Origin of the sequence: Sorangium sp. So ce296 (assembly GCF_051529605.1) — a bacterium.
Classification (GTDB): domain Bacteria; phylum Myxococcota_A; class Polyangia; order Polyangiales; family Polyangiaceae; genus Sorangium; species Sorangium cellulosum_D.
On record NZ_CP150325.1, the window covers coordinates 5,649,148 to 5,706,818 of the forward strand.

Sequence of the window (57,671 nt, forward strand, 5' to 3'; positions counted from 1 at the left end):
TCGATGGGCTTGGCCAGGTGCATCTGGAAGCCGGCGGCGATCGCCTGGCGGCGGTCCTCCACGCGCGTGTACGCGGTGAGCGCGAGCGCCGGGATCCCGCTCGCCGGGACCTCGGCCCCCATCGCGCGCAGCCGCCGCATCATCGCGTAACCGTCCTCGCCCGGCATGCCGATGTCGCTCACGAGCACGTCGAACTCGCCCGCGCGGAGCGCCTCGAGCGCCGCGCCGGCCGAGGCCGCCTCGCTCACCGCGGCGCCGGCGCGCCCGAAGATGATGCCGAGCAGCTCGCGCGCGTCGGTCTCGTCGTCGACCACGAGCACCCGGATGCCCTCGAGCAAGCGGCGCGCGGCGCCCCCCGGCGCGTCGCTGCCCCGGCGCTGCGGCGACGGCTGGGACGAGTGCGGCTCGGCGTGGATCGGCAGCCGCACCCGGAAGCGCGCGCCCTTGCCCTCGCCGTCGCTCTCCGCGTTCACGGTGCCGCCCTGCGCCTCCGCCAGGTGCCGCACGATGGCCAGGCCGAGGCCGAGGCCCCCGTGCGCCCGGGTCATCCCGCCGTCCGCCTGCCGGAACCGCTCGAACAGGAACGGCAGGAAGCTCTTCGGGATCCCCTCGCCGTTGTCCTCCACCTCGACCTCGAGCATGGCCTCGACGCGCCGGGCGAAGGCCCGCACCTGCCCGCCCGAGGGCGTGAACTTCACGGCGTTCGTGAGCAGGTTCCACACGATCTGCTGGAGCCGATCGGCGTCGCCGAGGAAGATGCCCACGTCCTCGACGACCCAGGCGTTGACCGTGACGCCCTTCGCCAGCGCCGTCGGGCGCACGAGATCGAGCGCCGCGGAGAGCACCTGCCGCACGTCGACCGGATCGGTGCGGAGCTGCAGCTTCCCCGCGATGATCGTCGAGGCGTCGAGCACGTCCTCGATGAGCTGCGACTGCGCCTTCGCGTTGCGCTCGATCGTGGAGAGCCCCCGCTCGAGCGACTCGGCGTCCACCTCGCCCGTCCGGAGGATCCGCGCCCAGCCCAGGATCGACTGGAGCGGCGTCCTGAGCTCGTGCGACACCGTGGCGAGGAACTCGTCCTTGAGCTTGTTCAGCTGCTCGGCGTGCTGGCGCGCCCGCTGCTCCTGATCGAGGAGCTGCGAGCGCTCGGCCTCGGAGCGCTTCTGCTCGGTGATGTCGTGGAACGAGATGCCGACCCCGTCGCCCAGCGCGACCGCGATGGCGCGGAACGTCTGCGGCGCGCCGTCGTGCGCGCTGGAGAGCTCGACCCGGGCGGCCTCGCCGGCCTCGACGACCTTCGCGTACGTGTCGAAGGCGCTCGCGAGCGAGCTGCCCGGCATCTCCACGAGCAGCCGCTTGCCCTCGAGATCCTTGCCGCGGCCGCCGACGATCGGCCCGGTGGCCGGGTTCACGTAGACCCACTCGAAATCGGCGATCGCCCCCGACGCGTCGCGCACGCTGCGCAGGATCATGAACCCGTCGGGCGACGCCTCCTGCACCGTGCGGAACCTCGCCTCGCTCGCGCGCAGCGCCTGCTCGATCGCCTTCCGCTCGGTGATGTCCGTCGCCGTGCAGGTGATGCCGACGATCTCGCCCGCGTCGTCGGCGAGCGGCTCGATCGAGATGTCGAGGTGCTGCGTGCGCCCGCCCGAGTGCAGGGCGATCTCGCGCCGCTGGCCGACCCCGCTGGAGAGCACCTCGCGCTTCGCCCGCTCGAGCGCCCTCGCGGCGTCCGGGTCCTCCAGCACCTCCGCGTCGGTCTTGCCGAGCACCTCGCGCTCCGACTTGCCGAAGGCGTTGTGCATCCACGTGTAGCGGAGGTCCCGGTCCTGGTTGAACACCATGACCGGCGACCCGCGGAGCGCCTTGCGGAAGCGCTCCTCGTTCACCCGGAGCGCCTGCTCCGCGCGCAGGCGCTGGGCCACGCTCTGCTGGAGCTCGAGCGCGAGGCGCTCCGCCTTGCGGCGCGCGCCGATCTGCTCGGTCACGTCGAACGCCGTCGCCATGACGCCCTCCACGGCGCCGCTCACGTCGTGGAGCGGCTTGCACAGGACGTTGTAGAGCCGCTCCACGAGCTCCCCGGTCCAGTGCATGATCCGCACCGGGATCTCGTTCGCCACGCTCGGCTGGCCGCTCGCCATGACGGCCTCGAGCTGCGCGTGCAGCGGCTGCCCCCGGAGCTCCGGGACCGCCTCGGCGAGCGGCTTGCCGAGCAGATCGTCGCGGCCGACCATCTGGCAGAACATCGGGTTGGCCAGCTCGAACACCAGCCCCTCGCCCTTGAGGAGGCAGATCGGCGCCGGCGCCTCGGCGAGCAGCGAGCCGCTCTTGCCCCGCTCGAGCTCGGTGCGCCTGCGCTCGGTCTCCAGCGCGGCCAGCTGGAGCCGGGTGTGCTCGCCGACCGCCTGCGCGATCCCCGCGTCCACGCGCTCGGAGAGCGCCTCGAGGTCGCTCAGGCTCGGCGTGATCCCCGCCTCGTGCAGCTCGCGGAGGATGGAGCGCCGGAGGAGGCTGTACTCGCGGACCATCACCTCCAGGTCGAACCCGTTCTCCCAGCGCGCCTCGCCGTGCTCGCGCGCGGCCTCGTCGCTGCCGTTCGTGGGAGCGCCCTTCTCCAGGCTGGCGGCCACCTCGTCGAGGAAGGTCGGCAACGAGTTGATGATCAGCGGCTTCGGCATGTTTCGCGCCACCGAGCTTCGCCTGCGCAGCTCGCCGACGAACCGCTCGATGATGGCCTCGCGGCGGGTCCTGATGAGCGTGGAGAGCGGGGTCGTCATGATCGGGTCGTTCGCGGCGCCGGCGCCGTCCCGGCAGCCATCGCCGTCAGGGGCCCGGGCAGCGAGCGGGGAGCGGCCCTGGACGACCTGGGCCGCGGGTGGCGTCGAGCACGACATATTCGGCGAGCTTGCCGAGCGCCACAAGGCGCCCCGCCAGCGCAGCCCGCGCGGCGCCGGGTAGGCGACCGCGCCCTTCGTGGGGTAGCCGTCTGTCGTCCTCCGCCGAGGTCGCCCTCGACATGGGTGTTGAGCCGAGCTCGGCTTCCTTCGCGCGCGCACAGGCCCAGGCGCGGGCAAGCGCTGTGCCGCGCTCGGACGGCCGGTGTTCGCGGCGATGTGCGGCGCACGACGTCACGAACGAGACAATTTGCCGCAGCGCCTGCGTCCGCCCGGGCCGTGCGACGGCCGGTGAAGCGGGCTGTGGGGCGCCCGGAGGAACAACCGTCTTGATCGACTCGCGGGTCAACATGGGACGTCGCGGCACGGCGGCTGCAAGAACGGCGACAACGGCGACAACGGCAACAACGCTGGTTCGAGACGCTGGAACACCAATTCACCCGATCAGGAGGTTATCATGCTCAGTTGGAGTGTTGCGTTCTTTATCGTCGCGATCATCGCCGCCATCTTCGGCTTCGGCGGCATCGCCGCGGGCGCCGCCTCGGTGGCGAAGCTGCTCTTCGTGATCTTTCTCGTCCTGGCGGTGGTCTCCCTCGCGCTCGGCCGCCGCGTCCGGGCCTGACGCCCTCCACGCCGCCCCTCGAGCGCCGCGTGGGCGCCCGTCTCACACGGGCCCACGCGGCGCCGTCGAGCCCGGCGCACGAGCCGACCCGCCGCCCGCGCGCCTTCTCATCCTCTCTCCTGCGAACCCCCCAACTCCATGCCTTCGTTTGCCGCGCGCTCCGCGCTGCGCGCACGCCGTCCGCGCGCGGCGTGGTGACGCGATGCGTTGTTGGTTGTCGCGCCTTGTGCCGGCGATGCCTGCTTGCACGTGCCTGGCGGCCACGATCGGGGCGATATGTCTCGTCGGGCCGGGCGGTCTCCGCGGTTCTGCCTGGCACGCCCGTCGCAAAGGCGGGTGGAGGAACCCATCCAGGGCGCCGCGAGGAACGATCCCGGGCAGCTTCGATGGGGCTTTTCGCGTCGTGCCGGGCTCTCGCCCGGGCGCAAGGTCGGGCCAAGCGGCAGACCGGAGGAGAACATCATGCTGACCGTCCGTACATTCCTTCCTATCGCCATCGTCATGAGCGTCGTCGCGGGCTGCGAGTCCCCCACAGACGCGCAAGCCAAGGCCGAGCGCGCGCAGCGCGAGGCGGAGCAGAAGGCGGCGGAGGTCGCCACCGAGCTCGACAAGAAGGTCGCCGCGATCGACCAGCGGGCCGAGCGGGAGACCGACAACGCGCTCCGGGAGGCCGCGGAGAAGCTCAACAACGCTGCCCTGGAGGCCCAGGAAAAGACCGTGGAGGCCCAGGCGGAGCTCCTGAAGGCGCGCGACGACGTGCGCGCCTCCGCGACGCGCAAGGTCGAGGACCTCGAGAAGGACGTCGCCGAGCTCCGCGCCAAGGCCGAGAAGAAGCTGTCCAAGGCCGAGGTCGACAGGATGGTGAAGGACCTCCAGGACAAGTCGGAGGCGGTCCGCAGGAGCCTGCGCGACCTTGACGCGGCCACGAGCACGAACCTCGAACAAGTGAAGAAGGGCGTCGACCAGCGCGTGGAAGAGCTGGATCGCGCCATCCAGGAGGCGAGGCGGCGCGTCTGACGCGCCCCGCGGCCCTGCCCAGCAAGCTCGACAAAGAGGAGGACACCATGGAGAACCAGAAGGCACCTCAGCAGACCCAGTCGGCGGACATCGAAGGCGAGGGCAACCACACGGCCGATCGGCGCTACCGCGAAGGCGTGCAGAGGTCGGTGAAGGACGGCAAGATCGAGCAGCACGCGGAGGAGGCCGCCGAGGCGCTGGACGGCCCCGAAGGCGACGCGCTGCGAGAAGCCCAGGAGGCGACCCGGCGCGGTCGGCCGAGCTGACCCGGCGAGCGTGCGATGATCCGCGAGCTCCGCTGCAAATCCTGCGGTCGCCGGTACATCTTCGTATCGATGGCGGCCGCGCCCTGCCGGGCCTGCGGCTCGGCCCTCGAAGAGATGGAGCTCGAGCGCGGCGTCTACGAGCTCGCCTCGGACGCCGCGCCGAGCGCCGCCTCGCCGGAGCCGAAGGCCGCGGCGGACAAGATGGTCCCCGAGGATCTCGGCTACGGAGAGTCGCACGGGTACGGGCCCGCGCACGGCGGCCCGACCGGCCCCGGCGACGCGCCGGCGCCCACCCCGTGAGCCCACCGGCCCTCATCTCCCTCGACACGCGATGGCCCGGGCTCCCCGGCTCGGGGCACGGCGTTAGAGCACCGATCAGCTCGAAACGCCCGAGAATGAAGAGATTGGAACCACATAGGCACAGAGAACACAGAGGGATGAAAGGGATGAAGAAGAGATTCCGAGCGCTCTCTTCTCTCTCCCTCTGCGTCCTCTGTGCCCTCTGTGCCTGTGTGGTTCATTTCCGCGGGGTTTCACCCCGTTCGGCGTCCTAGGACATGGCCGGTCGACAGGCGCGCAGGCGCTCGCGGCGCGCGTCGAGCGCCGGTGCCCGCCTGGGCGGTGAACCGAACGTGAGGAGGAGGAGCGCGGCGGGAGGGCCGCCGCCGTCAGGCCGCCGTCGCGGTGCGCGCCGGGGCGTGGCTCTGGCCGTGGGAGCGGCGGGAATGGGCGATGAGCGCGTCGAACAGCTCCAGCATCTGCTGGCCCAGCCGCTCGTTCGCCTCCTCGCTCAGCTCCGCCTCGATCCGAGGCAAGAGCTCCCGCTCCTCCTCGTCGGCGTGGTGCATGATGAGCTCCCTCAGGGTGGATAGCCTGGCCTTGAAGCTCGGGTCCTCTGGCGCCGTGTTGACGACGCGCCGGATCTCGAACCGCGCGACCGTGTGCTCCTCGCAGGCCCCGCCGATGAGATCCGGCTCGATCGCGAGCAGCTCCGGGAAGAGCACCACTTGCTCGGCGAGCATGTGGGCGAGCAGGTGTTTCGTGAGCTCGTCCGTCACCCGCCGGACATCGCCGACGCCCGAGGCCGCCAGATCGAACAGCCTCTCGGCTTCGCGGTGCTGCCCCTTCAAGAGCTGTGTCGCTTTCATGCATTCTCCTCCCGGACACCGAACGTGTGCGTGTTGTCGATGGACGTGAAACAGGGATCTCGTCGCCCTCGCGCCAGGGCCGCTCAGGCGGCGGCGCCGGCCGAGAGGTACGCGAGGCCGCACAGCGGCTCGCCCCTCGGGCCCTCGAGCGAGAAGGTGACGGCGCCGCTCCGGCCGATCAGCTCGCGCATCGTCAGCGACAGGCCCGCCAGCTCATGCGCCGCAGGGGCCAGCGGGTCCGAGCCGGGGCAGAGCACGACGCGCTTCACGCCGGGGAGCGCGCCGAGCACGGCGCGCACGAGCGAAGACCGGACCACGAGCTTGTTCGCGGACGACGCCGCGACGAACACGGCCGTGCTCACCTCGCCGAGGAGCAGGAGCTTCTCCTGCACGCGCGACTGGAATGTCGACGCGTGCTCGCTCGGCAGCTGAATCACCGTGTGGATGTCGCGCGTCCGGGTGCTCAGCCAGGCGGCGCACTCGGTCCAGGGCGCGCCGGGCTCAGCAATCAGCAGGCAGGTCTCCTCTCGACGCTCGCCCTTCCGCCCCCTCTTCTTCATGGGGCATATTCAAGCAACTCTCGTGCCGAATCGTCTTATTCCGGACGTGAGCACGTCCGGGGCGCCAGATGTGATCTGGAGATGTGGAATTTCGCCTCTCACCGCCGGCTCGGACGGACTCGACAGATCGAGCGAGGTCGAGGTGCTCAGGCCAACACCGGCACACGATGGCTGCCGCAGGATCCAGAGAAATGAAGCGCTCAATCGCGGTATCTCGATCCGCGGACGGAGACGCATCGCAACAGACCGCGAATTCCCTGCTCTCCTCGAACGCTCGTTGTTCGATCGCTCAGCCTGCGATCCTTCGCCGCGGGCCGCGCTGGTCCTGCCGGTCGCCATGCCTGGCCGCTCGCCAGCGCGCGGATCGCCAGCCGTCAGCGCGCCCGCGCGCCGCGAGCGAGCTCGCCGCGAGCGCGCCTCGGCCTCGCGCGGACGGCCGGGGGGCCTGCGCTGCATCCACGCGACACCCGACGCTTTTCGTGGCCGCGGCCGCCTGGAGGCGGCGCTCCCCGCCGCGCAGCCTCTCGCCGCGGACGGGCGAGGCGCGCCACGTGCATCGCCGGACGACGTGCTGCCTATCTGTGGAAATCCAGGGAGCTGGTAACGCCATCCGGCGAGGCGCCGGAGAGCGCCGCCGCATCTCGGGGGCGCCTCGGCCGGGGAGGGGGCGCGCCGGCGCCGCGCCATGGGCCGCTGCCGGCATGGTTGAGGCAGGAAAGCCCACCTGTGGCGAAACGTCACGTTGAAGAATCTCAAGGGTGAGCGAGCTGGGCTTGATGGCGCGGTGTCTCCGTGGCACGTTCCCTGCAACTGCAGGCAGCGGTCGACCTAGTGAGCTGCCGGGGAAGGACACGCGATGAGCGGCAGGATACTCGTCGTCGATGACGACGAAGCGACGTGCGATCTGGTCGAAGCCCTCCTCAAGAGGCAGGAATTCTCCGTGGCGGCGCGCACCTCCGCGAAGAGCGCGCTGGAGCTCGTGAGCGAGGACGACTTCGACGTCGTGTTGACCGACGTCGGCATGAGCGAGATGAGCGGCCTCGAGCTGTGCGAGCGCATCCTCGGCGCCCGGCCCGACATGCTGGTCATCGTCATGACGGCGCTCGGGAGCATGGAGACGGCGATCTCCGCGATGCGCGCCGGAGCGTTCGACTTCGTCACGAAGCCGCTCGACTCGAACCTCCTCGGCCTGACGGTCTCGCGCGCCGTCCAGCACCGGCGCCTCCGGTCCGAGGTGAAGCGCCTGCGTGAGGCGGCCCACGACGTCCAGCAGACGAAGGGCCTCGTCGGGCGCAGCCCCGCGATGAAGCGCGTCTACGACCTCATCGGGCGCGTCGCGCGCAGCGACGCCTCGGTGCTCGTGCACGGCGAGACGGGCACCGGCAAGGAGCTCATCGCGCGGGCGATCCACGAGGCCAGCGGCCGCCCCGGCCCCTTCGTCGCCGTCAACTGCGCCGCGGTGCCCCAGGCGCTCCTCGAGAGCGAGCTCTTCGGCCACGCGCGCGGCGCCTTCACCGACGCGAAGACCCAGCGCACCGGCCTGTTCCTCGAGGCGAGCGGCGGCACCATCTTCCTCGACGAGATCGGCGAGATGCCGCTCGAGGTCCAGCCGAAGCTGCTCCGCGCGCTCCAGGAGCGGAAGGTGCGGCCGGTCGGCTCGAACGCCGAGATCCCCTTCGACGCGCGCATCGTGACCGCGACCAACCGCGACCTCGAGACCGAGGTGTACGAGAAGCGGTTCCGCGAGGACCTCTACTACCGCGTCAATGTCGTGAAGATCGACCTGCCGCCCCTGCGCGAGCGCGGGACCGACGTGCTCCACCTCGCGATGCACTTCCTCGAGAAGTTCTCGTCCAGGAGCGGCAAGGGCGTGCTCTCGCTCTCGACGGCGGCCGCGGAGAAGCTCACCGCCTACAACTGGCCGGGCAACGTGCGCGAGCTCGAGAACAGCATCGAGCGCGCCGTGGCCCTCGCGCGCTTCGAGCAGATCACGGTCGAGGATCTGCCCGAGAAGGTCCAGGCCTACCGTCCCGACCGCTTCGTCGTCGCCGTCGACGAGCCGGCCGAGATCATGACGATGGACGAGCTCGAGAAGCGGTACATCAAGCGCGTGCTCGCGCTCGTCGGCGGCAACAAGTCGCGCGCCGCCCAGATGCTCGGGTTCGACCGGCGCACGCTGTACCGCAAGCTGGAGCGCTACGGGGAGCAGGATGGCTCGGGCGGGGACGAAGGCCCAGACAAGGACAAGGCGGCCTCTTCGCCGGGATCGGCGAGCTCTGCGCTCAGCTGAGCTGAGATGAGGCGCGAGGTAAGGCGGAAGGAATGACGGAAAAGGCGCTCCCCGAGTCGGTCTACAAGCTGTTCGCGCGCACGGGGCACGACGTTCGAGGGCCGGCGGGCGTCGTGGCCGGCGCCCTCGACGAGCTCGAGCGCGCCCTCGGCGGCGAGACGACCGCTCGGAACGCGGCGTTCTTCACGATGGCGCGCCGGGGCGTGCGCCGCCTCCTGCGCCTCGCCGACCGCTACACCGCCGCCTCGGAGCTGTCGCGGCAGCTGGACGCCCAGGTGCAGTCGCTCGACCTCGAGCCGCTCGTGCGCCAGGCCGTCTCGGAGGCGTCGTTCGTCTACGGCAGGCGCCAGGTCACGGTGGCGCTCGACCTCGCGCCGCTGCGCGGCTTCGCGCACCCGTCGTCGATGACCGCGGCGCTCGCGGACGCGCTCATGCTCGCCCTGCGCGCCGCCCGCGCGCGGGTCGCCGTCGAGCTCGCGGCCCACGGCGACAAGGCGCGCGTGGTGCTCACGAGCGACGCGGACACGACCTCGGTGGAGGAGCTCTTCGAGACGGCGCTCTCCCCGGAGGCGGACCCGCTCGACGAGGGCGCGCTGCCGGTCCGCGTCATCGACGGCGTGCTCAGGGCGCACGGCGGCACGGCGCGCGTCGAGCGCGTGGGCGCGGAGACGCGCATCACCTTGGAGTGGCCGCTGAACGAGGCGGATCGTAAGGTGGGCGCGCGATGAGCGAGGAGCTGCCGCAGGTCCTGGTCCTGGACGACGATGACGACACCGCGGCGCTGCTCGGCATGGCGCTCCGCCGCCGCGGCTTCCGCGTGGCCGTGGCGCGGTCGTGCGAGGAGGGGCGCGCGGCGCTCGCCGAGCGCCCGGTCGACGCCCTGGTGACCGACGTGTCGCTGCCGGACGGCAGCGGCCTGGAGCTCGTGGCGTCGCTCGAGAACAAGCCGCGCGCGCTCGTCGTGGTGAGCGGCTTCGGCGGCGACGACGACCGCGAGAAGAGCCGGGCGGCCGGGGCGCACGTGCACCTCGTCAAGCCGGTCGACGTGGCCCGGCTCGTGTCGACGCTCAACGAGCTGCTCGGTCGCCCGGGCTGAGCGCCCGGCTCACTTGTCGACGGACGCGTAGAACGAGACGCCCCGGCGGTTCTCGTCGAGGCGCAGCGGGTGCTGCAGCGCCGGCAGCGCCCGCTGGGCGCAGTCGAGGCGCTCGCAGGTCCGGCAGGTGACGCCGACCGGGACGGCCGCGTCGATGTTGTCGAGGTCGATCCCGTCGGCGTAGACGAGCTCGCGGGCGTAGCGGACGTCGCAGCCCATGCCGATCGACTGGACCGTGTGGGGGACGTGGTAGCCGCCGCGGTCGCTGCGCACGGTGCGCGCGATGCAGAAGTAGACCGCGCCGTCGGGCATCTGCGAGAGCTGGATCCGGATCATGCCGGGCGTCATCAGGGCGGCGTGCACGTTCCAGCGAGGGCAGGCGCCGCTGAACCGCGCGAAGCGGATGCCGGAGCCGCTGAAGCGCTTCGAGATGTTGCCCGCGATGTCGATGCGGACCATGTGCATCGGCACCCCCTCGGCGCCAGGGCGGCGCAGCGTCGTCAGCCGGTGGCACACCTGCTCGAAGCTCGTGCCGAAGCGGTGCGCGAGGAGCTCGATGTCGTAGCGCTCGGCGCGCGCCGCCTCCAAGAACGGCTGGTACGGCATGAGGATCGCGGCGGCGAAGTAGTTGGCCAGCGCGACGCGCGCGAGCGCGCGGGACTCGGGGGTGGTGAGGTTCTCGTCGCGCAGGATGCGGTCGATGGCGGCCGACTGCGTGAGCAGCCCGAGCTGGTGCGCGAGCTGGAACCGGCGGCTCCGGGGCGGCAGCACCTCGGAGATGCTGAGCACGCGCCGCTCGGGATCGTAGCGCCGCATCGCCTGGCGCTCGTCCGCGACGCGCACGATGCGCACCTCGATGCCGCGCGTCGCGTGGAGGTACCGGACGAGGCCGCGGTAGACGTCGTCCGCGTCGAGCTCCGCCTCGCGCCAGAGCGCCTCGGCGCCCTCCTCGAGCTCCGGGAAGTGGTTCATCCGGCGCTGGATCAGGTCGCTCACCTCCTCGGACGGCAGGCGCGAGTTGTCGACCGCGACGAACCCGTCCCCCGCCAGCCGCTCTCCCAGCGTGTCCAGCGACTCGCGGGTGGTCGCGTACGTGCGGTAGAGCGTGAGCACCGCGCGCGCCACGTTCGGTGAGGTCGCGACGAGCTCGCGCAGATCCGCGTTCGTGAGCCCGTGGCTCTCGAAGATGGGATCGCCGAACACCTCGTGGAGATCGGCTGTCAGCCGGACATCCTCTTCCGACGCGAAATTCTGGAGATCGAGCTGGAATATCTGGGCGAGCCGGATGAGGAGCGGCGCCGTCAACGGACGCCGGTTGTTCTCTATCAAGTTCAGATAACTCGCCGAGACACCGAGGCGCTCCGCCAGATCGACCTGCGTCATGTGCTCGCGGCGCCGGAGCGCGCGGACTTTGGCTCCGAGTAGAGGTGCATCGGCCATGAGGACCCTCCCGAACGTAGCTGAATTTACTGAACCCACGTGTAGGTGAAGCGCCCCACCGTAGAAATTTACAATAGTTTACACGTTGACTGCCTGTAAAGGCCTTTCGTCGACATCGTTATCCGCCTGCATTTCAAAGCGAAGTTGACGTTGAAACCCCGTCGACAAACATAGTTTCGTTGTAACGACGCGCAGCGTTGCAGGAGATGTGGATGAGCCAGAATCATGCGACCTCGAACCTGAGCCTGCTCGCCCCCCGCGTTGCGGGCGACGAGTCTGTCCTCACGCCAGAGGCCCTTCGCTTCCTCGCGAATCTCGGACGTAAGTTCGCTGACCGGGTTCCCGGCCTTCTCGCGCGGCGGCGCGCGGTGCAGGCGCGGCTCGACGCGGGCGAGCGGTTCGATTTCCTCCGGGAGACGCGCGACGTGCGCGAGGGGGACTGGACCGTGGCGCCGCTGCCCGAGGACCTGCTCGACCGGCGCGTGGAGATCACCGGGCCCGTCGATCCCAAGATGATCATCAATGCCTTGAACTCCGGCGCGAGCGTGTTCATGGCGGACTTCGAGGACGCCACCTCGCCGACGTGGAAGAACCTCATCGAGGGGCAGGCGGCGCTGCGGCTCGCAACGCGGCGCGAGCTCCGTTACGAGGATCCGGCCACGGGCAAGCGCTACGCCCTCGGCGAGCGGCTCGCGACGCTGTTCGTGCGCCCGCGCGGCTGGCACCTCTGGGAGAAGCACGTCGAGCTCGACGGGAAGCCGCTGCCGGGCGGGCTCTTCGATTTCGGCCTGTTCTTCTTCCACAACGCGCGTGAGCTCGTCCGCCGCGGCACCGGGCCTTACTTCTACCTGCCGAAGATGGAGAGTCACCTGGAGGCGCGCCTCTGGAACGACGTCTTCCTCTTCGCGCAGGAGGCGGTCGGCCTGCCCGCGGGCACGATCAAGGCCACGGTCCTCATCGAGACGCTGCCCGCGGCGTTCGAGATGGACGAGATCCTCTACGAGCTCCGCCAGCACTCGGCCGGGCTCAACTGCGGCCGTTGGGACTACATCTTCAGCTTCATCAAGAAGCTCCGGAACGACCCGACCTGCGTGATGCCGGACCGCTCGCAGGTGACGATGGAGCAGCACTTCCTGCGCTCGTACACCCAGCTGCTCGTGAAGACCTGCCACCGCCGCGGCGTGCACGCGATGGGCGGCATGGCGGCGCAGATCCCGATCAAGAGCGACCCCGACGCGAACCGCGCGGCGCTCGAGAAGGTGCGCGCCGACAAGCTGCGCGAGGTCAAGGACGGACACGACGGCACCTGGGTCGCCCACCCGGGGCTCGTGCCGCTCGCCCGCGAGGTGTTCGACGCGCACATGCCCGCGGCGAACCAGATCGAGCGCAAGCGCGAGGACGTCCGCGTGGAGGCGGCCGACCTCCTGCGCGTGCCGCCGGGCGCGCGCACCGAGGCCGGCCTGCGGCACAACATCCGCGTCGGCATCCAATACCTCGAGGCGTGGATCAGCGGCCTCGGCTGCGTCCCGCTCTACAACCTGATGGAGGACGCGGCCACCGCGGAGATCTCGCGCACCCAGGTATGGCAGTGGATCCGCCACAAGGCGACGCTCGACGACGGCCAGCCGCTCACCGCGGAGCGCTTCCGCGCGGCGGTCGACGGCGAGATGGCCGCCCTGCGCGGCGCGCTCGGCGAGGCGCGCTTCGACGGCGGCCGCTTCGCCGACGCGCGCCAGCTCTTCGAGCGGCTCTCCGTCGGGGAGACCTTCGAGGAGTTCCTCACGCTGCCCGCTTACGAGCTCTTGATCTCGCGCGCCGGAGGCCAGGGCGCGTGACGCTCGGCCACCCTGTTTCGACGTCGACACAGCGGCAGCTGCCGCCTGCAACCTCAACGCACTAGGAGCCCAGTCATGTCCGCTGCTTTCCCGCTCAATACGCCGATCTCCGCCGATTCCCTGCACGCGACGCCGAGCGACGTCGCCCCCGGCCGATGGAGCGGCGTCGTGCGCCCGTACTCGGAGGCCGACGTCGCGCGCCTCCGCGGCACCGTCCGTATCGATTACACGCTCGCCTCCCTCGGGGCCAAGCGGCTCTGGAACCTGATGCACAGCGAGCCCTACGTGGCGGCGCTCGGCGCGCTCACCGGCAACCAGGCGATGCAGCAGGTCCGGGCCGGGCTCAAGGCGATCTACCTGAGCGGCTGGCAGGTGGCGGCGGACAACAACGAGGCCGGGACGATGTACCCCGACCAGAGCCTGTATCCGGCGAACAGCGTCCCGACGCTCGTGCGGCGCATCAACCAGGCGCTCCTCCGCGCCGACCAGATCGAGACCGCCGAGGGCAAGTCGGGGCGCTACTGGCTCGCCCCCATCATGGCCGACGCCGAGGCCGGCTTCGGAGGGCCGCTGAACGCCTTCGAGCTCATGAAGGCCATGATCGAGGCCGGCGCCGCGGGCGTGCACTTCGAGGACCAGCTGGCGTCCGAGAAGAAGTGCGGGCACATGGGCGGCAAGGTCCTCCTCCCGACCAGCCAGTTCATCCGCACCCTCGTCGCCGCCCGCCTCGCCAGCGACGTCATGGGCGTGCCGACCGTCCTCGTCGCGCGCACCGACGCCGACAGCGCCAAGCTCATCACCTCGGACATCGACCCGCGCGACAAGCCGTTCATCCCCGGCGAGCGCACGCCCGAGGGCTTCTACGTGCTGAAGGGCGGCCTCGACGCGGCCATCGCGCGCGGGCTCGCCTACGCGCCCTACGCCGACCTCGTCTGGTGCGAGACCTCGACGCCGGACCTCGACCAGGCGCGGCGCTTCGCGGAGGGGATCCACAAGCAGTTCCCGGGCAAGCTGCTCGCCTACAACTGCTCTCCTTCGTTCAACTGGAAGAAGCACCTCGACGACGCGACCATCGCGCGGTTCCAGCGCGAGCTCGGCGCGATGGGGTACAAGTTCCAGTTCGTCACCCTCGCCGGGTTCCACGCGCTCAACCACAGCATGTTCGAGCTCGCCAGGCAGTACCAGCGCCGCGGCATGTCCGCGTACTCCGAGCTCCAGCAGGCCGAGTTCGCCGGCGAGCAGTTCGGCTACAGCGCCACGCGCCACCAGCGCGAGGTCGGGACGGGCTACTTCGACGAGGTCGCCCAGGTGATCTCGGGCGGCGCGGCGTCCACGCTGGCCCTGCACGAGTCCACCGAGGCCGCCCAGTTCTGAGCGCCCGCGCGGGCGCGCGCCCTCCGCCGCGCACGTCCGCGCGCCGTCCTCGCCGCCGCCGGACCGCGCTCCGCCGCCGCGCCCCGCCCCGAGGAGCGGGCGTCCGCGGCGGGCGCGGCCGCGCGGCGCCCTCTTCCACGGTGGTCCAGGGGGGGCCGTTCGAGTAGGCTCCGCTCGGGCGGCGGCGCCCGGCTGCGTCCGGCCGCGGTCGCCCGAGCCGAGGTGAAAGACAGCTGTGACAACGCAGAGCCCCCGACCGAGCGACGCTGACAGCGGCGGCGCCGCGTCCAATTTCATCCGCAACATCATCGCCGAAGACCTCGCCGCAGGGAGGCACACGCGGGTCGTGACCCGGTTCCCGCCCGAGCCGAACGGATATCTGCACATCGGACATGCGAAGTCGATCCTGCTCAATTTCGGGCTGGCGGCCGACTTCGGCGGCGTGTGCCACATGCGGTTCGACGACACGAACCCTGCGGCCGAGGACCTGGAGTACGTCGAGTCCATCCAGCGGGACGTCCGCTGGCTCGGCGGCGACTGGGGCGACAAGCTCTTCTTCGCGTCGGACTACTTCGAGCGGCTGTACGCGTTCGCGGTGGAGCTCATCCAGAAGGGCAAGGCGTACGTGTGCAGCCTGAGCGAGGCGGAGACCCGCGAGATGCGCGGCACCGTCACCGAGCCCGGGCGCGAGAGCCCCTACAGGAACAGGTCCGTCCAGGAGAACCTCGATCTGTTCGCGCGCATGCGAGCAGGGGAGTTCCCCGAGGGCGCCCACGTGCTCCGGGCCAAGATCGACATGGCCGCTCCCAACATGAAGATGCGCGATCCGCCGATCTACCGCATCAAGCGCGCGCGCCATTACCGGACGGGCGACGCCTGGTGCATCTACCCGCTGTACGATTTCGCGCACAGCCTCTCCGACGCGATCGAGGGGATCACCCACTCGATCTGCACGCTGGAGTTCGAGAACAACCGGGAGCTCTACGACTGGATCATCGAGAGCCTGGACGTCCCGTCCCGCCCCCGGCAGTACGAGTTCGCGCGGCTGAACCTGAACTACACGGTGATGAGCAAGCGCAAGCTGCTCGGGCTCGTGAAGGGCGGCCACGTGAAGGGCTGGGACGACCCGCGCATGCCCACCATCGCCGGCCTCCGGCGCCGCGGCGTGACGCCCGAGGCCATCCGCGCCTTCTGCGAGGAGATCGGCGTCGCCAAGACGAACAGCATGGTGGACATCGCGAAGTTCGAGTCGTGCGTCCGCGACGACCTGAACCTCCGCGCCCCGCGCGTGATGGCCGTGCTGCGCCCGCTCCGCGTCGTCCTCGAGAACTACCCCGAGGGGCAGGTGGAGCAGATCGACGCGCCCTACTGGCCCGACGACGTGCCGAAGCAGGGCTCCCGCAAGGTCCCCCTCTCGCGGGTGCTCTACATCGAGCGCGACGACTTCCTCGAGGACCCGCCCAAGAAATGGTTCCGGCTCGCGCCCGGGCAGCAGGTGCGGCTCCGGTACGCCGGGTTCATCACCTGTCGAGAGGTGGTGAAAGACCCGACCACGGGAGAGGTGGTGGAGCTCCGGTGCACCTACGATCACCCCACGAGCAGCGGTGAGGCGCCCGACGGCCGCAAGCCGAAGGGGACGCTGCACTGGGTCTCGGCGGCCCACGCGATCTCCGCGGAGGTCCGGCTCTACGACCGGCTGTTCGCGGCCGAGCGGCCCGACGCGGTCGACGAGGGGCGGGATTTTATGGAGAACTTGAATCCTGGTTCGCTGGTCACCCTGACCGGATGCCGGGTGGAACCGAGCCTGTCCAGCGTGGAGCGGGGCAGCCATGTCCAGTTCGAGCGCCAGGGGTTCTTCTTCGTGGATCCGGTCGACTCCGCGCCCGGAGCGCCGGTGTTCAACCGCACCGTGGCGCTCAAGGACTCGTGGGCGAAGCTGGCCGGCGAGAAGCCCGCTCCGGCCGCGGCGCCCGAGAGCGCGGCCGCGAAGGCGCCGCCGCCCCGGCCGAAGACCGAGCGCAAGGCCGTGGAGGAGCGGCTCGCGCGGCTCGATCCGGCCCGCGCCGACAAGGCCAGAAACCTCATCGAAACACGCGGGATCCCCGGCGACGACGCCGTCGTCCTGGCCGAGGACGACGGCCTCCTGCGGCTGTTCGAGGAGGCGGTGGCGGTCCACGACAACCCGAGGAGCGCCGCCAACTGGGTCATCCACTCGATCTCGCGCGAGCTCAGGGACAGGAAGGCAGGCGACCTGCCCTTCTCAGGTGCGCAGCTCGGCGAGCTCCTCGCGCTGATCGATGATGGGACGATTTCGACGAAGATAGCAAAAGACGTCCTCGCTGAGATAATGCAGCGGGGCGGTAGCCCGCGGGCGATCGTCGAGCAGAGAGGGCTCCGGCAGGTGGCCGACGAGGGCGCGCTGGAGCGCATCGTCGACCAGATCATCGCCGGGCACCCCGGCGAGGTCTCCCGCTTCCGCGCGGGCAATACGAAGCTGATCGGGTTCTTCGTCGGTCAGGCCATGAAGGCCTCCGGCGGCAAAGCGAACCCCGACCTGGTCAATGCGCTGCTGACCAGGAAACTGGCGTAACTCTCCCACCCACACGCTGCTTCGCTTCCCCCCTGCTCAGGGTGCGCGGGAGTGCTGCGCTCTGCGTTGTCCCCCGCCCGGCACCTGACTACGTGATGCGTGTCATGGCAGTGTGGAGAAACATGTCCCGCAAAATGTCTATAAAAAAATTGAACTTATGAGCTGGAGTGGTGTAGATGAAATAGGACTATGGAATCTGCACGCCAATTCGCTCTCATCGTCTGCGTGGCGGTGTCGACCTCGCAGGCCGCTTGTATCGCGTCTACCGAGCTCGATGGTCTCGAGGGTGAGGATGAGCTGGTGGAGGAGGTGCAGCAGGAGGTCGTGGTCTACAACGCGCTGACCCACAACGCGCTGACCCACAACGCGCTGACCTACAACGCGCTGACCCACAACGCGCTGACCCACAACGCGCTGACCCACAACGGTCTGATGGGCAATCCGTTCACCAAGGAGGCGCTCCGTGACCCCGAGTCGCGGGAGCTCCTCAGCTTCATCGTGAGCTGCGCTCTGCCCGAGGACGAGAAGATCACGGTCGAGGTCGACCGCCGCTCCTACACCTTCGTCGGGGAGCTCGGGCTCGCGCCCGAGTGGGGTCGGAGGAACGGCTCGTGTGGTGAAAAGTGCCAGGAGTGGGTGTCGGCCTGCCTCCTCTCCCGCGTGAACTACCGGGGCGAGCACGTGCCGATCTCGCTCCGCGGCAAGAACGACGCGCTCTCGTCCACGAGGAGGGAGCGCGACACGTACGAGGAGGCGGAGGCGACCTACTACGGCAACGTCTTCCTCAAGAACCAGCGTCGCTTCGCCTGCCTCGCGCCAGGGCAGAGGTCGATCCCCCGCGTCTGCGGCCCCTCGATCGACGACTGCGTGGTCGATATCGTGGGCAAGTGTGAGGACGTGTGCGACGGCCCGCGGCACGACGGCAGCTACACGGACTGCCGCGACCGGAAGCCCCTCATCGAGCTCCCGTGCGGGACCCGCATCTTTCCGCTCGGCACCGACAGCTACAAGGCCTCGGTGAGCGTCTTCCTCGAGTAGCATCGAGCAGCGTGGAGTCCGGGGCCGTCCTCGCGAGCCGATTCGTCGTCGAGCAGCAGGTTGCGGCCGGGGGGATGGGGACGGTCTATCGCGCCCACGATCGCCTCGACGCGCGCCACGTCGCCCTCAAGCTCCTGCACAGCCGCGAGGCCTTCGACGTCGAGCGCTTCGAGCGCGAGTCGCAGATCCTCGCCGAGCTGAGCCACCCCGGGATCGTGCGGTACGTCGCCCACGGCCGGACGGGCGCCGGGGACCACTACCTCGCCATGGAGTGGCTGGAGGGCGAGGACCTGGCGGCGTGCCTCGCGCGCCGGCAGCTCTCGCTCGCCGAGAGCCTCGGAGTGCTGCGCAGGACGGCGGACGCGCTCGCCTTCGCGCACTCGCGCGGGATCATCCACCGCGACGTCAAGCCGAGCAACATCTTCCTCGTCGCCGGCGACGTCGCTCAGCTCAAGCTCGTCGACTTCGGGATCGCGCGGCCCGACGGAGAGTCGCGGCGGCTGACCTACACCGGCGGGATCCTCGGGACGCCGGGGTACATCGCGCCCGAGCAGATCGAGAGCGGGAGCTCCCTCGACGCGCGCGCGGACGTGTTCTCGCTGGCGTGCGTGTTCTACGAGTGCATCGCGGGCCGCCCGGCCTTCGAGGGGGCGCACGTCATGGCCGCGCTCGCCAAGCTCCTGTTCCAGCAGACGCCGAAGCTGCGCGACGTCCGTGCGGACGTGCCGGAGCCGCTGGAGCAGCTCATCGACCGGATGATGGCGAAGAACCCCGAGGAGCGGCCGCGCGACTGCGGCGAGGTCGGGGTGCAGCTCGCGCAGCTGGCGGAGGCGCTCGACGCCTGGGCGACGCCGCGGCCCGCCACGCTGGCGTCGCCGCGCGACGCGACGATGCGCTCGGCGCGGCCCCCGGGCTTCCTCACGCGCAGCGAGCAGCGCCTCGTGTCGCTCGTGCTCGCCGGCGAGCCGGACGACGTCGAGATGAGCGTGGCGGCGGCCGGCGGCGTCCCGAGCGCCTCGGACGTCTCGAGCGTGCTGCAGGAGATCTCGAGCGAGGGCCCGGGCTCCTCGGTGCCTCGCTCGGAGGTGCGCGCCGCGGTGGAGCCGTACGGCGCGCACATCACCGAGATCTCGCGCGGGTCGCTCATCGCGATCCTCGCCGGCGCCGGCAGCGCCGTGGACCGGGCGGAGCGGGCGACGCGGTGCGCGCTCGCCCTGCGCGCGCGGTTCCCGGGCATCCCGCTCGCCGTCGCGACGGGGCGCGGGGTGTCGTCGGCGAAGCTCATCGAGGGCGACGTGATCGACCGGGGGGTGCGCGCCCTGCGGGCGGCGCAGGGCGGCGTCGTCCGGCTCGACGACGTCACCGCCAGCGTCGTCGGCGGCCGGCTCAAAATCGACACGGACGAGAAGGGGCCGTTCCTCGCGAGCGAGACGGCGGCCGACGAGAGCACCCCCGTCCTGCTCGGCAAGCCGAGCGTCTGGGTCGGCCGCAGCCGCGAGCTGTCCATGCTGGAGGGCGTGTTCTCCGGCTGCGTGAGCGAGTCGCTGGCGAGCGCGGTCCTGGTGATCGGCCCGGCCGGCGCCGGCAAGTCGCGGCTCCGCCTGGAGTTCCTCACCCGGGTGCGGCGCCAGTTCGGGACGGTGGAGATCCTCGCCGGCCGGGCCGAGTCGGTGGCCGCGGGGTCGCCGTTCGGCCTCATCGCGGACGCGATCCGCAAGTCGGCGGGGATGCGCGAGGGCGAGCCGGTGGAGGCCCGGCGGCGCAAGCTGAAGCGGCGGCTCGGGCGCCACCTGAGCGGCGACGCGCTGAACCGGGTCGCGGCGTTCCTGGGCGAGCTCACGCGGACGCCGTTCCCCGACGGCGAGACGAGCGGGCTGCGCGCGGCGCGCGAGAACGCGATGCTGATGGCCGACGCGACGCGCGCGGCGTGGGAGGACTGGCTCGCCGCCGAGTGCGCGGCGCAGCCGGTGCTGCTCGTGCTCGAGGACCTGCAGTGGGGCGACCCGGCGACCGTGCGCCTCATCGACCAGACGCTGCGGAACCTCCGGGATCTGCCGCTCACGCTGCTCGCGCTGGCCCGACCCGAGGTCACCAAGCAGTTCCCCGGCCTGTGGACGGATCGCGAGGTGCAGACGATCAAGCTCGGGCCGCTGCCCGCCAAGGCGAGCGAGCGGATGGTGCGCAGCGCGCTCGGCGAGGACACGCCCGCCGAGATCGTGGCCCGGGTCGTGGAGCGGGCCGACGGCAACCCGTTCTACCTGGAGGAGCTCATCCGCGCGGTCGCGGACGGCAAGGGGGACGTGCTGCCCGACTCGGTGCTGGGCACGGTCGAGGCGCGGCTCGACGCCGAGGGGCACGAGGCGAAGCGGGTGCTGCGGGCGGCGAGCATCTTCGGCGATCGGTTCTCGAAGCTCGCGGTTGCGGCGCTGCTCGGCGGCGCCTCGCGCGTGAAGGAGACCGAGACGTGGCTCGACGCGCTGGCGGCGCGCGAGCTCATCGCGCCGGCCCAGACGCCGGGGTGGCTCATCCCGACCGACTACGTCTTCCGCCACGCGATCGTGCGCGAGGCCGCGTACGCGATGCTGACGGAGCCGGACCGCGCCCTCGGCCACAAGCTGGCCGGCGAGTGGCTCGAGCGGAGCGGGCACACCGACGCGATGGCGATGGCGGAGCACTTCCGGCTCGGCGGCGAGCCGGCGCGCGCGGTGAAGTGGTACCGGCGGGCCGCGGAGCAGGCGCTGGAGGCGAACGATCTCGCGAGCGCGCTCGCGCGCGCCGAGATGGGCGTGCGGTGCGGGGCGGCCGACGAGGAGCTCGGGCGGCTGCGGCTCGTGGAGGCCGAGATCAGCCTGTGGCAGCAGGAGACGGCGCTCGCCGTGCAGCGCGGCACCGAGGCGGCGAGCCTCGTCCGGATCGGCAGCTCGGCGTGGTTCCGCGCCATCGGGCAGGTGATCGTCGCGGAGGGGAAGCTCGGCCACTTCGATCGGGTCGAGGCCTGGACGACGCGGGTGGCCGAGGCGGCGGGCGCGATGAGCGCCCGGATCATGTGCCTGTGCGAGGGCGCGACGTACCTGGTCTTCGGCGGCCGTTACGCGGCGGCCGACCGGCTGATCCAGATGCTCGAGGCGGTCGCGAGCGAGCCCGCCGGGCTCGAGCCGCAGGCGGTGGGGCTCTACCAGCAGGCGCGCGCGTTCCGGGCGCAGACGAAGGGCGACATCGGGGCGGCGCTGAGCGGGCTCACGGCGGCGCTCGCGGCGTTCGAGCAGGCCGGCGATCGCCGAAACGCCTGCACGGTGCGCGAGAACCTGGGCTTTTTGTACGGCGAGCTCGGCGACTTCGAGGTGGCGGAGTCGGCGCTCCGCACGGCGCTCGCGGCGGCGCAGCGCATGGGCCTCGACGACCTGGAGACGGCGGCGCTCCAGAACCTCGGCTACGTCATCGCTCACCTCGGGCAACTGGAGGAGGCGAAGCTCCTCGAGCAGCGCGCGGCGGCGGCGTTCCAGCAGCAGGGCGACCGGCGGATGGAGGGCGTGACGCTGACGTACCTCGCGAAGATCCTGCTGCTCTCGGGCGACCCGGCGGGCGCCGAGCGCGAGGCGCGCGCGGCGGTCGAGGCGCTGACGGTGGTGCCGCCGCTGCGCGCCGCCGCGGTCGCGGTGCTCTCGCGCGCGCTGCTCGCGCAAGGCCGGAAGGACGAGGCGCTGCCGGCCGCGCGCGAGGCGTTCGCGCAGCTCGAGGAGGCGGGCTCGCTCGAGGAGGGCGAGGCGCTGGTGCGGCTCGCGTACGCCGAGGCGCTGGCCGCCGCCGGCGCCGAGCGGGAGGCGGCGGAGGCGCTCGCCGCCGCGCGCGAGCACCTGCTCAGCCGCGCGGAGAAGATCAGCGATCCGAGCTTCCGCGAGCGCTTCTTGACGTGCGTGCCCGACAACGCGAGGACGCTGGCGCTCGCCGGGTGACGGGTCAGGGGGCCTCGCCCCCGGCCGCGCGCAGCGCGGCGGGCGCGCCGGCGGGCTCGCGCCGCTCGCCGTCCCCGGCCGCTTGCGGGCTCGTCCGGGAGCTCAGGAGGCGGAGGGCCTCGCGGTAGCCGTCGACGGTCCCGACCTCGACGTACGCGTGCCCGGCGGGGACGCCGAGCGCCACGCCCCCGCGGGCGATGTACTCGTTGACGAGGGGGCCGATGTGCTCGTCGCGCCGGCCCCGCTCGCACCAGAGCCCGTAGAGCTCCTGGAGCACGGCGCCGGTCAGCTTGAAGGCGCCCCAGATCCAGCGCGACGCGGCGTCGCGGCGCCTCGCCTGGATCTCGACGATGCGCCCATGGCCGTCGGTGACGACGGCTTCGAAGCGCCCCGGGCGGTCGAACGGGAAGAGGAGGAACGAGAGCGCCTGAGCCACGAGCGCGGACAGCCCGTCTTCGGGGAACCAGAGCGCGTCCGGGAGGCCGACGAACACGAGATCGTCGGGCGCGATGAGCGGGAGCGCGCGGAAGACCGCGTCGCAGAGGCCAGCCGGACGCGGCTGGACGGCGTACGACAGGCTCGCCTGCCCGATGGCGGCGCCGTAGTACTCGAGGAGCTCCGACCTGCCTGGCGAGACGACGAAGCAGATCCGGGTCGCGCCGGCGCGCAGCATGCGCTCGACGAGGTGCTCGCTCGCGGCGCGGGGCTGCACGGCGCCCTGCTCGAGCCGGCTGCCGATCGGGAGGAGCTCGCTCGAGAAGGCGAGCGGCTGAATCCCGGGCTCCCGGCCGGCAGCCGGGATGAGCCCCCACACGGTGGCCTGTCGTCCTCTCACGCGCGCACCCCCGCCGAGAGCGGCCCGCCGCGCGGCGCGGCGGAGCGGCGGTGAGGGGCGGCGCAGCGCTGGATCACGGGCGCGCCGCGCTCGAGATCGCGGCGCCCTCGCTTCGATGAAGCGATGTAGTCCATGTCGAGGAAATCACGTTCATGTCCGGGATTGACACGCGCGGCGCGGTGAGCGGCGTGACGTACGTTGTGCTGCGCGGGGGCGGCGCGGCGGCGCTCCACGGTGAGCGCGGGAGCGAGACCCCGCGGCGACGAGGCGAGCTCACTGCCTTGGGACGAGCGTATACCGAGCTCCAGGTTCACCATCTTCAATGCTCGCTCCGGCGAGCGCGAGCGACGCTTGCTTGTGGGCATTTTGTTCAACCAATTCAAATGGTTGTGCGATCCTTGCGCCGTGGAGACGCCGCTCGCCGCGCGATCGAGGCGGCGCCGCGTGACTGGGTGGCGGACGCCGATGCGCGGGGCGTGTGAATCGGAGTTCAACATCGTACCTGCGGACCTCGAGATCAAGTCGAGCGCGAGACCCGCTTTGTCAAGTTGAGCCCGGATCGCGGCTATCGATTCGTGATGGACTCATGACATGTCAAGCCGATCGCGATCCATCCTTGTCAAGCCGGCGCGGGGCTCGCGCGGCGCGCGCTCGCGCGAGCGAGTGGCAATCGCCTCAGGATTGACGCTCTCACAACGCGCGATCCCGGACAGGAAAGTTGGCAGTCTCTACAGTGAATGCCCGAGATGGCATCAGGCACGGACGTAGCGAGCGGTGGTGTGACGACCCGCGTCAGGTTTCTGTCACGACGGCAGGCGACGACCCCGCGCGGGTGGCCGCATGGAACACATCGACCGCCGAGGTGCTCACGCGGGCAACGTCGGCCGATCCACGGCGGGCTCTGCGGCTTCGCGCTCGGCGATGGCGGCGGCGTGGCGGCGCAGCCGGTCGGCCATCACGTTCGGGATGCGCTCCGCGGCCAGGAGCGCGGCCGAGAGCGCGCTCCGCGCGGCGGCGAGCCGGCCGCGGCGCAGCGCGGTGACCGCGCGGATCTCGAGCACCTCGATGTGCTCCTGGCCGACCGAGCTCTGCGCCGAGCGCTCCACGAGCGCGTCCCACGCGGCGTCGCTCCCGTCCCGCGTCGCCAGGTCGATCATCGCGCAGAGCACCTCCTCCGAGGGGACCATCAGCGCGTCGACGCGCCCCTCGGCGCGCGCTTGCTCCTGCATCTCGCGCATCCGCTCGAACAGCGCGCGGGCCTCGGCGTGCTCGCCGCAATAGAAGAGGAAGCGCGTCTTGAGGAGCAGGGCGACCGGCCGGCACATCCCGCAGAAGCGGTGCTGCTCGATCTCCAGCGCGCGCTCGATGTGCGGCTTCGCCGCCGCGAGGTCGTCCATGAGGTAGAGGTACTCGCCGAGGTTGTACTCGCCGATCCGCTCGAGCCCGCTCTGGCCGAGCTCGCGCGCGAGCGAGAGCACCCGCTCGAGGTCGGCGATCATCCGGGCCTTGTCGCCGCGGCACGCCCAGAGGAGCGCGCGGTTGTTCGTCACCGAGCCGAGGTGCAGCGTGTCGTGGTGCGCCTCGCAGAGCGCGATCGCCTGGCCGAGCGCCTCCTCGGCGTCGTCGAGGCGGCCGAGCCCCTGGAGGACGAAGCCGAGCATGAGCAGCGAGATGACCCGCGTCTCGTAGCCGTCGGCCCCGAGCGAGGCGGAGTCGGCCGCCGCCCGCTCGAGCGCGGCGGCCGCCTCCTCCTCCCGGCTGAAGCGGTGGAGCGAGCGCCCGACGCCGAGCGCGAGGCGCGCGGCCAGCGCCGGCGACAGCGCGAGCCCCTCGGCGAGCGCGCGCGCCTCCTCGACGCGCTCCTCGGAGCTCTTGAACTCGTCCATCCAGTCGAGCGCCGTGGCCTCGTCGAGGAGGATGTCGATCTGCGCCGGGACGTCGCCCCGCGCGCGCGCGATGGTCCGCGCGCTGGCGAAATCGGCGAGCGCGTCGTGGTAGCGGCCGAGGCGGTAGCGCATGAGGCCGCGGCCCCGGTGCGCGGCCGCGCGGTCGGGGCGCGCGCGGCCCGGCGCGCCGGGCGCATGGCCCGGCGGGGCCCCGGCGCTCGGGGCCGTCGGCTCGATCGGCTGCTCCAGCGCGCGGCTGTAGAACGACTCCGCGTCGAGGTAGGCGTGCCGGGAGCGCGCGCGCTCGGCCAGGGTGAGGTAGGCGGCCTCGGCGACCTCGCCGAGCCCCGCCTGGGCCGCGTGGTACGCGAACGGGAGCAGGCGCGCGTCCTTGAGGTGGGGCGCGTCGCGCTCGCCCTCGTCTTCGTCGGCGGCGTCGCGGTGCAGCTTGAAGGCCGCGAGGTGGACGCGCCGGCGGAGCGCCTCGGGCGCGCCGCGGGCCACCGAATCGCGGACCAGCGCGTGGCGGAAGCCGATGCGGCCTCGGCGATCCTGGACGAGCAGGCCCGCGGCGAGCAGCCGCTTCACGGCCACCTCGCCGTCGAGCGGGAGGTCGTCCGCCTCGCCGTGCTCGTCGAGCCGCTTCAGCACGCCGGCCACCTCGGCGACGGCGACGTCGGGGCCGAGGAGCGCGATGAGGCGCGCGTGCGCCTGCAGCGCGGGCGGGAGCGCGTCGATCTCGCCGAGCGCGAGCCAGTCGAGGAGCGGCATGTCCGGCAGGCGATCGAGCTCGTCCGTCGCGAGGTACCAGGCGTCGCCCCGCGGGTGCCGGCGCACGATGCCCTCGCGCTTGAGGCCGCGCACGAGCTCGATGAGCAGGAGCGGGACGCCCTGCGCGCGCTCGACGAGGTGCGCGAGCGCGGGCTCGGGCACGTCCTCGGCGGGCAGGAGCAGCCGCCGGCAGAGGGCGATCGCGCTCTCGCGATCGAGCGCCTCGAGGCGGTAGGTCTCGCGGCGCGCGGCGCGCTCGCCCCAGTCGGGGCGCGCGCTCTCGAAGCTCGGCCGGCCGAAGGCGCAGATGAAGAGCCGCGCATGCGCCTCGGCGAGCGCCGCGTACTCGAGCGCGGCGAGCGCCGCGTCGTCCGCCGCGTGCGCGTCGTCGAGCACCACGAAGAGCGGCGTCCTCCGCGACCGCCGGCGGAGCGCCTCGCCGGCCGCCACGGTGAGCGCGGCGCGGAGCGCGCCGGGCGCCGCGGAGAGCGCGCGGAGCTCCGGGTAGCGCTCCTCGGCGAGCGCGCCGTCGCTGATCCAGCCGAGCGCGAGCGCCACGGCGGCCCCGAGCCGCTCCTGCGCGGCGCCGAGGCGGCGCCGGAGGAGCTCGCTGCCGCCGTCGGCGGGCGGGGACGACGGCAGCGCGAGCGCCTGCTGGAGGATCTCCCGGACGACGCGGTCGGCCCCGCCGGCCACCGGCTCGCCGGTGCGGAGCTCGATTACCTCGGCGCGGCCGTCGATTTCGCGCAGCCGCTGCACGAGGGCGCCGGCGAGGCGGCTCTTGCCGTGGCCGGCCACGCCGATGACGCTGGCGATGGTGGGCGTCGCGTTCGCCGCGGCGTCGCGCGCGCCGGCGACGAGCGCGTCGAGGACGTCGTTCCGGCCGAAGAGCGGCTGGGAGCCGGTGTCGAACGCGGTGTCGGCGTCGGGCCGGGCGGAGGTCGGCCCGGGCCGAACGGAGGACGGCCCGGGCGGGGGGAGGGAGTCGCCCGCGGGCTGCGCGCCGCCGTCGCCGAGCGCCTCCACGGCGGCCGGCGACAGGGTGAGCCCCGGGGGGCGGTCCGGCGCGAAGCGATCCTCCCGGTGGAAGAGCGGGCTCAGGAACCGGCGTGAGCCGTCGGGCCGCGGCTGGACGGACACGGACGCGAGGTCGAGCAGCCCGCGGGCGAGGACGCGCTGCTGCTCGAGCTCTCGGCCGGCGTGCATCGCGCGGCGCAGCGGGCTCGCGCCGTCCGCGTGGTCGAAGACGGCGACGAAGCGGTTGCCGGCGGCGTGCGCGAGCTCGCCGCCGAGCGCGCCGAGCCTCCGCTGGAGGGCCACGACGTCGAGCTCGGCCTCGAAGAAGAGGAGCGCGACCGCGCGCCGCTCGACGCGGCGGGCGCTCGGCGGCGGCTCCGTGGTGAGGCGCCGGAGGCGCGAGGGGCGGCGCTCCTGGGCGCGCTCGAAGGTCTCCAGGGCGGCGCCGAGCGCCGCGGCGGTCTCGAAGCGCTGATTCCTGTCCTTGGCGAGGCACCGGAGCACGATCTCCTCGAGCGACCCGGAGATCGGCGCGATCGAGGAGGGGCGCGGGGGGCGGCGGCTCAGGTGATCCTGCCGCACCAGGGCGGGAGGGCCCCAGAACGGCGGTTTGCCGGTGAGGAGCTCGAACAGCACGACGCCGAGCGCATACACGTCCGCGCGCACGTCGATGTCGCCGTGGCCGTCGCACTGCTCGGGCGCCATGTACTCGGCGGTGCCGGGCGCCTCGCTCTCGGCGGTGATGCGGAGCGACGGGTCGCGGTGCCCCGCCGCGAGGCCGAGATCGATGATGGTGGCGCGGTGCCCGCCGTCCCGGGCGGCGGCGGACAGGGGCGCGCCGGGATGGATGAAGATGTTCTCGGGCTTGATGTCGCGGTGCACGTAGCCGCGCGCGTGCACCGCCTCGAGCGCCCGGAGCGCGGCGCGGACGAGGGAGCACGCCGCGCGCGCCGGCACCGGGCCGGCGACGCCGGAGGCGACCATGCGGTCGGCGAGCGTCGGGCCGTCGAGGTAATCCATGACGAAGTACGGCAGCCCGGAGGGGAGCTGGCCGCACGCGTGGACGGCGGGCACGTGGGGCGGGCCGATGTCGTGGAGGGCCCGCATCTCCTCGACGAGGCGGACGCCGGCGTCGGGGCGGTCTTCGCGCGCGACCTTGATCGCCACGGTCGGACCGCCGCCCTCCGGCTCGGCCGCGAACACGGCCCCGAACCCGCCCGCGCCGGCGAGGCGGACGTCGCGGTAGCCCGCGATGCTGGGCGGCGGCGCCTCGCGGGGCCAGCCGGTGCTGGCGTCGTCCGCGCCGCCCGGGGCGCCGGGCTCCGGACCGGCGTGCCGCAGCGCCGGGCCGTGCTGCGGGCACCCGGGGTCCGCGCGCGCGACCCGCCTGCCGCATTCCCTGCACCGCGCGGCGAGCCCACCCGCGTGGGCGCCGCGTCCGTCTCGACGAACATCGGGCGACATGGGGGCCTCAGGGCAGGAACGTCGTAATCACCGCGGACGACGACTCGCCTCGATCGTTGGTGCAGCTCGGGCGATAGCCGCTGGCGGCGTGGAGCGGGCCGCACACGAGATCGCATGAGCCCACGATGTGAATGTTCGGGCATTCCCGGACGCCGCCCTCCGGGTCGGGGAGCCCCGTAGCGCAGTCCCTGCTGTGGTCGCGCGACCTCTCGGCGTTGGACTCGTTGTAGCAGGCATAGAAGCGGGGGGCGCTCGTGAACAGGTCGCCCCAGAACGCGCCCTCCTCCCTCGGAAAGGACGCCATCTCGCTCCGGTCCGGGTACCTGAGGGCCTGATGCGTCCCGCGCGACGAGATCATCACCGAGACGCCAGCCCGGTTTGCGCGCGAGGCCACGCAGGCCGAGACCCACTGCCTCCGGGAGGCGCTCAGCGGCTCGTCGGCCCAGCTCGGGGCGAGGCCGAGGTGCCCCCAGTAGACCTCGTCGTGCGGCTCGTCGAGCTCGTCGCGCCACGAGAAGCGGAGCGACTGCGACGTGCTGAGCGCGCAGCTGACAATGTATTGAAGGAGCTGCCTGGACATCGCGCCGAGCTCCCCTGGGTCGGTGATGGCGGAGAAGGCGGTCGGCGCCAGGCTGCTCCCCTCGAGTCTGTTCGGGGCGAGCGCGTTGGGGTTGAGGGCGTTGGGGTTGAGGGCGTTGGGGTTGAGGGCGTTGGGGTTGAGGGCGTTGTGATTGCGGAGCGCACTTGAGGCTGCCTCGACCGACCCCGACTCCACAGGAAATCCGTCGCTGCCACCGCAGCAGGGCAGCAATGCGACCAACGAAAGCGTGCGCAGGTGCCGCGCGTGAATTCGCCCTTTCATCAGTTCCCTCCCCCGTTCCGCCAGCAGATGGAATAGGCTACCGTCGGGACAACGATGGATTTACTGTACCACCAGGTGAAGCGACGTGTAGCGACAACACGATCGTCACGTGCTGGTAAAAACGTCGCTCGGGTGAGCCCTTAGTCGTATCGGGGGGGTTATGACATTGGATGGGTTGGCGACGCGCGATAACGAGACGAGGGCGTTTTCCCTAGAGGAGAGGTCGTTCTCCCGAGGAGAGCTCCCGTGCGGCGCGCGCGCGGGCAATTACAGTGTTGTGGCGCCCATCGCCCGGGGCGGATGTGGCGCTGTGTACGAGGCGAGACATCTCCAGACGGGCGCGCGCGTGGCGATGAAGGTGCTGCACGGGACGCTCGCCGCCTCGCCGAAGATGGTGAAGCGCTTCCTGCGCGAGATCGAGGTGGTGAGGCTGCTCAACCACCCTGGCATCGTCGACATTCATGACGCCGGCGAGCTCCCGGACGGCCGGCCGTTTTACGTGATGGAGCACCTCGACGGGCTGACGCTCGACGTGCTCCTCCGGCAGGAGGGGAGGCTCTCGCCGGAGCGGGCGCTCGAGCTGCTCGAGCCGGTCTGTTCGGCGCTCGACGCGGCGCACGCCGCCGGCATCATCCACCGCGACGTGAAGGGCAGCAACATCTTCGTCTCGCGGGGCGTGCCGCGCGCGGTCAAGCTCCTCGATTTCGGGATCGCCAAGCTGATGGAGCCCGAGGAGGGGGCGAGCGGCTTCACCACGGCGGGGAGGGCGCCAGGCACGCTCACGATCATGGCGCCCGAGCAGATCCTCGGCGGCCCCCTCGACGCGCGCGTCGACGTGTACGCGCTCGGCGTCCTGCTCCACCGGCTCCTCACGGGCAAGCTCCCGTTCTACTCGCCGGACGCGGCCGAGCTGCTCCGGCAGCACCTGGAGGAGCCGCCGCCGCGCCCGAGCCGGCGGACCCCGCTGCCGCCCGCGCTCGACGCGATCGTCCTGCGCTGCCTGGAGAAGCAGCCGGAGCACCGCTACCCGTCGGTGAAGAGCTTCCTCTGCGCGCTCCGTGAGGCCGTGGGCGAGCCGACGTCGGGGCGGAGCAGCACGCCGGAGCTCGAGACGGACGCGATCGCGGTGTACCTCGACCTGCGGCTGCGCACCGACGCCGACGATCTCGACGACGCGCTCGCCGAGGAGCTCGGCCTCGTGCTGGACCTCGCGGAGGAGCGCCTCCGCGACGCCGGGCTCACGCTGGTGTCGGTGACCGGCGGCGAGATCCTCGCCGCGCGCTTGCTCTCCTGCGACGCCGGCGAGGCGGTGCGGGAGCGCGCGGCGGTGATCGCGATCGCCGCCGCGCTGCACGAGGAGATCGCGCAGAGGAGCCGCCCGGACGCGCGCGTGCACCCGAACCTGTGCCTGCACGTCGGGCGGGTCGTGGTGCGCTGGATGCCCCACCCGGAGATCATCGGCGGCGACCTGGCGCGGGTCGGCGCGTGGGCGCCGGCCGAGCCGGTGCACGGGCTCTGCGCGACCGAGGAGGCGATCCGGGGAGTCGACGGACTCGAGCTCTCCGCCGGACCGGGCCGCCTCGCGCTGATCGGAGAGCCCTCGGCGCAGTGCTCCTCGCCGGCGCCGACCTTGCGCAGCCGCGCGATCTGAGGCGCCGGGGCGCGCGGCCCTCGCCGCGCGCCGCGCTACGCCCGCCGCGCCGCGCCCGCCGCGCCACGTCCGAAGCCCGGCCCCCTGCGAGGTGCGATGTCAGGGAAGCGACGGGCGCGCGCTCGGCGTGGACCCCCTGGCGGACTCGGGATCTCCCGGAGTCGATATGACGACGCAAAAACGATCAAGAGGCGATTGCCGCCCGACGATAGATGCCATTATAAAGGCGGCCCGCGGGTTGCTCGACCTCGCGTCCGCGCCTCGCCGCTCCGGAAAGCTCTCATGTCCATGCGCCTCCAGCAAGCTATCCAGACCCTCCTCGATTCCGCCCCTCTCCTCCGCGACGCATCGAGCAGCGGCAACGTCCGGGTGCTCGCGTCGCTGCTCGGGCCAGCCTTTCGCGGCTTCGTCCAGCGGCGCGGCAAGGGCGTGGGCTCGACCGATATCTCGGTTGGATACGAGGCCAGCTTTAACTGGAGTTACGGGCGGGACGACCCAGACATGGCGAGGCTCTACCATCTGGCCAAGACGTCCCAGTGGAACGCGACGACCGACCTCGACTGGTCTCGCGACGTCGATTGGCTCGATCCGGCGATGCCGCTCTTGCCCGACAGCTGGATGCCGCCGTCCAAGCTGCCGATCTGGGGGAGGCTCTCGGAGCGGGAGCGGGCGGCGCAGCGCCACGGGCTCCTCTCCTGGATGCTGAGCCAGTTCCTGCACGGCGAGCAGGGCGCCCTGTTCGCGGCGTCGCAGGTCACCGAGTGTGTGCCCTCGCTCGACGCCAAGCTCTACGGGAGCACGCAGGTCGCCGACGAGGGGCGCCACGTGGAGGTGTTCCACGCCTACCTCACGCAGAAGCTGGAGAAGCTCTACGAGATCAACGACAACCTGTATGTCGTCATCGACGCGATCATGAGCGACGGCCGGTGGGACATGAAGTTCCTCGGCATGCAGATCATGATCGAGGGCCTCGCGCTCGGCGCGTTCAGCTCGATTCGACAGGTGACGAGCGAGCCGCTGCTCAAGGACGTCCTCCGGTCGGTGATCACCGACGAGGCGCGCCACGTGCATTATGGGGTCCTCGCGCTGACCAGGTTCTACCGCGAGGGCATAGGCGAGCGGGCGCGGAGGGAGCGGGAAGACTGGGCGTTCGAGCTGTCGCTGCTGCTCCGCAACCGGTTCTTGGCGCACGAGTTCTATGACGAGTTCTATGCCCACCGCATGACGCGGTGCGAGTGGGACAAGCTCATGCTCGAGAGCGACCTGATGGGGTTCTTCCGCCGGACGATGTTCAAGCGGATCGTGCCGAACCTGAAGCGGATCGGCCTGCTCTCCGGGCGGATCCGGCCGCGCTACGCCTCGATCGGGCTGCTCGAGTACGAGCACGGGCGGTCGGCCAGCGAGCTGACGGCCAAGGAGCTGCTCGACGACGCGTGAGGCCGCGGCGATCGAGGCGCGGCGGGGGCGGCGCGGGCGCCCGCGCCGGCCTCCGGGAGCCGGTCAGCAGGTCGCCCCGATGCAGGCCGCGACCTCGACGGCGCACTCCTCCTGGATGCAGTCGAAGTCGCCGTTGCAGACGGGGAGCAACGGGAGGGCGCACGTCATGACCTGATCGACGAAGAACTGGACGTCGGCGCAGCCCCGCGACACGCAGCTCGAGACGCACGCCAGGCTGAAGGCGGGGGGCGACTGCGCGAGATCGATGCACCGGGAGGCGCAGGTGATCACCTCCAGGCAGTCCGCGGGCTCGCACGCGCCGCAGTCCGCCGGACAGTTGGAGCACGTCTCGAAGCTCTCGCAGACGCCGTTCGGGCACACCGAGCACACGCCGCAGTCGCGCTGGCACGACGCGCACGTCTCCGTCCCCGAGCAGGCGCCGTCGCCGCAGGAGGCGCAGGCGCCGCAGTCCGCGGGGCACGAGAAGCAGCTCTCGAGCCCGACGTTGCACACCCCGTTGCCGCAGGAGGCGCAGGCGCCGCAGTCGGGGGCGCACGAGGAGCAGTCCTCCGGCGCCGCGCAGCGGCCGTCGCCGCAGCCGTCGCACACGCCGCAGTCGGCCGGGCACGTGAGGCACGTGTCGGCGCCGCCGCACGCGCCGTCGCCGCAGCTGGGACACGGGCCGCAGTCGTTCGGACAGCTCGCGCACGACTCGCTCGCCTCGTCGCAGGCGCCGTCGCCGCAGCTCGGGCAGAGGCCGCAGTCCGAGGCGCAGTTGCCGCAGTTCTCGGGGGCGGCGCAGGCGCCGTCGCCGCACGCCCCGCAGACGCCGCAGTCGCTCGAGCAGCTCGCGCACGACTCGGCGCCGTCGCAGGCGCCGTCGCCGCACCCCTGGCAGAGGCCGCAGTCCGGGGCGCAGCTCCCGCAGTCCTCCGCGCCGTCGCAGACGCCGTCGCCGCACGCCGCCGAGGGCCAGCCGCCGGACGGTCCGGGATCCTCCCACGCCTCGGTGCGGCCGCAGCCCGCCCCGAGCCCGGCCCCCGCGGCGGCGACGAGCGCCGACCACGCGAGCGCGCGCGCGGAGAAGAAGAAGAGGCCAGGGCGATGCCGCCCGGACCGCAGCAGGAAGCTCAGCCGGCTAGTGGTACCCATACGATCGGCCCCATGCGAGATCGGGTTGTAAGGAGGCGCGGGAGCGGTCCGCGGCTGCGCCGCGCTGAGCCGTCCGCCGACGGCGTGCGGACGGAACATACCTGGAGAGCGCCCGCGCGATGGGGGCAAAGCACGGGCGCGCCGCGTTTCGCCGCGCGATCGGGGCGATGACGGCGGGCGGCGAGCTGCTGGCCCGGCGGCGCGGTCGGATGGGCCGGGGCGGAGCCGCGCGGCACGAGGGCACAAAATGAAAGAGGGCGGCACCTCCGGAGAGGCGCCGCCCAAAGCGCTCCGCAGCGCGCGCTTCACGAAGGAAGCGACGCGCCGCGCAGAGGGCTCACTGCTTGGGGGCCTCGGCCGGGTTCGCCGCCGCCGGGTCGGCCGGAGCCGAGGGGGCCGACTCCGGGGTCGCCGCGGGGGCCGCCTCGGTCGAGGCGGGGGCCGCCTCGGTCGACGCCGGGGCCGCCGACGGGTCGCTCGCGGCCGGGGCGCTGCCGCCGCAGGCAACGGCGAGGGACGAGACGGACACGGCGACGAGCGCAAGAACGAGCTTGTTCATGGGAATCCTCCGAAAAACGGGGCGGCGAGGCCACCCCCAACCAGCAAACGTAGGAGCCGCAGTCCAAATCCGGCGGCCACCCACCCAGACGCCGCAGGGGGACAGAACGGCTCACAGTTTTTTCGATGAGCCGCCCGGGCCCCACCAGGCGTCTAGAAAACTGTGGGAGGCTCGGGGCTCTCCCGACGCTGCCCCGGACAGGAGACCTGGGCGCGGCGCGCCGCGTCGCGCCCAGGGGCCGCTTCCCGCACGGCGTCTCGAACACCCAGGCTGCTCCTTTTCAGGTACACGAACCCATGGCTCTGAGACCTCAGCGAGGGCGCCTGCGCCTTGTCGAACCGGCCGCCCCGGCTGCGGAGGCTCAGGCGGGCGTGGGCGAGGCGGGCCCCGCCTTCGCCCCGGAGGAGCGCGGCCGGAGCGATGTCCGGTCCGGGGGCGCGCGCGCTGGGAATGCCGCGGACAGGCGGGGCGCCGTCGCGGGCGCGCCGGCGGAGCGGGGGGGAGGCCTTACGGAGCTGCCGGACGCGCAGCTCGTGGTGCTCGGCGCGCGCGGGGACGTGGGCGCGCTCGAGCAGCTCTACCGGCGGCACGCGGCCTTCGCCATCCACCTCGCGACGCGCATCGAGGGCTCGGCGCGCGACGTGGAGGACATCGTGCACGACGCCTTCCTGCGCGCCTTCGAGCGCCTCGGCGACCTCGTGGACCCCGCGGCCTTCCGCGCCTGGCTCGGCTCGATCGTCGTCCACAAGGTCCGCTCGCGGATGCGGCGCACGCGGCTGCTCGGGATGCTCGGGATGGGCAAGTCGAGCGAGCCGGTCGATCTCGACGCGCTCGCGAGCCCGGCCGCCTCTCCCCACGCGCGCGCGCAGATCGCGCAGATCTACGCCCTGCTCCAGACGCTGCCGGCCGACGACCGGATCGCGTGGATCCTCCGCTCGGTCGAGGGGCACGATCTCGAGACGGTCGCGCAGATGACCGACTGCTCGCTGGCCACGGTCAAGCGGCGGATTTCACGGGCGCAACACTTCCTCGACGGTCATTTTGTGGATCCCACCAACAGCGAGGCGTCATCATGAGCCGGCGAGGGCTACCCCGGATCGCTCCGGCAGATCTGCGCGACCACGCGACCGAAGAGCGGATCGCGCGCGTCTGGGACCGCATCGAGCACGACCTCGCGGCGCGCGAGCCGTCGTCGCCGCGCCGCGCGGGCGTGGCCGCGATGCTCGCGGCGGCGGCGCTCTCGGCGTTCGCCGGCGGCCTGTGGCTCGGCAAGGCGATCTGGAGCGACGAGCGGGCCGCGCCGCCGCCCACCGCCGTGGCGCCGACGGACGACGTGCCGTCGCTGGTCGACGTGTTCGCCGCGGGCTCGCGGGGGCGCACCTTCCAGCTGCCGGGCGGCGGGACGATCTCGCTCACGGCGGGCACCACCGTCGAGGTCGAGCAGGCGGACGGCGGCGCGCTGACGCTGCGGCTCGTGCAGGGCGAGGCGTGGCTCGACACCGTGAGCGGGACGCGCACGGCCGCGCTCGCGATCGTGGCCGGGGAGGCCCGGCTCGCGGCGGCGGCGGGCAGCGTGCTGCGCGTGAGGCACAACGTCGACGACATCGACGTCAACGTCGCGGACGGGTCGGTCAAGCTCACGTCGCCGGCCGGCTCGCGGGAGCTCGGGCGCGGCGACGCCGAGGAGGGCGTGCCGATCCGGCAGCCCACGGCGGTGGTGGCGCCGCCGGAGGAGCCCCGGCGCGCCCGCGTGGCGTCGCTGCCGCGCTCGAGCGCGGAGGTGGCGCCGGTCGCGCCGCCGTCCGACGCGCCGGCGGCCGCGGCGCCGGCCGCCGCGCCCGACTGGCGCGCGCGGTACAACGCGGGCAACGTCGCCGAGGCGCTGCAGAGCCTGAAGCAGCAGAGCGGCGGCGTCGACGGCGCCATCGCCTCCGCGAAGACGGCGAGGGAGCTGATGGACCTCAGCGATCTCCTGCGCGCGAAGGGCGGCGATCTCTCCGCGGCGATGCGCGCCTTCGCGCGCGTCGTCGAGAGCTTCCCGACCGACGCGTACGCGCCGATCGCGGCCTACAAGCTCGGCGACCTCTACGCCAGCATGGGCGATCAGGCGCAGGCGGCGAAGTATCTGGACCAGGCGCGCTCGCTGTCGCCCGAGGGCAACCTCGCGGAGGACTCGTTCTGCAAGCGCATCCGCACCGAGCTCGTCGCCGGGCGCAAGGAAGAGGCCTCGCAAATGGCCAAGGAGTACGTGGCCAAGTACCCGGACGGCCGGTGCGAGGACGTCCAGCGGCTCGTCTCGGGCGACGCGGCGGCCGAGGAGGGCGAGGAGGAGGCCGCGCCGCCTCAGCCTCCGCCCGCCCCCGACGCCAGCCCCGCGCCGTGATCCGCGCGCGCCGGTCCCCGAGCGGCGCGCGGCGGCCCCGGCTCTCCGACCGACAGGCTTGACATCCCGTAACGGCTCTGTGCTTGCTTGCTGCGCCGGAGAACCGCTCAGGATGACCACCGCCGTCCGCACCAGCTCCCTCCCCGCTCGCAAGGACGTTCTGGCTCTCCCGTCGTGGAAGCTGGTGTTGCCACGAGGCGGCTACGTCTCCTCGATGGAGGCGTTCACCACGGCGATGGGCCTCCCGGGGTTCTCGCTGCTCGACCTCGGCACGCTGGCCGGCGGCAAGGACGCGCACCGCCTCCTCGGGCTGCGGTACCTGATCGCCAACGGCGAGGTGTGGAGAGAGCACTTCGGCTGGCAGCGCGCGCTGGAGGCGGCGCTGCGCCGGGAGCTCCTCGGCGACGAGCGGGTGAAGGAGCTCCTGTCGGCGGCGGAGGGCCTCTTGTCGCGGATCCGGGAGGCGCGCGCGTCGATCACGCCCGAGGACCGCGCCGGGTTCGCCCGGTACCTGGAGGGCGGGCTGCTCCGGGCGCTGAAGCGCCGCGACTTCGAGGAGGAGCGCTTCCTCAAGTTCCTGATCCTGGAGCAGGACGAGCCCTCGCTCCGCGATCAGGCGGCGGAGCTCCTGCGCTCCCGGGCCGGAGAGCTCCAGCGGGACGACGCGCAGGCGCTGGATCTGCTCTACGCCGCCGTGCACCGGCTGGACAGCTACCCCGCCACGACGGTGAGCGCGGGCCAGCTCAAGTACGTCCTCGTGGCGGACAAGGGGGAGATGGGCGTCCGGGCGACGCGCGAGGCGATCGCGCTCGGCAAGGTCCCCGTGGTCCTCTACAGCCTGAAGGACGACGAGAACGCGCTCCAGGTGCGGATCGCGCGCGAGGGCGGCGGGTTCGCGGTGGGCCTCGAGGGGAGCTTCCGCGAGAGCTACGCGAACTACGTCCAGATCGCGGACAAGGTGAGGGCCGAGTTCGAGCGGCGCTTCGGGGACGACTGGGAAGAGGAGCTCTCGCGCGCGGGCCTCTACCCCGGGTACGGCCCGCTCGCGGAGAACGCCGCGGCGATACGGCACTTCCGCCAGAAGAACATCGTCTTCATCGGTCCGATGCAGGACGTCGTGGAGAACGCCGGCGACAAGCGGAAATTCCGCCTGATGGCCCAGGCGTTCGACGCGACGGCGGTGACGCCGGGCCTCGTCATCGACAGCGACGATCCCGACGAGATCCAGCGGGCCATCGTGGAGACGCACGCCGCCGGGCGCTTCACCTTCCCGGGGCGCCTCAAGGCCGCGAACGGCGGCGGGGGGCGCGGGCAGGCGGTCATCCCGACCGCGGAGCAGGTGCCCCAGGCCATCCAGAAGGTCCTCGGCGAGATCAAGGCGTACAACTGGCAGCCGGGCGTGATGTTCGAGCAGAACATCCCGGAGACGATCCACCTGGAGGTGCAGGTGCTGCGGGATCGCTACGGCAACACGCGGCACTTCGGCATGCGCGACTGCAGCGAGCAGCGCGCCAGCCAGAAGATCCAGGAAGAGGCGCCGCCGGCCCTGCTCCGGCGGTACCCCGGCCTCGAGGAGCGGATCTGCGGGCTCGCCGTGCAGATCGCGGAGCGCGTCGGCTACGTGGGCGCGGGGACCGTGGAGCTGATGTTCAAGGACGGGAAGTTCTACTTCCTGGAGATGAACACGCGCATCCAGGTGGAGCACCCCGTCAGCGAGGAGAGCTACGCCATCAAGCGGAAGCGGAGCCGCGTCCCCGTGAACCTCGTCGCGTGGCAGATGCGCATCGCGGACGGGCAGGCCATCGACTTCGAGCAAGAGCAGGTGGTGCAGACGCACTGCAGCCGCGAGTTCCGCATCAACGCGGAGAGCTGGAATCCGGATCTCAGGGACTCGCGGGACGGCGGGAAGGGGCTGTTCCTGCCGAACGCCGGCATCTTCGACCGCATCGTGCTCCCCGACGCCGGCGCGATCCGCGAGGCGCTCGAGGACAAGGGCCTCACCGACCTGAAGATCCGGTTCGACTGCGGCTTCGAGGCCGGGGACGTCCTGGTCAACAAGGACCCCACGTTCGGCAAGCTCATCGTCTCGGTGAGCAGCAAGGACCCGGACAAGGCCTATGAGCTCTTGCGGCTCGCGTCCCTCGAGGTGCTGAAGAAGATGAAGATCGAGGGGCGGCAGGTGCGCCCCGATGGGACGCCGATCGCGGGCTCGCCGTTCAAGACGAACCTCCAGGATCACGTGCGGATCCTGAGGCTGCCGCTGTTCAAGCGCCATTCGAGCTTCGACGATCGAGGCCGCCACGTGAACTGGGTGGTGGCCGCGTTCCGCGAAGAGGCGTAGCCCGGGGAGGTCGCCGCGATCGGGCGGCGGGCGGCGTCGCGAGGAGATGGCGGCCAGTCCGATCCGGAAGCGCTGAAGCACCCAGCCGGTGGACCACCGCGCGCGGTGGGGCCCCGGAGGCTCGGCGCGAGACACGACGCGACGAAAGCGCTGGCAGCGAAATATTACGAGCGCGCGCCGTCGCCCACGCTCGAGGGCGGCGCCGCGGTGGTGTCGCCCGGCAACCGCGGCGTGGGTGAGGCGGTCGCGGTCGACAAGAAAGAGGCAATCCAGACCGCAACGGGGTATGTGGCCAAGTACCCCGATGGCCGGTGCGAGGATGCCCAGCGGATCATCTCCGGCGCGGACGCGGCCGCAGCGGGAGGGCCTCCGCGGCCTCTCCCCGGCGCGCGCCCCGCGCCGGGATCCGCGCGCGCGCGCCCTCGTCGCGCTCGCCCTCGTGCTGGGCTCCGCCGCCCCCGCCGCGGCGGCCGAGCCGCGGGCGTTCGTGGCGAGCAGCGGCTCGGCCCCTGCGCCGAGCGCGCCGCAGCTGCCCGCCGCGGCTGCGCCCATCGAGGTGCGCGTCGCGCTGTCGCGCGGCGCGGCGGAGGAGGTCTCGAGCGTCCGCGTGCGGCGCCTGCTCGAGATCGAGCTCCCGGACGGCGCGGCGCTCGCCGCCGAGCCGGTCGGCCCGCTCGGCGACCGCGTGGCGAACGTGTGGGTCGACCGGCCCACCGCCGCCCGCCTCGAGATCCAGGTGCGCCTCGACGGCCGCGCGGTCGTGCGGCGGCAGATCGCCGTCTCCGGCCTCACCTCGGACGTCGCCGCGCGCCTCGTCGCGATCGCCGCCTCCGAGATGATCCTCGCCGAGATGCGCCGCGCGCGCGCCCCGCGGCGGCCGCCGCCGCCGCGGCGCCCCACCCCGGACGAGGTCGAGCTCGCCTCGCGCGATCTCGACGCGCTGTCCGTCTCGGCCGGACCCTACGCGGCGGTCGTCTCGGGCGGGCCGCACGTGCTCGGCGGCGCCGGCCTGACGCTCGGTCTGCGGCGCCTGCGGCTCACCGAGTCGCTGTTCGCCCGCCTGCTGGCCACCCCGTCCGGCGGCGAGACGCTGCGCTGGCTCGAGGGCGGCTTCTCGGGCGACTACCGCTTCTGGCTCGCCGCCTCGTGGCGCCTGTCGATCGGCGCCTCCGCCTCGGTCGCCTCGGTCCGGCTGCCGGCCGCCGCTTCCGTCGACGGCATCGCGGGCGAGCGCGACACCTGGTCCGCCCGCGCCGGCCTCGGGCTCGGCGTGGAGACCCGGCTGGGCGGCCCCCTGTGGCTCGGGCTCACGCTGGACCCCGGGGTGGTGCTCCGGCCGGCGCCGTACGAGGCCGAAGGCGGCGCCGCGGGCGCCGTCGAGGGGGTCTGGCTGGGGGTCGGCCTGTCGCTCGCCACGGAGCGGCGCTCCTCGCCGCCGCGGTGAGCAGAGGGGCGCGCTCCCCCGCGGCGGTGAGGAGAGGGGCGCGGCGCCGCGGCGGCGAGAGCGGAAGGCGCTCCGCCCCGCGGCGGTGAGGAGAGATGCGCGCCTCGCCGCCGCGGCGCCGCGCCGCCTGCGGGCGCGGATCCGCGGTATCGTGCTCGTCGATGGATGACGAGATCCTCGAGCAGCTGCGCGAGCGCTACGCGTCAGGGAACCTGATCGTCTTCGCGGGCGCGGGCGTGTCGGCCGCGGCGGGCATGCCGACGTGGAAGCAGCTCGCTGAGCGGCTGCGCGACCGCGCGCGGAGGAAGGGCGCCGACCCCGCGGTGGTCGACGAGATCCAGCAGTACATCGCCTCGAACCAGCTCATCAACGCGCTCTCCGCCGCGAAGCTCGCGCTCGGGCCGCAGGACTTCAACTGGACCGTCGACAAGGAGCTCGACGACACCGGCCGCGAGGTGCCCGAGGTGGCGCAGGCGATCGCCGCGCTCAAGCCGAGGCTCAAGGCGGTGCTCACCACCAACATCGATCGCTTCCTGGAGCGCGCGTTCCAGGGCGAGTGGCGCATGGTCGACCGGCCGACGGCCGACATCGCCATGGACAGGCGCTTCATCCTGAAGCTGCACGGCACGCTGCGCGCGTGGGACACCTGGGTGTTCTCGCGCGACCAGTACGACCGGGCGATCTTCGGCTCGCCGCTCCTGCAGGACGCGTTCGGCGCCCTCTACCGCGCGCACTCCATCCTGTTCGTGGGCTTCGGCCTCGCCGACGACAACATCGACCAGACGCTCGCCCGCGTGCGCGCCCTCGCGGGCGGCCAGCCGCCCATGCATTTCGCGCTGCTCCCGAAGGGCGTGCCCCCGTTCCGCCGCCGGCTGCTCGAGGAGTCGGGCATCCGGCTCATCGTCTACGAGAACCAGGCCGGCGATCACGCCGAGGTCGCGCAACTCCTCCTCGGCCTGGAGCCGGCCGCCGCGCCGGCGCAGCCGCCGCCGCCGCCGCGCGTCGCGACGCCCGCGCCGGCGCCGCAGCCGGCGTCGAGCGCGCACCCCACCGCGGTCCCGCCGGCGAACACGCACCCCGCCAAGGCGCGGCCGGTGCGCGTCTTCTTCTCCTACGCGTCGCGCGACGAGGAGCTGCTCGCGCGCCTCGAGGCGCACATGAGCCCGCTCAAGCGCGAGGGGCTGATCGCGCCGTGGCACAGCGGGAAGATCGGCGCGGGCGAGGACCTGGAGCGCGCGATCGGCGAGCAGCTCGAGGCGGCCGATCTGATCCTGCTCCTCGTGAGCGCGAGCTACCTCGCGTCCGAGCAGGGCGACGCGCAGGTGGCGCGCGCCATGGAGCGGCGCGCCGCCGGGCAGGCCGCGGTCGTGCCGATCCTGCTCCGCCCCTGCGACTGGGAGACGACGCGCTTCGCCGAGCTCCAGGCGGTGCCGCGGGACAAGAAGCCCGTGAGCAAGTGGTCGGACGAGGATGAGGCGTTCCTCCAGGTGGCGCGGGAGATCCGCGCGGTGGTGACGAAGCTGCGCGCTTCGCTCCGGTGAGCCGGGCGCCCTCGCCCGGGCGGCGGCTCCGCCGCGGAGCGCGCGTATTCCGCACTCTTCCGCCTCCTCGCCTCGTGAGGGATCGCCGCGGCGCGCGCCCGGGCGAGGCGGGCCGGGCGGCCTCGCCAGCCCGGGCGCTCGGGGTTTTCTCGGGCTCTTCTGGGCCTCTGGCCTTGCCGCGCTGCGGCCCGCGGCGGGCGCGGACGCACGTCGCGACGCGCATGCGGCTTGCTTGGCCCACGGGGCTGACCACGCGAACGAGCGGAGAGGTGGCCATCGTGAGCCCATTGCACAGAGAGCGGATGGTGACGGCGCGCGAGAGCAGCCAGCCCGAGGCGCGGATCGCGGACGAGGAGCCTCCGCCGGAGTCGCGCCGGCAGCCGGCCGTCTACACGGCGTGCGGCGGACCTACCGGAGAGCCCTGGCCGGAGCGCTCGCCCGTGCTCACGCCGGAGGAGGCGCGCGAGCTGTCCGAGCGCTGGAGCGCGATCCAGGCGGGCTTCATCGAGGCGCCGCGCCTGTCGGTCGAGCAGGCCGACGCGCTCCTGGCCGAGGTGATCCAGCGGGTCGCGCAGAGCTTCCGCGAGGAGCGCGGCGAGCTGCAACGCCTGATCGACGGAGCGCCCGGGCAGCCGGAGGCGTCGACGGAGGAGCTCCGGCTCGCCCTGCGCAGGTACAGGTCGCTGCTCGGGCGGCTGCTCGCGTTCTAGCGCTCTGGCGTTCCAGCGCCGCGCGGTCCCGGACGCCCCGCCCGCGAGGGCGTGCGACCGGGGCGTGCGCGCCGCGCGACGTCGACGAGCGGCGCCCTGTAGCGGGGGCTCATCGCTTCTGGCATGGTCGCCGCCATGCTCGTCCGCAGTGCTCTCCCCTCGGTTCGACGCGGCCCGCAGCGCGACGCAGGCCGCCCGCGCGGCGCCGCGCTCCGTCGCCGCGCGCCGGCGCTGCTCGGCGCCGCGCTCGCGCTGCTGCTCGGGTGCTCCGGCGGCGCGCAGGCCCCCGCCGCGCGGCCGGCGCGCGTCGTGAAGACGCCGCCCGCGCAGCCGAAGGCGCCGGAGGGGCCGCCGCTCCTGCCGGCCCAGGTGGTCGCGGAGCTCGAGGACGAGGACGCGACGCCCTACTTCGCCCGGCGCGGCGACGAGGCGCTCCTGCTCTACGCGGCGGGCGGCAGGTGGAGGACCCGCGTCATCGGCGCGGACGGCGCGCCGCGGGGGGACGTCGTCGACGCCGGGCCTGCCGCCGCCGACGTGCCCGTCGCCGCGCTCCGCGCCGGGCCGCAGGGCTACATCGCCGCGTGGATCGAGCAGATCGGGGGGAGCCGCGCGGTGCGCGCGCTCGCGCTCGACCCGGCCGGCAAGCCGGTCGCCCCGGCGAGCGCGGTCGCGCAGACGGCCGAGGAGATCACGTGGCTCGACGTACTCCCGAACGCGAAGGGGGCGCTCGTGCTGTGGGAGATGCCGCGCGAGGCCCAAGGCGACGTGGACAGCGTTGACGTGGTCATGACGGTCCTCGCGCAGGACAAGGGCGCCGCGATCAAGCCGACGGCGCCCGCGTCGGTCGCGCGCGAGGTGCTCGGGTGGAACGCGGTCGCCACCGAGCGCGGCGCGGCGGTCGCCCTCGTGCTCCCGCCGGCCGCGCCGCCGCCCAGGGCCCAGGGCAAGGCCGCGCGCAAGGCGGACGCGGAGGACGCCGGCGAAGCCGCGAAGCTCGGCTCCGTCTCGCTCCTGGAGATCGACGCGGCCGGGAAGGTCTCGGCGCCGGTGGCCGTCAGCCCCGAGCCGACCGCGCAGATCGATCTCGAGATCGCCGAGGTCGGCGGGCGCTACCTGCTCACCTGGACCGACGAGCGGGACATCGACAGCGCCGTGTACCTCGCGGCGGCCGAGCCGGGCGGCAAGGTGGTCGTCGCGCCGCGGCAGGCGACGCCGCCGTCGGGCGAGCAGGCGCTCGTGTCGCTCGTCGCGCCGCCCGCCGGGGCGGGCGGGCGGGCGCTGCTCGCGTGGGAGGACGTCTTGCGCCCCCGCGGCGGCGACGGCGGCGCGGAGGCCGGCGGGGCGGGGCGCCTCATCCACCTGGCGTCGGTCGGACCGGACGGCGCGCTGGGCGCGGAGCGGGCGGCGCTCGTCTTCAGCGCGAGCGGGCCGCCGGATCTCACGGCCGACGGGGACGGCTTCGCCGCGGTGACGCTCGCGCCGGCGACGCTCAAGGCCGCCCGCGACCCGGCGGCCGCGCCGCCGATTTGGCCGACGTTCGTGCGCTTCGGCCCGGATCTCTCGGTGCGGGCGGCGGAGCCGGTGCGCGCCGCGCCGTTCGCGGCGACGGGCGGCGTGCCGTACCTCGTGCGCGGGCTGAGCTGCCACAAGGGCGCGTGCGTGACGCTGGCGAGCGCGGCGGCCGGGGCCGGCGCGCAGCAGGGCGGCGCGCAGCAGGGCGGCGCGCAGCAGGGCGGCGCCGCCAAGGCGGCGGGCGCGGCGGGCGCGCGGGCGCCGCTCGCGCTCGTGTCGCTGCCCGTGCGGGAGAGCGCGTGGCGCGCGCCCGCGTTCCGGGAGGACCGGGATCCGCCGCCGCGCGCGACCGCGGTGCGCGCGCTCGCCGAGGGCGACCCGCTCGCCAAGGTGGCGGCCGCCGAGCTCGAGGGCGGCGCGGCGCTCGCGGCGTGGGTCACGTACTTCGTGGAGGGGGCGTCGGACGGCGCGCCCCGCGGGCAGGACCTGTCGGCGACGCTGGCGGTGCGCGCCGCGTCGCCCGGGGGCCTCGGCAAGCTGAACGTCCTCTCGCAGAAGGCGTCGTCGCTCGGCGGCGTCGCCATCGCGACGGCGCCGCCGGCGCCGGCCGATCCGAAGGGCAAGGGCGGCGCGGCGCAGGGCGAGAGCGTGATCGCGTGGGTCGCGCGCGAGCGGGGCGAGACGCAGGTCTACGTGACCAAGGTCGACGCGACCGGCGCGAAGCTCGCGCAGAAGAAGCTCACCACGGCGCCGCGGAAGAAGCAGGGCGGCGCCGCGAGCGAGGCGTCCGACGTGGCGATCGCCTATGACGGCGCGGGTGGCTTCATCGTCGCGTGGGTAGACACGCGCGACGGCAACGCCGAGGTGTACGCGGCGCGGGTGGACCGCGCGCTGAACCGGACGGCGCCGGACCGGCGCATCACGAACGCGCCGCTCGACGCGGCCGAGGTGCAAATCGCGGTGCGCGGCCAGGAGGCGTGGCTCGTCTGGTCGGACGCGCGGCCGGCGGGCGACGCGGCCGCGGCCGGCGCGGCGGGCGGCGAGGCGACCGGCGACGTGTTCTTCGCGCGGCTCGACGCGAAGACGCTGCAGCGGATCGGCGACGAGACGCGGCTCCACGCGTCGCCCGAGCACTCGCGCAGCCCGGTGCTCGCGCCGCACGAGGGCGGGGTCCTCGTCGGCTGGGTCGACGAGCCTGCAGGCGACGGCGCGGCGGCCGGCGGGGGCGCGGTGGCCGGCGGCGGGGGCGCGGCCGGCGGGGCGGGCGGGCGCGCGCGGCTGGTGCGGCTCGACAACGGCGGCGCGATGCAGGGTCCGCCGGTGACGATCGAGGGTCCGGACGGCGCCTCGGTGTCGTCGATCGCGCTCGCGTGCGACAAGGCCTGCCGCGGCGTGCTCGCGTCGGCGCCGGGGGACTCGGTGGCGCTGAGCGCCTTCACGCTGGCGCCCGGCGAGGCGGCGGCGCCGCCCCTGAAGCCGCTGGCGTGGCTGACGGGCAGCGCGTCGCGGGACGTGTCGCCGGCGCTCGCGGGGCGGTCCGGCGCGTCGCTGTTCTTTGCGGACGACGCGGTGAGCGGCTCGGGGCGCGTCCGGTGGATGACGATCGCATGGCCGTGAGCGGCGCGGGTCGGGCTCGCCCGGGGCGCGCCGCGCCGGCGCGCGCGGGCGCGCTCCTCCTGGGGGTGCTGGCCTCGGCGCTCGGCTGCCCCGGGCCGCCGGAGGTGCCGGCGCCGCCGTCGCGCCGGCCTGGCGCGGCGGTCCTGCCGGCCTGCAAGGGCGGCGGCTGCTCGCAGGCGGGGGCACTGCTCGAGGCCGCGCGGGCGTTCAGCGACGTGCGGCACGACTACCTGCTCGACACCTCGAGCGCGATGGTGCCGGGCCGCGGGCTGTCGCGGAGCGCGGCGGGGGCGTTCTCGCCGGTCGGCGTCGCCTGCGCCCAGCCGAAGGCGGCGGCGACGCCTGCGCCGGCGGTCGCGGGCGCGACGTCGGCGCCGGGCGCCACGGCGGCGCCGGGCGCGACGTCGGCGCCTGGCGCGACGGCGGCGCCGGGCGCCACGGCCTCCGCGGCGGCGCAGGGCGGGCCGGCGCCTGGCGAGGGCGAGCGCGCGATCGACTTCCGCTACGTGGGCATCGCCGTCGACTCGGTCCTCGTGGGGGCCGATGTCGACTTGCCGGCGTACTTCAGCGCCGGCGGCACGCTCGACAAGCGCCGGCTGCGGCTGGTCGCGATGGCGCTGGTCGCGGACGAGGACCCGCAGTTCTTCGAGCCGACCGAGAGCGTCGTGCCGGCGCCGGGCGGCGGCTGCGCCTGCGGCCGCGCGACGCACTTCATCGGGGCGGTGAAGCGCGGCGCGATGGTCGCCTACGAGACGGACGTGACCGCCGGCGAGGCGCACGGCACGGCGATCGGCTTGTTCAAGGCCCGGATCGAGGCGGGGGACCGCCGCGTCACGATGACCTCGGTGGGGGAGCTGGCCATCGAGGGCGTCGAGGGCGCGCCGGTGGCGGGCGCGAAGGGCGGCGGGCAGGCGTTCGGCGCGCTGCGCCTCGAGGTGAAGAAGGCGGTGCCGCTGGCGTACGCGATCTACCCGGTGGCGGACGTGTGCCGTTTCTCGCTCGCCGAGCCGGAGATCACGCCGCAGCCGGTCGATCTCGGCGTGGTGCCGTACGGCGCCACCGGGACGGCGCAGGCGCTCCTCACGAACCGCGCGCAGGTCGACATCCGGGTGACGCACGGCGAGCGCACGGTCGAGGTACCCGCGCACGGGAGCGCGGAGCTCACGTTCTCGTGGGCGCCGGAGGGCGCGACGGCCGGCTGCGAGCGGCAGACGCGGCGCGACACGTTCGTCGTGCAGCCCAAGGACGCGGCCTCCCCGGTGGTGCCGCGCGAGCGCGCGGTCGTGGTGCCGCTCCAGGTCACGACGGGGATGCCGACCTTCTCGAAGCACGAGCCGATCGCGACTGAGACCGGGCGGTCGCCGGACTACGGGCGGGCGAGCGTCGACTGGACGTGCCCGGCCGGGTACGTCGTGGACCAGTGCGAGCCGCAGCTGTCGAGCTGCCTGTCGTCGACGGGGAGCTGCAACGCGGAGGGCTACCGGCTGACGGCCGAGGCGACCGCGGACGGACGCGGGTGCGCCTTCCGGTGCACGGGGCCGAGCTCCTCGATCTGGGGCGACCACGGGTGCGCCTACACGGCGGCGATGGTGTGCCGGCTGGGGTGCAAGTAGGGCGGGAACCGAGCGGCGCTGGTTCCTCAGGTGCGCCGGGCTCGGCCGGATGTCGTGGAGGACGTCGCGGGGAGTGCCTGGGGCTTCACCGGAGGTGGTGGAGGACGTAGCGGGAAGTGCCTGGGCGTCACCGGAGGTGGTGGAGGACGTAGCGGGAAGTGCCTGGGGCTTCACCGGAGGTGGTGGAGGACGTAGCGGGAAGTGCCTGGGGCTTCACCGGAGGTGGTGGAGGACGTAGCGGGAAGTGCCTGGGGCTTCACCGGAGGTGGTGGAGGACGTAGCGGGAAGTGCCTGGGGCTTCACCGGAGGTGGTGGAGGACGTAGCGGGAAGTGCCTGGCGCTTCTCCGGGGGTGGTGATGAGCGTTCCGGGGACGTCGCGCTGCTGCGCACCTCGCTCAGAACATCAGGAGGACACGCATGTCGTTGACATCCACGCCGCGCAGACTCGATCGCGCCACGGCCGCCATCCTTTTCATCGGGCTGGCTTCGTGCCGGACCGGAGGCACCAAGGCGTGCACGGAGGCCGCTTGCGGCGACCACCTCGAAATCCAGTTCGAGCCCGAGCTCGTCGCGACCGGTCGCTATCATTTCAGGATCGATGTGGACGGCGTGACGCGGCGTTGCGCAGCATCCCTGCCCAGCTCCGGCAACCAGGAGACCATTGACGAGTGCAGCATCCGTCAGGGGAACGGCTCCCTGGCGGGCGTTACGGTCTACCGCGTGCGACCGAAGGTGGTCGCTGTCCGCGTGGTGCGCGACCAGGCGGTCCTCATGGATACCCGCGTGGCGCCGTTCTATGACGTCGAGCGACCCAACGGTCCGGATTGCCCGCCCGAGTGCTCGGTAGCTCGTGTCACGGTGGAGATCAAAGAGCCGGCTCCGGGAGTCCAGCGATGACCAGGAGCCGGGCGACGGGCGGGCTCACGGCCGCGGCCGCCGCCATGCTCGGCTGCGCTGAAGCCGCAGGCGCCCGCGTCGACGACGTACCCGCGTCACCTGGCGTGTCGCTGTGGCAAACTGCCTCGCCGTCGCGGCCCGCGCGGCATGGCCTGTGACCGGCAAGTGCTATAATTGCCCCCATCCATGCTCGACAAGCTCGACATCGCCCGGGCCCTCCGCGAGATGGCCATGCTCCTCCAGATCAAGGGAGAGAACCCCTACCGCGCGCGCGCCTACGAGACCGGCGCCGAGGCCCTGGAGGAGCTCACGGACGACCTCGGCGAGCTCATCCAGCACAAGCGCCTGACCGAGCTCAGGGGCATCGGCGCGGCGCTCGCAAGCCAGATAGCCGAGCTCTACAAGACCGGGCGCTCCGAGCAGCTCGAGAAGCTCCGCGCCGAGCTGCCCCCCGGCGTCCTCGAGCTCTCCCAGGTGCCGGGGATGAGCCTCAAGCGGATCAAGGCGCTCCACGACGCGCTCGGCGTCGGCAGCGTCGAGGAGCTCAAGAGGGCCTGTCTCACCGGGAAGGTCCGCGCCGTGAAGGGCTTCGGCGCGAAGACCGAGGCGAGCCTGCTCGAGGGGATCTACCGCTACGAGACGCGCGACGAGCGCGTCCTCCTCGTGGACGCCCTCGAGCTCGCCGAGCCGCTCCTCGCCCACGTGCGCGGGTGCGAGGCCGCCGAGCAGGCCGACCTCGCGGGGGCGATCCGGCGCTGGGAAGAGACGGTGGCCGACGTCGACGTCGTGGCCGCGACCGACGACGCCGCGCAGGTTGTCGACTGGTTCGCCCGGTTCCCGCGCGTCGCCGAGGTCGAGGCGCGCGACGACGCGCGGTGCACGGTGAGGTTCTCGGGCGGCCTCCGGGGCGAGCTCCTCTGCGTGCCGCCCCGGTACTACGCCGCCGCGCTCCACCACAGGACCGGCGCGCCCGCGTACCTCTCGGCGCTCGGCGCGCTCGCGCGCGAGCTCGGGCTCACCCTCGACGAGCGAGGCCTCCTCCGGGGCAACAAACGCCTCTCCGCCAAGGCGGAGGAAGATCTCTACCGGCACCTCGGCCTCCCGTACATCGCGCCCGAGCTCCGCGAGGGCGCCGAGGACATCGTCGCTGCTGCCACGTGCGACGGCCGCGATGACGCGCTCATCGAGGAGGGCGACATCCAGGGGATGGTGCACTGCCACACGGTGTATTCGGACGGCAAGAACACGGTCGAGGAGATGGCCCTGGAGGCCGAGGCGATGGGGATGAAATACCTCACCATCACCGATCACTCGCCCGCCGCCCACTACGCGGGCGGCGTCGGCCTCGACCGGCTCAAGCAGCAATGGGACGAGATCGCCCACGTGCAGGAGAGCGTGCGCGTGAAGCTCCTCCGGGGCACCGAGTCCGATATCCTGGAGTCGGGCAAGCTCGATTATCCGGACGCGATCCTCGAGCAGTTCGACGTGATCATCGCGAGCATCCACTCGCGCATGAAGATGGACGCCGACCAGATGACGCGCAGGCTGGTGAGCGCCATGAAGCAGCCGGTCTTCAAGATCTGGGGGCACGCGCTCGGCCGGCTCATCCAGCGGCGCGAGCCGTTCGCGTGCCACGTCGAGGAGGTGCTCGACGCGGTGGCCGAGTCGAGGGCCGCCGTCGAGGTGAACGGAGACCCGTATCGCCTCGACATGGAGCCTCGGTGGATCAAGGAGGCGCGCAAGCGCGGTATCCGCTTCGTGATCTCGACGGACGCCCACTCGACGAACGCGCTCCACAACCTGCGCTTCGGCGTGGGGACCGCGCGGCGAGGCGGCCTCCGCCGGGGCGAGGTGCTGAACGCGCTCGGCCCCGCCGCGTTCAAGAAGGCCGTGCGGCCCGCCGCCTGACGCGCGCGGCACGGCCGGCCTCGGGTCCGAGCGCGACTCCCCATGCCGATGCCGCGGACGACGCCCGGGACGCGCGCCACGATCCCTGGGAGCGGTCGAGGCATAAGGAGTACCATTTACTTTGTCGCGCCGCGGGCCGCGCGCGCCACAAAGGACAATCCATCATAGCGGACCTTTGTCCGTTTTCCCAGGCTGTCCGCGTTGACGCGCGCGTCATCGCCACCTGCGCGCCGAGCACCTCGACAGACGGTGCGCGCCGTGTGACCGTTGAGCGGTCATGACGCCGATGCCGATCCCTCCGCCCGCCGAGAACATCGTCTCTCTCATCGGCCGCACCCCGATGATCCAGGTCACTCAGCTCGACACCGGCCCGTGCGAGCTCTTTCTCAAGATGGAGAGCCAGAACCCCGGCGGCAGCATCAAGGATCGCATCGGCCTGTCGATGATCGAGGCGGCCGAGCGCGCCGGGCAGCTCGGCGGCGATCGGCGGCACCTGGTCGAGGCGACGGCGGGCAACACGGGCCTCGGCCTCGCGCTCGTCGCGGCGCGGAAGGGCTACCGGCTGACGCTCGTCATCCCCGACAAGATGAGCCAGGAGAAGGTCTTTCACCTGAAGGCGCTCGGCGCGCAGGTGGTGATGACGCGCTCCGACGTCGAGAAGGGCCACCCGAGCTATTACCAGGACCTCGCGGCCCGCATCGCGCGCGAGGAGGGCGCGTTCTACGTGAACCAGTTCGAGAACCCCGCCAACGCGCTCGCGCACGAGACCGGGACCGGCCCGGAGATCGACGCGCAGCTCGATCGCCGCATCGACGCGATGGTGTGCGGCGTCGGCTCCGGCGGCACCATGACCGGGCTCTCGCGCTACTTCGCGGCGGCGCAGCCGCGCTGCGAGATGGTGCTCGCCGACCCGGAGGGGTCGGTGCTCGCGGGCTACGTCAAGACCGGCAACCTCGGCAAGGCGGGCTCCTGGCTCGTCGAGGGCATCGGCGAGGACTTCCTCCCCCCGATCCTCGACCTCTCCCGGGTCAAGCACGCGTACACCATCTCCGACCGAGAGAGCCTGGAGACGGCCCGGCTGCTCCTCTCCAAAACGGGCATCCTCGCCGGCTCGTCGTCGGGGACGCTCCTCGCGGCCGCGCTGCGCTACTGCCGCGAACAGTCGTCGCCCAAGCGCGTCTGCACGCTCGTGTGCGACAGCGGCAACAAGTACCTGTCGAAGATGTACAACGATTTCTGGATGGCCGATCAGGGCTTCACGGACCGTGAGCCCACAGGCGACCTGCGCGACGTGATCACGCGCCGCCACGCCGACAGGGCCGTGGTCACGGTGCAGCGGACGGACGCGCTCCTGGTCGCCTATGCTCGGATGAAGCTCTACGACGTGTCGCAGCTCCCGGTCCTGGAGGACGGCAAGATCGTCGGCCTGGTGGACGAGTCGGACCTCCTCCTCGCGGCCGTCGACGACGTGTCGCGCTTCCGGCAGCCGGTGGAGACGGCGATGACGACGCGGCTCCGGACCGTCGATGTGCGGACGCCGATCCGGGATCTCCTCCCGATGTTCGACGCGGGGCTCGTGCCCATCGTGACCGACGGCGACGAGTTCGTCGGGCTCGTCACCCGCATCGATCTGCTCAATCACCTGCGACGCCGGGTGAAGCTGCACGAGGTCTGAGCCGGGCGAGGGCGCGCCGGTGCGCCTTGTGGCGGGGGCTGGCTCGTGGTGACATGCGCGCCATGCACAAGGCGCACGGAACGGGCGTGGTCGGCTTCCTTCAAGCGGGTGCCAGGGGGGCGGCGGCGTACGCGCTGGGCCCCGCGGCGCTCGCCCTGTCGGCGTGCGCGTCGGCCGCGGGGTCGCCGCCCGCCGCGGCGCCGCCGCCCGCGGCGCACGCGGGCGGGGCGGCGCCGTCGTCCGCGGCGCAGGCCGCGCCCGCGGCGCTCGACGTCGCCACGGCGCGGGTGGTCGACCTGACGCACCCGATCACGCCGCAGATGCCGCTGTTCCCCGGCAACAAGCCCTATGCGTCGGAGACGCTCAGCACCGTCGAGAAGGATGCGTATTACTCCAGCCGGTTCTCGATGGACGAGCACGCGGGCACGCACGTGGACGCGCCGGCGCACTTCAAGACCGGGGCGCCGACCGTCGAGCAGATCGCGCCGGAGCAGCTCGTCGGGCCGGCGGCGGTCGTGGACGTGACGGCGAAGGTCGCGGCGAGCCCCGATCATCAGGTCACCGTGGACGATCTCCGGGGCTGGGAGGCGCGGCACGGGGCGCTCGGCGCGAAGCACATCGTGCTGATCCGGACCGGGTGGGGGGCGCGCTGGTCCGATCCGGTGAAGTACCTGAACCAGGACGCGAAGGGCGTGATGCACTTTCCCGGGGTCTCCGTGGAGGCGAGCCGCTATCTGCGCGAGCGCGGCGTGCGGTGCGTGGGTATCGACACGCTGTCGACCGATCCGGGGCCGAGCCAGACGTTCGAGCAGCACAAGGCCTTCCTCGGCGCGGGCGGCTACCACATCGAGAACCTCGCCAACCTGGAGCAGCTCCCCGAGGCCGGGGCGGTCGTGGTGGTCGCGCCGCTCCCGCTCGCGCACGGCAGCGGGGCGCCGGCCCGGGTGCTGGCGCTGGTGCCGCCGGGGTCCGGGGGCCAGGGGAAGTAGGCGGTGATCGAGGGCGCGAGCCGCTCTGTCGATGCGGAGCCTTGAGGCGCTCTACGGCAGGAAGACGGTGATCACCCGCGTTGTCGAGTCCGGGCTGCCGGTGAGGTGGTTGACGCAGCTCGGGTAGTACATTCCGCGCTGGTTGAGCGGCAGGCAGTAGCTGTCGCACGATCCGAGGATCCGAATCGTCCCGCATTCCTGGACGGCTCCGCTGCTGTTAATGTGACCGGCAGCACACTCTCTGGCCAGCGACCGCGCGTGGTCACGGTTGGCCGCGTTGTAGCAAGCATTCAGGTAAGGAGAGGGGGCGAAGAGATTGCCCCAGAACGCGCCTTCCATTCGCGTGTAGATCGCGAGCTCGGGGGAGTCGGTCTTGTCGATGGCCGGGTGGCTGGCCCGCGAGGAGATCGTCACGGAGACGCCGTACCAGTTCGTCCGCGACGCGAGGCACGCCGAGATCCACTGCTGGTCGATCTGGCCGAGCGGCTTGTCGATCCAGCTCGGCACGAGGCCGATGAGCCCCCAGTACACCTCATGACGAACCGTGCCCGCGCCGTCGGTCCACGAGAAGCGGAACGACTGCGCGGGGGTGAGCGCACAGCCGACCACATAGCTGAGGAGCTGGCGCGACAGGTCGCCCGCCGCGCCCGGATCCTGGATCGCGCTCAGGGCCGCTGGGCTGAGGGCGCTGGGGCTGAGGGTGTTCTGGCTCAACGCGTTGGGGTTGAGCGCGTTGGGATTGAGCGCATTGGGGTTGAGCGCGTTGGGGTTGAGCGCATTGAGGTACTCAAGCGCATTAGGGGCAATTCCTACGGGCCCCTCCTCCTCTCCCTGGTCCGTGACGCAGGACACGAGAAACACGAGCGCCAGCGCTGCGAAATCAGCGGTGCTGATCCGGTACATAGTCGTCCCCCCCCCGGGTTCGTCCCTTCGCGGTCTCGTCGAAGGTCGAATTCTTTCTACCGGTGAATAGCCATCGGTGTCCAGTGCTCAAGAGAGCACCTATGTAAAATTATTGAATCGATGATCGCGAGTCTGCTCTGTCCGGAGCGTGGAGGGCGAGCGCACGGCTGTTTGTCGCGCCGAGCGCCGCCGCTCATCGCGCTTCGTATCGAATCGAACGAAGGGCGATTGATGATCGAAACCTCACAATGAATGAAGGCCTGACAGAACGAGGGCGAGCGGCTTGTGTGCCGCTGACATGCGCTGTGCGACGGCGTGCGCGCCTGACCGGGTCGGCAGCGGCGCGCGAGGGCAAGATTCCGACGGGAGGGCGGGACGGGGAACGACGGGGCGCAGGGATCGGTCGCGAGGACGCGCGCCGGGCGCCGCGAGCCCAGCTCCCCTCGTGCGGCTCGCGGGAGAGCGAGCGCGACGGGGCCTCGGCGCGCTCGTTGCTCGGCGGCCGCCCAGCCAATGTCGACGAGCACCGAAGAGACCCGGGAATACGACGTGATCATCGTCGGCGGAGGGCCGGCCGGCCTCAGCGCGGCGCTCATCCTGGGCCGGTGCCGCAGGCGCGTCCTCGTGTGCGACTCGGGGCGGTACCGAAACGACGCAGCGGTCGCGATGCACGGCTTCCTGTCGCGCGACGGCATCGCGCCGTCCGAGCTCAGGCGGCTGGGGCGCGAGCAGCTCGAGCCCTACGGCGTCGAGATCCGGGACGTGGCCGTCGCCGACGTCCGCCGCGACGCGAGGCGGTTCGAGGTGACGCTGGAGGGCGGCGAGCGCCTGCGCTCCCGCAAGCTGCTGCTCGCCACGGGGCTCGTCGACCGGCTGCCGGATCTCCCGGGCCTTCCCGCCATGTACGGAACGAGCGTGCACCACTGCCCCTACTGCGATGGCTGGGAAGCGCGCGAACAGCCGATAGGCGTCTATGGACAGGGCTGTACGGGGGTCGCGCTGGCGCTGAACATGAAGACGTGGAGCGATGATGTGATCCTGTTCACGGATGGTCCAGCGTCGCTGTCCAGGTCCGACGTGGCACGGCTCGCGCGGCACGGGATCGGCGTGCGCGAGGAGCGGATCGCCCGGCTCGAGGGCAGGGACGGGGTGCTCGAGCGCATCGTGCTCGAGGACGGCAGCGCCGTGGAGCGGCGCTCCCTCTTCCTGAAGACGAAGCAGGAGCAGGGGTCGGAGCTGGCCAGGAAGCTCCGCTGCAAGGTCACCGAGGAGCGCGGCGTGGAGACGGCGGCCAAGCACGAGGAGACGACGTGCGAAGGCGTCTTCGTCGCCGGGGACGCGTCGAAGGACGTGCTGCTCGCCATCATGGCCGCCGCCGAGGGCGCCGACGCGGCGTTCGGGGTCAACTGCGCCCTGCAGGAGGAGGATCTCCTCTGATCGGCAGCCCTCAATCGCCGCGGCCGCCCGGGCCGCGGCCGCGGCCGGGGTGCCCCGGCCCGTGCGGCGGCGGGCCGGGACGCCGCCGCCGCTCCGCCTCGAACTCCTCGTAGCGCGTGAGCTGGTCGGGCGTGAGCACGCTCTTCACGCGGGCGTCGGTGCGGTCGCGGAGGGCGTCGAGCCCGGGGCGGCACTCGGAGAGGAGCCGGTCCCGCTCGGTCTCCGCGTCGGCCAGGGTGGCGCGGAGCTCGCGCACCTGGCGGTCCGTGAGGTCGAGGTGGCGGCGCATCGCCCGGAGGCGGAACTGGGCGCGGGCCTCGGCCGGAGGACCCCGGAACGTGGCCTCGAGGTCGCGCAGGGCCATGCTGCGGCCGAGCGCCGCGCCGGCGACGCCGCCGAAGAGGAAGACGGCGGCGAGCACGGCCAGGGGCTTCCAGCGCGCAGGGGCGGCGGGCGGAGGCGCGGGGGGCGGGGGCGCGGGAGCGGAGGAGGACGGCGTCATTCGATCGCCTCGATGGCCTCCACGGAGGCCATGATCGCGCTGTCGACGTCGCGCTGCGTCTGCAGGAAGAAGAGGACGCTCGCGGCCGCCGCGAAGGCGGTGACGACGATGGCGGCGCGACCGGAGCGGACGATGCCGTCGGCCATCGCGGGCCGCGCGGGCCGGGGCGCGGCCGTCGCGGCGCGGACGACGGCCTCGGTGAAGGCGGCGTCCGGCGCGAGATCGGCGGTCGCGGCCGCGAGGCGGGCCAGCGGGTCGTCGGCCGCCGCGGCGGCGCGCAGCACGGCCTCGGTGAAGCGGTCGTCGGCGTCGAGGCGAGCGGTCGCGGCCGCGAGGCGCGCGAGCTCCCGATCGAGCTCGGTCCGGTCGTCGTCGCGGTCAGGCATGCGGCGCCTCCTCCTCGGTCCGTCGCGCGCGGAGCGCCGCGCGGGCGCGCACCAAACGTTGCTCGACGGCGCCCTCGGAGCAACCGAGCGCGGCCGCCGCCTCCTTCGCGGGCAGCCCCTCGACGGCGACGAGGACGAGCGCGGCGCGCTCCTGCGGCGGCAGCGCGGCGAGCAGGGCGTCGAGCTCGCGGAGCGCGACGCGCGCCTCGGCGGACACGAGGCCGTCGAAGCGCGGCTCGGTCGCCTCGCGCGCCTCGCGCGGGGTGTCGCGGCGGCGCCGGAGGGCGTCGAGGCAGGCGTTCGTCACGATGCGGTACAGCCAGGTCTCCACCTTCGATCTCCCGTCGTAGCGCCCTTCGCGCAGGGCGCGGTAGGCGTCGACGAACGCCTCCTGCAAGGCGTCCTCGGCCTCGGCGAGGTCGCCGACGAGGCGCGCGGCGAGGCGGTACATCGGCGCGCGCGTGTGCTCGACGATCTGCCGGAAGGCCGCGTCGTCGCCCCCGGCGACGCGCGCTGCGACGAGCCTCAGGTCGACGATCACGTGCCCCCGCGATTCTGCGCCCATCGCTCCGCGCGCGCCATCGGGACCGGCGCTCAGCGGCGCTCGAGGTCGCGTTCCCCGCCGCGCTCGCCGCGTTCCCCGCCGCGCTCGCCGCGGAACGGGCCGCGCTCGGGCCTGCCCGCGGCCGGCCCCTGCTCGAGGCGGTCGGCGAGCGCGTTGCGCTGCGCCTCGTCGAGGACCGGGACGATCGCGGCCAGCGCGTCGACCATGCGGTCGAGGTGCGCCCGCGGGCCCACCTTCGCGTCGGCGGCCGAAAGGAGCGCGCTCGCGTCGAAGCGATCGGCGGCGAACGCCTCGAGCCGCGCGCGCATCTCGGCGCGCCTCGCCTCGTGATCCGCGGGCCGCGCGCTCCTGTCGGCGTCGCTCGGCCGCATGCCCTCGAGGGCCCGGTCGATCTGCGCGCGCTGATCGTCGCGCAGGTCGAGCCCGCGGAGGAGGTGGCCCAGCGGGCCGCCCTTCATGCCCGGGCCGCCCTTCATGCCCGGGCCGCCCATCCCGCCGCGCTCGCCGTCCGGGCCGCGGTGGTGCCGGCCGCCCCGCTCGCCGCGCGCGGCCATCGCGCCGTGCTCGTCCATCTTCGCGGCGATCGCGTCGACGAGTTGCCGGCGCTGCTCCTTGGTGAGCGTGGCGTGCAGCGTGCTCAGCGCCCCGGCGACGCGCGCGCGGCGCTCCTCGTCCGCGCGGCCGGCGTCGGGCAGCTTCGCCGCGATCGCCGCCCGATCGATCTTGCCCGCGCGCACGCCCTCGGCGAGCGCCGCGAAGCCGGCCCCGTCCCTCGGGCGCGCCGGCGCGCCCTCGCGCAGGCCCTCGAGGGCGCCCTCGATCGTCGCCTTCTGCGCGTCCGACAGGTCGAGCTCGTGGAGCGCGGCGCCCAGGAGGCGCTCCGGGCCGCCGCGGTGCCCGCCGAAGCCCTTCCGATGACCGGCGGCCTCGCCGGGGCGGCCGCCCCTCGAAGGCCCCTGGGCGAGCGCCGCCGCGGCGGCCTCCTCGCTCGGCGACGTGTCGCTCTGGCCCGTCTCCGCCGTGCAACCGGCCGCACCGACGAGCGCGCCGACGAGCGGCAAGATCCCACCAAGCCTCCACCAACGAGACTGCATCATGGACTCTTCTCCTGGGTCGCCCGCATCGTGCCGAGCGGGTCGTTCGTCCCTGGGACGCCGCCGGGCAGGGGCTCCCTACGGAGGTCCGCTTTTTTTGGAGGCGGGCCCGGCAGCCAGCCGGCTGCCCGCCGACGCGGGCCCGCGCGGTGTGGCCTCACCGCACGCTGGCGATCAGGTAGATGCGCGTCCCTTGCGGCGTGGAGACCTCGGCCTCGTCGCCCTCCGACAGGCCCAGCAGGGACGCGCCGAGCGGGCTCGTCGTCGCGAGGGTCTGCACCTCGACCCCCTCGAACTGCATGCGCTCGCCGCCGCCGGCCGGCAGCAGGAAATAGAGCGCGCGCCGCTTCCCGCTCTCCAGCTCGACGAGCGCCGAGCTCTCGATGCGGGCGCCGG

The 57,671-nt window shown here is 72.9% G+C and carries 42 protein-coding genes (2 of these 42 only partly in view); 27 read left to right on the forward strand and 15 right to left on the reverse strand.

What is annotated here, in order from left to right:
- Positions 1-2,777, reverse strand: partial view of a PAS domain-containing protein gene (locus tag WME98_RS20965; RefSeq protein WP_437952884.1) — the 5' portion only. The gene continues 70 nt to the left of window position 1, outside the view; the window shows 2,777 of its 2,847 coding nt (coding positions 1-2,777); the start codon lies at positions 2,775-2,777; its stop codon lies beyond the left edge, outside the window.
- Positions 2,778-3,351: 574 nt separating this feature from the next.
- Between WME98_RS20965 and WME98_RS20970 the strand changes: the two genes are divergently transcribed.
- From WME98_RS20970 to WME98_RS20985, 4 genes are all read left to right on the forward strand, one after another.
- The gene (locus WME98_RS20970; RefSeq protein WP_129580598.1) at positions 3,352-3,516 is read left to right on the forward strand and encodes a DUF1328 family protein; all 165 of its coding nucleotides are present in this window, start codon (positions 3,352-3,354) and stop codon (positions 3,514-3,516) included.
- Between the two features lie 462 nt (positions 3,517-3,978).
- The gene (locus tag WME98_RS20975) at positions 3,979-4,533 is read left to right on the forward strand and encodes a hypothetical protein (protein WP_437952885.1); all 555 of its coding nucleotides are present in this window, start codon (positions 3,979-3,981) and stop codon (positions 4,531-4,533) included.
- 47 nt (positions 4,534-4,580) lie between these two features.
- On the forward strand, positions 4,581-4,799 hold the full coding sequence (locus tag WME98_RS20980; protein ID WP_437952886.1) for a hypothetical protein: 219 nt from the start codon (positions 4,581-4,583) through the stop codon (positions 4,797-4,799).
- Positions 4,800-4,814: 15 nt separating this feature from the next.
- Entirely contained in the window at positions 4,815-5,099 is a 285-nt protein-coding gene (locus WME98_RS20985) for a hypothetical protein (protein WP_437952888.1), read from the forward strand.
- A gap of 368 nt (positions 5,100-5,467) precedes the next feature.
- Here WME98_RS20985 and WME98_RS20990 read toward each other — a convergent pair whose 3' ends face one another.
- Entirely contained in the window at positions 5,468-5,947 is a 480-nt protein-coding gene (locus WME98_RS20990) for a hemerythrin domain-containing protein (RefSeq protein ID WP_437952889.1), read from the reverse strand.
- A gap of 83 nt (positions 5,948-6,030) precedes the next feature.
- Entirely contained in the window at positions 6,031-6,507 is a 477-nt protein-coding gene (locus tag WME98_RS20995) for a hypothetical protein (RefSeq protein WP_437952890.1), read from the reverse strand.
- A gap of 856 nt (positions 6,508-7,363) precedes the next feature.
- On the opposite strand from WME98_RS20995, the gene WME98_RS21000 reads away from it, so the two are divergent.
- Genes WME98_RS21000 through WME98_RS21010 form a run of 3 tightly spaced genes read left to right on the forward strand, consistent with a single transcriptional unit; the run spans position 7,364 to position 9,893 of the window.
- Positions 7,364-8,797, forward strand: a complete 1,434-nt coding sequence (locus WME98_RS21000) for a sigma-54-dependent transcriptional regulator (RefSeq protein ID WP_020741839.1) — start codon at positions 7,364-7,366, stop codon at positions 8,795-8,797.
- A gap of 32 nt (positions 8,798-8,829) precedes the next feature.
- Positions 8,830-9,525 carry a hypothetical protein gene (locus WME98_RS21005; protein ID WP_061622671.1) on the forward strand — a complete coding sequence of 232 codons (696 nt, stop codon included), beginning with the start codon at positions 8,830-8,832 and terminating at the stop codon, positions 9,523-9,525.
- Complete coding sequence (locus tag WME98_RS21010) at positions 9,522-9,893, forward strand: response regulator (RefSeq protein ID WP_061622670.1); 372 nt, start codon at positions 9,522-9,524, stop codon at positions 9,891-9,893. The genes WME98_RS21005 and WME98_RS21010 overlap by 4 nt, the downstream gene beginning before the upstream one ends.
- A 9-nt stretch (positions 9,894-9,902) precedes the next feature.
- Here WME98_RS21010 and WME98_RS21015 read toward each other — a convergent pair whose 3' ends face one another.
- Complete coding sequence (locus tag WME98_RS21015) at positions 9,903-11,276, reverse strand: helix-turn-helix domain-containing protein (RefSeq protein ID WP_437952892.1); 1,374 nt, start codon at positions 11,274-11,276, stop codon at positions 9,903-9,905.
- A gap of 269 nt (positions 11,277-11,545) precedes the next feature.
- Here WME98_RS21015 and aceB point away from each other — a divergent pair, with 269 nt between their 5' ends.
- From aceB to WME98_RS21040, 5 genes are all read left to right on the forward strand, one after another.
- Positions 11,546-13,168: a malate synthase A gene (aceB, locus tag WME98_RS21020; RefSeq protein WP_437952893.1), complete on the forward strand. Its 1,623-nt coding sequence runs from the start codon at positions 11,546-11,548 to the stop codon at positions 13,166-13,168.
- Between the two features lie 75 nt (positions 13,169-13,243).
- Complete coding sequence (aceA, locus tag WME98_RS21025; protein WP_437952895.1) at positions 13,244-14,542, forward strand: isocitrate lyase; 1,299 nt, start codon at positions 13,244-13,246, stop codon at positions 14,540-14,542.
- Between the two features lie 235 nt (positions 14,543-14,777).
- The gene (locus WME98_RS21030) at positions 14,778-17,132 is read left to right on the forward strand and encodes a glutamine--tRNA ligase/YqeY domain fusion protein (protein ID WP_437952896.1); all 2,355 of its coding nucleotides are present in this window, start codon (positions 14,778-14,780) and stop codon (positions 17,130-17,132) included.
- Positions 17,133-17,432: 300 nt separating this feature from the next.
- Positions 17,433-18,170: a hypothetical protein gene (locus WME98_RS21035; protein WP_437952897.1), complete on the forward strand. Its 738-nt coding sequence runs from the start codon at positions 17,433-17,435 to the stop codon at positions 18,168-18,170.
- 11 nt (positions 18,171-18,181) lie between these two features.
- Positions 18,182-22,123, forward strand: coding sequence for a protein kinase domain-containing protein (locus WME98_RS21040; protein ID WP_437952898.1), 3,942 nt, complete (start codon positions 18,182-18,184; stop codon positions 22,121-22,123).
- 4 nt (positions 22,124-22,127) lie between these two features.
- On the opposite strand, the gene WME98_RS21045 is transcribed toward WME98_RS21040, so the two are convergent.
- From WME98_RS21045 to WME98_RS21055, 3 genes are all read right to left on the reverse strand, one after another.
- Positions 22,128-22,937, reverse strand: a complete 810-nt coding sequence (locus WME98_RS21045; RefSeq protein ID WP_437954014.1) for a sugar phosphate nucleotidyltransferase — start codon at positions 22,935-22,937, stop codon at positions 22,128-22,130.
- A gap of 887 nt (positions 22,938-23,824) precedes the next feature.
- On the reverse strand, positions 23,825-28,096 hold the full coding sequence (locus tag WME98_RS21050) for a serine/threonine-protein kinase (RefSeq protein WP_437952899.1): 4,272 nt from the start codon (positions 28,094-28,096) through the stop codon (positions 23,825-23,827).
- Positions 28,097-28,103: 7 nt separating this feature from the next.
- Positions 28,104-28,871: a hypothetical protein gene (locus tag WME98_RS21055; RefSeq protein WP_437952900.1), complete on the reverse strand. Its 768-nt coding sequence runs from the start codon at positions 28,869-28,871 to the stop codon at positions 28,104-28,106.
- Positions 28,872-29,268: 397 nt separating this feature from the next.
- Here WME98_RS21055 and WME98_RS21060 point away from each other — a divergent pair, with 397 nt between their 5' ends.
- Positions 29,269-30,609 carry a serine/threonine-protein kinase gene (locus WME98_RS21060; RefSeq protein WP_437952901.1) on the forward strand — a complete coding sequence of 447 codons (1,341 nt, stop codon included), beginning with the start codon at positions 29,269-29,271 and terminating at the stop codon, positions 30,607-30,609.
- Positions 30,610-30,891: 282 nt separating this feature from the next.
- Positions 30,892-32,046: a ferritin-like domain-containing protein gene (locus WME98_RS21065; RefSeq protein ID WP_437316745.1), complete on the forward strand. Its 1,155-nt coding sequence runs from the start codon at positions 30,892-30,894 to the stop codon at positions 32,044-32,046.
- A 63-nt stretch (positions 32,047-32,109) separates the two neighbouring features.
- Here WME98_RS21065 and WME98_RS21070 read toward each other — a convergent pair whose 3' ends face one another.
- Positions 32,110-33,198 carry a hypothetical protein gene (locus WME98_RS21070; RefSeq protein WP_061624001.1) on the reverse strand — a complete coding sequence of 363 codons (1,089 nt, stop codon included), beginning with the start codon at positions 33,196-33,198 and terminating at the stop codon, positions 32,110-32,112.
- A gap of 337 nt (positions 33,199-33,535) precedes the next feature.
- Positions 33,536-33,757, reverse strand: a complete 222-nt coding sequence (locus tag WME98_RS21075; RefSeq protein WP_437952904.1) for a hypothetical protein — start codon at positions 33,755-33,757, stop codon at positions 33,536-33,538.
- A 371-nt stretch (positions 33,758-34,128) separates the two neighbouring features.
- Here WME98_RS21075 and WME98_RS21080 point away from each other — a divergent pair, with 371 nt between their 5' ends.
- From WME98_RS21080 to WME98_RS21135, 12 genes are all read left to right on the forward strand, one after another.
- Entirely contained in the window at positions 34,129-34,833 is a 705-nt protein-coding gene (locus WME98_RS21080; RefSeq protein ID WP_061623996.1) for an RNA polymerase sigma factor, read from the forward strand.
- The gene (locus WME98_RS21085) at positions 34,830-36,140 is read left to right on the forward strand and encodes a tetratricopeptide repeat protein (RefSeq protein WP_437952905.1); all 1,311 of its coding nucleotides are present in this window, start codon (positions 34,830-34,832) and stop codon (positions 36,138-36,140) included. The genes WME98_RS21080 and WME98_RS21085 overlap by 4 nt, the downstream gene beginning before the upstream one ends.
- 112 nt (positions 36,141-36,252) lie before the next feature.
- Positions 36,253-38,481, forward strand: coding sequence for a biotin carboxylase N-terminal domain-containing protein (locus WME98_RS21090; protein WP_437952906.1), 2,229 nt, complete (start codon positions 36,253-36,255; stop codon positions 38,479-38,481).
- A gap of 319 nt (positions 38,482-38,800) precedes the next feature.
- A complete protein-coding gene (locus WME98_RS21095) occupies positions 38,801-39,925 on the forward strand; it encodes a hypothetical protein (RefSeq protein WP_437952907.1) in 1,125 nt (374 codons plus the stop codon).
- Positions 39,926-40,086: 161 nt separating this feature from the next.
- Positions 40,087-41,466, forward strand: coding sequence for an SIR2 family protein (locus WME98_RS21100; protein ID WP_437952909.1), 1,380 nt, complete (start codon positions 40,087-40,089; stop codon positions 41,464-41,466).
- 278 nt (positions 41,467-41,744) lie between these two features.
- Positions 41,745-42,176 (forward strand): hypothetical protein, encoded by a 432-nt coding sequence (locus tag WME98_RS21105; protein WP_437334792.1) that lies wholly within the window; start codon positions 41,745-41,747, stop codon positions 42,174-42,176.
- A gap of 123 nt (positions 42,177-42,299) precedes the next feature.
- A complete protein-coding gene (locus WME98_RS21110; protein ID WP_437952910.1) occupies positions 42,300-45,305 on the forward strand; it encodes a hypothetical protein in 3,006 nt (1,001 codons plus the stop codon).
- Positions 45,302-46,918: a hypothetical protein gene (locus tag WME98_RS21115; RefSeq protein ID WP_437952911.1), complete on the forward strand. Its 1,617-nt coding sequence runs from the start codon at positions 45,302-45,304 to the stop codon at positions 46,916-46,918. The genes WME98_RS21110 and WME98_RS21115 overlap by 4 nt, the downstream gene beginning before the upstream one ends.
- Positions 46,919-47,336: 418 nt before the next feature.
- Complete coding sequence (locus WME98_RS21120; RefSeq protein ID WP_437952912.1) at positions 47,337-47,816, forward strand: hypothetical protein; 480 nt, start codon at positions 47,337-47,339, stop codon at positions 47,814-47,816.
- A gap of 186 nt (positions 47,817-48,002) precedes the next feature.
- Positions 48,003-49,724, forward strand: a complete 1,722-nt coding sequence (locus tag WME98_RS21125) for a helix-hairpin-helix domain-containing protein (protein WP_437952913.1) — start codon at positions 48,003-48,005, stop codon at positions 49,722-49,724.
- Positions 49,725-50,001: 277 nt separating this feature from the next.
- Complete coding sequence (locus WME98_RS21130; RefSeq protein WP_437316758.1) at positions 50,002-51,399, forward strand: pyridoxal-phosphate dependent enzyme; 1,398 nt, start codon at positions 50,002-50,004, stop codon at positions 51,397-51,399.
- A 62-nt stretch (positions 51,400-51,461) separates the two neighbouring features.
- A complete protein-coding gene (locus tag WME98_RS21135) occupies positions 51,462-52,388 on the forward strand; it encodes a cyclase family protein (protein WP_437952914.1) in 927 nt (308 codons plus the stop codon).
- Between the two features lie 51 nt (positions 52,389-52,439).
- On the opposite strand, the gene WME98_RS21140 is transcribed toward WME98_RS21135, so the two are convergent.
- Complete coding sequence (locus WME98_RS21140; protein ID WP_437952915.1) at positions 52,440-53,291, reverse strand: hypothetical protein; 852 nt, start codon at positions 53,289-53,291, stop codon at positions 52,440-52,442.
- A gap of 513 nt (positions 53,292-53,804) precedes the next feature.
- On the opposite strand from WME98_RS21140, the gene WME98_RS21145 reads away from it, so the two are divergent.
- Positions 53,805-54,728 carry an NAD(P)/FAD-dependent oxidoreductase gene (locus tag WME98_RS21145; protein ID WP_437952916.1) on the forward strand — a complete coding sequence of 308 codons (924 nt, stop codon included), beginning with the start codon at positions 53,805-53,807 and terminating at the stop codon, positions 54,726-54,728.
- Positions 54,729-54,738: 10 nt separating this feature from the next.
- Here WME98_RS21145 and WME98_RS21150 read toward each other — a convergent pair whose 3' ends face one another.
- The 5 genes from WME98_RS21150 to WME98_RS21170 all read right to left on the reverse strand — a co-directional run.
- Positions 54,739-55,230 carry a hypothetical protein gene (locus WME98_RS21150; RefSeq protein ID WP_437952917.1) on the reverse strand — a complete coding sequence of 164 codons (492 nt, stop codon included), beginning with the start codon at positions 55,228-55,230 and terminating at the stop codon, positions 54,739-54,741.
- Positions 55,227-55,616, reverse strand: coding sequence for a hypothetical protein (locus WME98_RS21155; protein ID WP_437952919.1), 390 nt, complete (start codon positions 55,614-55,616; stop codon positions 55,227-55,229). The genes WME98_RS21150 and WME98_RS21155 overlap by 4 nt, the downstream gene beginning before the upstream one ends.
- A complete protein-coding gene (locus tag WME98_RS21160; RefSeq protein ID WP_437334803.1) occupies positions 55,609-56,181 on the reverse strand; it encodes an RNA polymerase sigma factor in 573 nt (190 codons plus the stop codon). The genes WME98_RS21155 and WME98_RS21160 overlap by 8 nt, the downstream gene beginning before the upstream one ends.
- A 29-nt stretch (positions 56,182-56,210) precedes the next feature.
- Positions 56,211-57,278 carry a Spy/CpxP family protein refolding chaperone gene (locus WME98_RS21165; RefSeq protein WP_437952920.1) on the reverse strand — a complete coding sequence of 356 codons (1,068 nt, stop codon included), beginning with the start codon at positions 57,276-57,278 and terminating at the stop codon, positions 56,211-56,213.
- Between the two features lie 154 nt (positions 57,279-57,432).
- On the reverse strand, positions 57,433-57,671 hold the end of the coding sequence (locus WME98_RS21170) for a GreA/GreB family elongation factor (RefSeq protein ID WP_437316766.1). 253 nt of this gene lie beyond the right edge of the window; the window shows 239 of its 492 coding nt (coding positions 254-492); its start codon lies off the right edge, out of view — the gene reads right to left on this strand; the stop codon is at positions 57,433-57,435.

What these genes read in the sequence shown, in the direction of transcription:
- WME98_RS21125 (WP_437952913.1), top strand. Translation starts at nt 48,003, where the DNA reads ATGCTCGACAAGCTCGACATCGCCCGGGCCCTCCGCGAGATGGCCATG.
- WME98_RS21145 (WP_437952916.1), top strand. Translation starts at nt 53,805, where the DNA reads ATGTCGACGAGCACCGAAGAGACCCGGGAATACGACGTGATCATCGTC.
- WME98_RS21120 (WP_437952912.1), top strand. Translation starts at nt 47,337, where the DNA reads ATGTCGTTGACATCCACGCCGCGCAGACTCGATCGCGCCACGGCCGCC.
- WME98_RS21110 (WP_437952910.1), top strand. Translation starts at nt 42,300, where the DNA reads ATGGTCGCCGCCATGCTCGTCCGCAGTGCTCTCCCCTCGGTTCGACGC.
- WME98_RS21070 (WP_061624001.1), bottom strand. Translation starts at nt 33,198, where the DNA reads ATGGGTACCACTAGCCGGCTGAGCTTCCTGCTGCGGTCCGGGCGGCAT.
- WME98_RS21085 (WP_437952905.1), top strand. Translation starts at nt 34,830, where the DNA reads ATGAGCCGGCGAGGGCTACCCCGGATCGCTCCGGCAGATCTGCGCGAC.
- WME98_RS20985 (WP_437952888.1), top strand. Translation starts at nt 4,815, where the DNA reads ATGATCCGCGAGCTCCGCTGCAAATCCTGCGGTCGCCGGTACATCTTC.
- WME98_RS21100 (WP_437952909.1), top strand. Translation starts at nt 40,087, where the DNA reads ATGGATGACGAGATCCTCGAGCAGCTGCGCGAGCGCTACGCGTCAGGG.
- WME98_RS21015 (WP_437952892.1), bottom strand. Translation starts at nt 11,276, where the DNA reads ATGACGCAGGTCGATCTGGCGGAGCGCCTCGGTGTCTCGGCGAGTTAT.
- WME98_RS20995 (WP_437952890.1), bottom strand. Translation starts at nt 6,507, where the DNA reads ATGAAGAAGAGGGGGCGGAAGGGCGAGCGTCGAGAGGAGACCTGCCTG.
- WME98_RS21065 (WP_437316745.1), top strand. Translation starts at nt 30,892, where the DNA reads ATGTCCATGCGCCTCCAGCAAGCTATCCAGACCCTCCTCGATTCCGCC.
- WME98_RS21150 (WP_437952917.1), bottom strand. Translation starts at nt 55,230, where the DNA reads ATGACGCCGTCCTCCTCCGCTCCCGCGCCCCCGCCCCCCGCGCCTCCG.
- WME98_RS21010 (WP_061622670.1), top strand. Translation starts at nt 9,522, where the DNA reads ATGAGCGAGGAGCTGCCGCAGGTCCTGGTCCTGGACGACGATGACGAC.
- aceB (WP_437952893.1), top strand. Translation starts at nt 11,546, where the DNA reads ATGAGCCAGAATCATGCGACCTCGAACCTGAGCCTGCTCGCCCCCCGC.
- WME98_RS21155 (WP_437952919.1), bottom strand. Translation starts at nt 55,616, where the DNA reads ATGCCTGACCGCGACGACGACCGGACCGAGCTCGATCGGGAGCTCGCG.
- WME98_RS21130 (WP_437316758.1), top strand. Translation starts at nt 50,002, where the DNA reads ATGACGCCGATGCCGATCCCTCCGCCCGCCGAGAACATCGTCTCTCTC.
- WME98_RS21165 (WP_437952920.1), bottom strand. Translation starts at nt 57,278, where the DNA reads ATGATGCAGTCTCGTTGGTGGAGGCTTGGTGGGATCTTGCCGCTCGTC.
- WME98_RS21135 (WP_437952914.1), top strand. Translation starts at nt 51,462, where the DNA reads ATGCACAAGGCGCACGGAACGGGCGTGGTCGGCTTCCTTCAAGCGGGT.
- WME98_RS20970 (WP_129580598.1), top strand. Translation starts at nt 3,352, where the DNA reads ATGCTCAGTTGGAGTGTTGCGTTCTTTATCGTCGCGATCATCGCCGCC.
- aceA (WP_437952895.1), top strand. Translation starts at nt 13,244, where the DNA reads ATGTCCGCTGCTTTCCCGCTCAATACGCCGATCTCCGCCGATTCCCTG.
- WME98_RS21095 (WP_437952907.1), top strand. Translation starts at nt 38,801, where the DNA reads ATGCCCAGCGGATCATCTCCGGCGCGGACGCGGCCGCAGCGGGAGGGC.
- WME98_RS21005 (WP_061622671.1), top strand. Translation starts at nt 8,830, where the DNA reads ATGACGGAAAAGGCGCTCCCCGAGTCGGTCTACAAGCTGTTCGCGCGC.
- WME98_RS21050 (WP_437952899.1), bottom strand. Translation starts at nt 28,096, where the DNA reads ATGTCGCCCGATGTTCGTCGAGACGGACGCGGCGCCCACGCGGGTGGG.
- WME98_RS21000 (WP_020741839.1), top strand. Translation starts at nt 7,364, where the DNA reads ATGAGCGGCAGGATACTCGTCGTCGATGACGACGAAGCGACGTGCGAT.
- WME98_RS20990 (WP_437952889.1), bottom strand. Translation starts at nt 5,947, where the DNA reads ATGAAAGCGACACAGCTCTTGAAGGGGCAGCACCGCGAAGCCGAGAGG.
- WME98_RS20980 (WP_437952886.1), top strand. Translation starts at nt 4,581, where the DNA reads ATGGAGAACCAGAAGGCACCTCAGCAGACCCAGTCGGCGGACATCGAA.
- WME98_RS21090 (WP_437952906.1), top strand. Translation starts at nt 36,253, where the DNA reads ATGACCACCGCCGTCCGCACCAGCTCCCTCCCCGCTCGCAAGGACGTT.
- WME98_RS21160 (WP_437334803.1), bottom strand. Translation starts at nt 56,181, where the DNA reads ATGGGCGCAGAATCGCGGGGGCACGTGATCGTCGACCTGAGGCTCGTC.
- WME98_RS21075 (WP_437952904.1), bottom strand. Translation starts at nt 33,757, where the DNA reads ATGAACAAGCTCGTTCTTGCGCTCGTCGCCGTGTCCGTCTCGTCCCTC.
- WME98_RS20975 (WP_437952885.1), top strand. Translation starts at nt 3,979, where the DNA reads ATGCTGACCGTCCGTACATTCCTTCCTATCGCCATCGTCATGAGCGTC.
- WME98_RS21140 (WP_437952915.1), bottom strand. Translation starts at nt 53,291, where the DNA reads ATGTACCGGATCAGCACCGCTGATTTCGCAGCGCTGGCGCTCGTGTTT.